The following is a 54,647-nucleotide window of genomic DNA, read 5'->3' on the forward strand; positions in this document are numbered from 1 at the left end:
CCGAAGAACATCGCGATGCCGCCGAGCCGCGGTGTGGGTTCCCGGTGCACGTCACGTGCCCGGATCTCCGGCATCGCTCCGGCCACGATCGCGAACTTCCGCACCGGCCCGGTCAGCAGGTACGTCACCGCGGCCGTGATGCAGAGCGTCAGGAGGTATTCACGCACGGGCTTCCCCACAGGTCTCGCTGGCCATCTCAGCCCCACACCCTAGCTTCGTGCGCATACGGTTGGGGACTTCCGGGTAGAGCCGATGGTTGCACGAGTGGCTGTGCACAAGGGTCGTCTACCCCTCCCTAGCCGGGATAGGGCGGAAATCTTCCGGTCAGATCCCGTACTTCTTCACGCACGTGACGACCGGCGGACTCGTCGCGCAAGGCCGTCGCGAACAGCACGGCGATGCGGGCCAGCTCGGCCTCGCCCATCCCCTGGGTGGTGACGGCGGCCGTGCCCAGACGCAGTCCGCGCACGTCCGGGTGGGGCAGCGCGCAGGTGTCGAGGACCATTCCGGCGGCGGCGAGGCGGCCGCGCGCGGTGCGGCCGTCCACACCGAGCGGTGCCGGGTCGACGGTCAGCAGGTGGGTGTCGGTGCCGCCGGTGGTGACCGGGAGCCCTTCGGCGGCCAGACTCTGCGCGAGCACCCGCGCGTTCGCGACCACCTGATGGGCGTACGCGGTGAAGGCCGGGGTCGCCGCCTCGCCGAACGCTACGGCCTTGGCGGCGATGGTGTGCATCTGTGCCCCGCCCTGCGTGAACGGGAACACCGCCCGGTCCACCCGCTCGGCCAGTTCGCTCCCGCACAGCAGCATGCCGCCGCGCGGGCCGCGCAGCACCTTGTGGGTGGTCGCGCACACGACATCGGCGTACGGCACCGGGCTGGGCGCCGCTCCCCCGGCGACGAGTCCCATGGGATGGGCGGCGTCGGCGATGAGATACGCGCCGACCTCGTCCGCCACCTCCCGGAAGGCCGCGTAGTCGATGTGCCGGGGATACGAGATCGACCCGCACACGATCGCTTTCGGCCGGTGCGTCCGGGCCAGCGCCCGCATCTGCTCGTAGTCGATGAGCCCGCTCTCCGGGTCGACGCCGTACCCGACGAAGTCGAACCACCTGCCGGAGAAGTTCGCCGGCGATCCGTGCGTGAGGTGGCCGCCGTGCGGCAGGCCCATCGCGAGGACGGTGTCTCCCGGGCGCAGCAGGGCGGCGTACGCGGCCAGTACGGCCGAACTCCCGGAGTGGGACTGCACGTTGGCGTGATCGGCGCCGAAAAGGGCCTTGGCGCGCTCCACGGCGATGCGCTCGGCCACGTCGACGATCTCGCAGCCGCCGTGGTGCCGGGCGCCGGGGTATCCCTCGGCGTACTTGTTCGCGAGCGGCGAGCCCAGCGCGGCCAGCACGGCCGGCGAGGTGAAGTTCTCGGCGGCGATCAGCTGCAGCGTCGTCGACTGCCGCTCCAGCTCCCCGAGGAGGATTTCGGCCAGCTCCGGATCCTGCCGGCCGAGCACATCGACCGACAGCGGACCTTCAAGCGCATGTGTGACCGGCATGGCGGACTCCGGACCTCGACGGGGGAACGCTACGTCCAATGTAGAACCGTGTCCCCTGCTGCGCCCGGTGTTACGTCCGAGCAGGTGCCCGAGCCCGGAGCGACGATCCCGCCCGATCAGGTGCGGGCAGGAACGCCCGTCAGTGCCGTGACCACCGGATCCAGCGCCTGATTGATCTCATCACCCACCGAGCGGAAGAACGGCAACGGCGCCCCGTACGGGTCGTACACCTCGTCCGCTTCCGCCGTCGGGGCGAGAAGCCACCCGCGTAGAGCTGCCGCAGCGCGAACCAGGGCACGGGCGCGTTCGACCATGCCGTCGTCCAGGGGAGGGAGCGTTGCCGGGTCTATGGCGCGGACCAGGCGGGTGAACTCCTTCAGCGTGAAGGTGCGCAGGCCCGCGGAGTGGCCCATGGAGATGACCTGGGCGCGATGGTCGCGGGTGGCTGTCAGGACCAGGTCGGCCCTGATGACGTGCTCGTCGAGGAGTTCACGGCCCACGAAGCCGGAGGCGTCCGCGCCGAAGTCGGCGAGGACCGCCTCCGCGTTGGCCTCCATGGGCGCGCCCTCGTGGCCCCAGGTGCCGGCGCTCTCCACGATCAGGCCGCCCCACAGGGGGTCGCCGAGCCGGTCCGCCAGGGCATGGCGGGTCAGCCGCTCGGTGATCGGCGAGCGGCACACGTTGCCGGTGCTGACGTGGAGGATGCGGAAGGAGTCCCCCGAGGCCCCGTCGCCGTAAGCCCCTCTGTTCCCCGTCCCCGTACCTATGCCACGCCCCGCGTCAGGGGCTGTCAATTCGCCACCTCGAGGTCGGGTACGACCTTGCGCAGCTCCTCGGCCGACAGGGCGCCCGCACGCAGGAGCACGGGCACCTTGCCGGTCACGTCGACGATCGAGGAGGGGACGTTGCCGGGGGTGGGCCCGCCGTCCAGGTACACGGAGACGGAATCGCCGAGCATCTCCTGCGCGGCGTCGCAGTCCTCGGGAGCCGGGTGTCCCGTGAGGTTCGCGGAGGAGACGGCCATCGGGCCGACCTCCGTGAGCAGTTCGATGGCGACCGGGTGCAGCGGCATGCGCACGGCGACGGTGCCACGGGTGTCCCCCAGGTCCCACTGGAGGGACGGCTGGTGCTTGGCGACGAGGGTCAACGCGCCCGGCCAGAAGGCGTCGACGAGCTCCCAGGCCATCTCGGAGAAGTCGGTGACCAGGCCGTGCAGCGTGTTCGGGGAGCCGATGAGGACGGGCGTGGGCATGTTCCGGCCACGCCCCTTGGCCTCGAGCAGGTCGGACACGGCCTCCGAGCTGAACGCGTCGGCGCCGACGCCGTACACGGTGTCGGTCGGCAGCACCACCAGCTCACCCCGGCGGACGGCGGACGCGGCTTCGCGCAGACCGGTGGAGCGGTCGGTCGCGTCGTTGGTGTCGTATCGCCGTGCCATATCAGCAAGCCTCCTCGAACACGCGGGCCCCGTTGGCCGCGCATTTAACGATTTTCACGTCGTCCACGCAAGACTTCGGCCCGGTCATGGCATCGCCCTGCGGGCGGTCGCGAACCGCGGCCGGTTGTTGAGGTCGGGGTGGTCCGCGGCGTCGGCCCAGCCCCGCTCCTCGGTGAAGATCCACGGCACCTGCCCGCCCTGCGTGTCGGCGTGTTCGATGACGACGACGCCGCCGGGCCGCAGCAGCCGGTGCGCGGTGCGCTCCAGACCGCGGATGAGGTCGAGTCCGTCCTCGCCCGAGAACAGGGCGAGTTCGGGGTCGTAGTCCCGGGCCTCGGGAGCGACGTACTCCCATTCGGTCAGCGGGATGTACGGCGGATTGGAGATGACGAGGTCGACCTGGCCGTCGAGGTCGGGGAAGGCGTCCAGGGCGTTGCCCTGGCGCAGGTCGACCCTGGATCCCTGGACGTTCTTACGGGTCCACCGGAGGGCGTCCTCGGACAGTTCGACGGCGTGTACGCGGGAGCGCGGCACCTCCTGCGCCATGGCGAGCGCGATGGCGCCGGAGCCCGTACAGAGGTCGACGATGAGCGGCTCGACGACGTCCATCGCGCGGACCGCGTCTATGGCCCACCCGACGACCGACTCGGTCTCCGGCCGCGGCACGAACACCCCTGGCCCGACCTGGAGTTCCAGGTAGCGGAAGAAGGCGCGCCCGGTGATGTGCTGGAGCGGCTCGCGGGCCTCGCGGCGCGCGATCACCTCCCAGTAACGGGCGTCGAAGTCCGCGTCCTTGACGGTGTGCAGCTCGCCCCGTTTCACGCCGTGCACGAAGGCGGCGAGCTCCTCGGCGTCGTTGCGCGGCGAGGGCACGCCGGCGTCGGCCAGCCGCTGGGTGGCCTGGGCCACTTCCGCGAGCAGCAGGTTCACGCTGGTCCTCCGGGGCTGAGCTGTTGTCCGTCGTGCGGATATGTACTTGTACGTGCCTTACGCCGCGGCGAGCTTGGCGGCCGAGTCGGCGTCGACGCAGGCCTGGATCACCGCGTCGAGATCGCCGTCCAGGACCTGGTCCAAGTTGTACGCCTTGAAGCCGACACGGTGGTCGGAGAGGCGGTTCTCCGGGAAGTTGTACGTACGGATCTTCTCGGAGCGGTCGACGGTGCGGACCTGGCTGCGGCGGGCGTCCGCGGCATTCCGCTCGGCCTCCTCCTGCGCCGCGGCGAGGAGCCTGGAGCGCAGGATACGCATCGCCTGCTCCTTGTTCTGCAGTTGGCTCTTCTCGTTCTGGCAGGAGGCGACGACTCCGGTGGGAATGTGCGTGATGCGCACGGCGGAGTCGGTGGTGTTGACGGACTGGCCGCCGGGCCCGGAGGACCGGTAGACATCGATCCGCAGGTCGTTCGCGTGGATCTCGACGTCGACCTCCTCTGCCTCGGGCGTGACGAGCACACCGGCGGCGGAGGTGTGGATACGGCCCTGCGACTCGGTCGACGGCACCCGCTGCACGCGGTGCACACCGCCCTCGTACTTCATCCGCGCCCAGACACCCTGGCCCGGCTCGGTGGCGCCCTGGCCGCCCTTGGTCTTCACGGCGACCTGGACGTCCTTGTAGCCGCCGAGCTCGGACTCGGTGGAGTCGATGATCTCGGTCTTCCAGCCGACGCGCTCGGCGTACCGCAGGTACATGCGCAGCAGGTCGCCGGCGAAGAGGGCCGACTCGTCGCCGCCCGCGCCCGCCTTGATCTCGAGGATGACGTCCTTGTCGTCGCTGGGGTCGCGCGGGACCAGCAGCAGGCGCAGCTTCTCGGTGAGCTCCTCGCGCTGCTTCTCCAGCTCCTTGACCTCGGCCGCGAAGTCGGGATCGTCGGCGATGAACTCCTTCGCCGTCTCGATGTCGTCCCCGGTCTGCTTCCAGGAGCGGTACGTCGCGACGATCGGGGTCAGCTCGGCGTAGCGCTTGTTGAGCTTGCGCGCGTTGGCCTGGTCGGCGTGCACCGACGGGTCAGCGAGCTTCTTCTCCAGATCGGCGTGCTCGCCGATGAGTTCCTCGACCGCCTCGAACATCTCCGGCTCCAATGGGCTGCCCCCGGCTCCATCATGGGCTCGGGGACGTAGGTACGACGAATAAGGGCTGCACCGCAAAGCGCCGGTCCCAGCGCCCCCTGGACGGAGGCACCGGAGACCGGCGCTGTGAGCTCGCTACTTCTTGGCAGCGGCAGCCTTGCCGAAACGGGCCTCGAAGCGGGCCACACGGCCACCGGTGTCGAGGATCTTCTGCTTGCCCGTGTAGAACGGGTGGCACTCGGAGCAGACCTCAGCGCGGATGGAACCGCTCTGGATCGTGCTACGGGTGGTGAACGACGCGCCACAGGTGCAGCTGACCTGCGTCTCGACGTACTCGGGGTGGATGTCGCGCTTCAAGGTGTCTCCTAGTTTCGGGAGGGCGCCGGGTCGCTGCCGCGGGGTGCGGAGCGTGAACCGGGGCCGACGTACCAGTCTGCCAGGACTGGTGCCATCCCCCAAAACCGGGGGACGGGGTTGTCTATTCCCTGGGGGTGGGAGTGGTTCGCGGGACGGGGTGCCTCGTTGGCTCCGTGGGCGTCTGCGGGCCGTTTTTGGGCTGGTCGCGCCCACGCGGCGGAGCCGCAAAATGTCACAGCCCCGCGCCCCTTACGGGGCGCCCCCTCAGCCGCCGCTGACCACGCCCTTCGCGTCGCCCGTCGCCGTGCCCTCGGTGGCCGTCTTCGGGATGGGGCGGTCGTTCCTCAGGGCGTTCCAGACCTGCTGGGACTTGGTCTTGTCGATGAGGACGCGGTTGCCGTCCGCGGGGTCGTACTGGACCGGCATCGTGACCATGTTCATCTTCGACGAGCTGATGCCCTTGAGCCCGTTGGCGAAGGAGGCCAGTTCCCTGACCGAGCCGAGGTCGGAGTCGGTGGTGACGGCCTTGGTCGCGGAATCGGCGAGGTCGAACAGCTTCTTCGGGTTGCTCAGTACGCCGATGTCCTTGACCTGCTCGACCAGGGCCTTGATGAACGCCTGCTGGAGCTGGATCCGGCCGAGGTCGGAGCCGTCGCCGACGCCGTGCCGGGTGCGGACCAGGCCGAGCGCCTGCTTGCCGGTGAGCGTGTGCGTGCCGGCCTTCAGGTTCAGATGGCTGTCGGTGTCCTTGATGTCCTTGGTCGTGGTGAGCTTGACGCCGCCGAGCTCGTCGATGAGCTTCTGGAACCCGCTGAAGTCGACCTCGATGTAGTGGTCCATGCGGATGCCGGTCATCGACTCGACGGTCTTCACGGCGCAGGTGGCACCGCCCGTCGTGTACGCCGAGTTGAACATCGCCCCGTTGGCGGCGTCGTGCTCGACACCCTCGCTGTCGGTGCACTCGGGCCGGTCCACGAGGGTGTCGCGGGGTATGGAGACCACGCTGGCCTTCTTGTGGCCCTCGTAGACGTGCACGATCATCGCGGTGTCCGAGCGGGCGCTGCCGTCGTCGGTGCCGCCGCCGAGCTTCTTGTTGCTGCCGGAGCGGGTGTCGGAGCCGAGTACGAGGATGTCCTGCGAGCCGTTGTCGACGTCCAGGGGCCGGTCGGTGCCGAGGGCCTGGTTGATGTCGACGCTCTTGATGTTGTCGTTGAGCTTGAAGTACATGTACCCGAGGCCGGTACCGCCCAGCACCACGACACCCGCCGCCGCCCAGGCCGTGACGAGGAGCGCCTTGTGGCGCTTGCTCCGCGGCTTGCGGCGGCGGCCCTTGGCGCGGTGGCGCGGGCCGCTGGTACCGGAATCCTCCGGGGTGCCGGGTTCGGGCAGGCTCTCGGCAGGCATGTGCTCCTCAGTCCTCGGTCGTTCGGTTACCCCCTGCGGTCAGGGTCAGGCGTGGTCGTTCGCCGTGACGTCTCTGTCAAGACCCGTCTGGTCAGACGTTGAAACCGAAAGAAGGGTTGCACAACGCGCTGTGACCGGACTGTGGACCGGTGGACACGCTGTGTGAGAGGCGAGGCGGGCGGTCGACGGCTCACCTGCGCTTTCGCCGGCGGACTGCGCGCTTCCGGGCACACGTGGCGATCTTCACATCTGTGGCGAAGGTCTCTTCACCGGACGCTTTTCCACGGGCTTCGGCAACGCGAAGGGCCGCCCCCGTGTGACGGGGACGGCCCTCAGCGGTACCAGCTCTGCCGACGTCAGTCGTTGCCGTTGCCCGGCATCGGCGTCGTCTTCTGGATCTGCAGCAGGAACTCGGCGTTCGACTTCGTCTGCTTCATCTTGTCGAGCAGCAGCTCGATCGCCTGCTGCTGGTCGAGCGCGTGCAGCACGCGACGCAGCTTCCAGGTGATGGCGAGTTCGTCGCTGCCCAGCAGGATCTCTTCCTTGCGGGTGCTGGACGAGTCCACGTCCACCGCCGGGAAGATCCGCTTGTCGGAGAGCTTGCGGTCCAGCTTGAGCTCGAGGTTGCCGGTGCCCTTGAACTCCTCGAAGATCACCTCGTCCATGCGCGAGCCGGTGTCGACCAGCGCGGTGGCCATGATGGTCAGCGAGCCGCCGTCCTCGATGTTGCGCGCGGCACCGAAGAAGCGCTTCGGCGGGTACAGCGCGGTCGAGTCGACACCACCGGACAGGATGCGGCCGGAGGCCGGAGCGGCGAGGTTGTACGCACGGCCCAGACGCGTGATCGAGTCGAGCAGGACGACGACGTCGTGGCCCAGCTCCACCAGGCGCTTGGCACGCTCGATGGCGAGCTCCGCGACCGTGGTGTGGTCCTCGGCCGGACGGTCGAAGGTCGAGGAGATGACCTCGCCCTTCACCGACCGCTGCATGTCGGTGACCTCTTCCGGACGCTCGTCGACGAGGACGACCATCAGGTGGCACTCGGGGTTGTTGTGCGTGATCGCGTTGGCGATCGCCTGCATGATCATGGTCTTGCCGGTCTTCGGCGGGGCCACGATCAGACCGCGCTGGCCCTTACCGATCGGCGCGACGAGGTCGATGATGCGGGTCGTCAGCACACCCGGGTCGGTCTCCAGGCGGAGCCGGTCCTGCGGGTACAGCGGCGTCAGCTTGTTGAACTCCGGTCGCCCGCGCCCGGATTCGGGCGCCATGCCGTTGACGGAGTCCAGGCGGACCAGCGCGTTGAACTTCTCGCGGCGCTCGCCCTCCTTGGGCTGACGGACCGCGCCCGTGACGTGGTCGCCCTTGCGCAGACCGTTCTTGCGGACCTGGGCGAGGGAGACGTACACGTCGTTCGGACCGGGCAGGTAGCCCGACGTACGAATGAACGCGTAGTTGTCGAGGATGTCCAGGATGCCCGCGACGGGGATCAGGACGTCGTCGTCGGCGAGCTGCGGCTCCTGGGCGCCGAACTCGTCGCGGCCACGGCGGCCACGGCGGTCCCGGTAACGACCGCGGCGGCCGCGGCGGCCACCCTCGAAGTCGTCGTCGTCCTGCGGGCCGTTGTCACGCTGGCGGTCCTGACGGTCCTGACGGCCGCCGCCCTGCTGCTGACGGTCCTGACGGTCCTGGCGCTGCTGTCCGCCGCCGCCCTGGCCGCCTTGCTGCTCGTCGCCCTTGCCACGGCGGTCGCGGTCCCGGCCACCGCGGTCACGCTCGCCGCGGTCACGGTCGCCCCGGTCACGCTCGCCGCGATCACGGCGGTCGCGGCGGCCCTGACGGCCCTCGCCGTCACCGGCGTCGCCCTTGGCCTCACCCTGGGGCTGAGCCTGGGTCTGGGTCTGGACGGGCGTCTCGGCCTTCGGCTCGCTCTTCGCCTCGGCAGTGACCGTCTCGGGGCTGCCTGCCTCGGCGGTCGCACGACGCCGGCGGCGCTCGGCCGGGGCGTCGTCACTCGCGGGCTGGCCGGGGATCTCGATCTGCTGCTGAGCCACGGCCTTCTCGGCCTTGGCCTCCGCCTTCTTCTCGGCGGGAGCGGCTTCATCGCCCGTACGGGCCTTCGAGGTGGTACGGCGCTTGGGCTTGGTCTCGGTGGCTGCCTCGGCCTTGGCCGGAGCACCTCCGCCCGCCTGCGCCTCCTTGATGACCTCGATCAGCTGGCTCTTGCGCATCCGCGCGGTGCCCCTGATGCCGAGGCCGGATGCGACCTGCTGCAGCTCGGCCAGCACCATGCCCTCGAGGCCGGTACCGCGGCGCCGACGGGAGCCGGCACCGGTGGCAGGCGCGGAGGCGTCCGTGGCGGGCGCGGCAGCGGTCTCCTCGACACGTGCGCCCATCAGATCGGTGGTGTCGCTCACGAAGGGTCCTTCCCTGGAGCGGACGTCGGCCTGTCTGGCTCGGCGACCGGTTGTGCTGTCCGACAGTGGTCCTTGCTGTGTGGACCGTGCCGGGGCGGTGGTCCGCCAAAAGGCGGAGGGAATATCTGGGATGGCGTTTCCCGGGGCCGTGGCACTGAGGTTCGGTGTCCATCGGCTCGGTCACGCCGGTTCCGGAGCGTGCTCAGCACCGCTCAGCGCGTAGCACCCAATGCATGGCACAAAGCAGTTTGGGAGGCTCCCGGAAGAATGGTTGTCCCGGACGGGGACACGAAGCACCTCGCCATGGTGGGGTCGGGTGCAGACTTGAGATTAACACTACCGGATCCAACAAACATTCCCCCTCTCGAAATCCGGCAACCGTGTGTCACGGAGCAAGCGGCAGCACGCTCGCTCCCGTGGCGTCGAGGCCCAGCCGGTTGGCCGCCCAGCCCTCGCCCGCCAGTCGTGCGACCTTGTCGGCCGCGGCCTCGTCGGCGAGCGCGAGCACGGTGGGCCCGGCACCGGAGATCACCGCGGGGATTCCGTCGGCCCGCAGCCGCTCCACCAGCGCCGCGCTCTCCGGCATGGCCGGTGCGCGGTACTCCTGGTGCAGACGGTCTTCAGTGGCGGGCAGCAGCAGCTCGGGGCGCCTGGTCAGGGCCTCTACGAGTAGTGCGGCGCGGCCCGCGTTGGCGGCGGCGTCGACGTGCGGAACGGTGCGCGGGAGAAGCCCGCGGGCGGTCTCGGTCAGGACCGGCTTCGCCGGTACGAAGACCACCGGAACGATGGAACCGGCGGGCTCCATCCTGATGGCGCGCGCGGCGCCGCCCTCCATCCAGGACAGCGTGAAGCCGCCGAGCAGACAGGCCGCGACGTTGTCGGGGTGACCCTCGATCTCGGTGGCGAGCTCCAGAAGCGCCTCGTCGTCGAGCTTGCTGTCGCCGCCTATGGTCACAGCGCGTGCGGCGACGATGCCGGCGCAGATCGCGGCGGACGAGGAGCCGAGGCCGCGGCCGTGCGGGATGCGGTTGGCGCAGACGATCTCGAGGCCGCGCGGCTGTCCGCCGAGCAGATCGAAGGCGGTGCGCAGCGAGCGTACGAGGAGGTGGTTCTCGTCACGGGGGAGCGTCTCGCTGCCCTCACCCGCGATGTCGATGTTCAGGCCGGAGTCGGCCACCCGGACGACCACGTCGTCGTACAGCCCCAGTGACAGGCCGAGGGCGTCGAAGCCCGGGCCGAGGTTGGCACTGGTGGCTGGGACGCGCACCCGGACGGCGGCGGCGCGGAACGCTGGACCGGCCATCGCTCGATGACTCTCCTTGAGCTTGAGCTGCGAGATTTTCGAAATCCTGCGAGACATACGGAAAATGCGGAAGACCCTCAGGCCGCAAGGACGACGCGGCACCGCGGCATATGCGGCGGGCGGGTTCAGTACAGCCTATCGAAGGAAGGTTCTGTGGCGACATAGGGCGCACAGGAGGCGCACGATGCGTGTCGTAAGCCCCTCGTGCACCCCCCCTTTTTTAGAGCTCGGTTCGCCTCCGGGGCGCTGGAGCCTGTGTCGAGAGGGCGATCGTGCTCGACCCTCCTTCGTCGGGCCTCCGCGCGTTCGCCGTCTCGACACCGGCGCGCCCCTTCGGCTCACTCGCTGTCGGCCAGTACGGGTCAAGGACCCGTGTTAGACCAGGCCGAGGCGCTCGGCGGCCGTGGCGGCGTCGACGGGGACCGTGACCGGCTGCGGGGCGCCCGCGACGGCCCAGTCGGGGTCCTTGAGGCCGTTTCCGGTCACCGTGCAGACGATGCGCTGGCCCGGGTCGACCTTGCCCTGCTCGGCGGCCTTCAGCAAGCCTGCGACGGACGCGGCCGACGCGGGCTCGACGAAGACACCCTCCTGCGCGGCCAACAGCCGGTAGGCGCGCAGGATCTCACGGTCCGTCACCTCGTCGATGAAGCCACCCGACTCGTCCCGCGCGGCCAGCGCGAACTTCCACGAGGCCGGGTTGCCGATCCTGATCGCGGTGGCGATCGTCGAGGGATCCTTGACGATCTCGCCGCGCACGATGGGCGCGGAACCGGAGGCCTGGAATCCCCACATGCGCGGGGTCTGCTCGGCGATCCCGTCGGCGGCGTACTCCGTGTAACCCTTCCAGTACGCGGTGATGTTGCCCGCGTTGCCCACCGGCAGGACGTGGATGTCGGGGGCGTCCCCGAGCATGTCCACGATCTCGAACGCGGCGGTCTTCTGGCCCTCGATACGCACCGGGTTGACCGAATTGACCAGCGCCACCGGGTAGTTGTCGGAGAGATTGCGCGCGAGGGTGAGGCAGTCGTCGAAGTTGCCGTCGACCTGGAGGATCTTCGCGCCGTGCACGAGGGCCTGCCCCATCTTGCCGAGCGCGATCTTGCCCTGCGGGACGAGAACGGCGCAGACCATTCCGGCCCGTACGGCATACGCGGCGGCGGAGGCCGACGTGTTGCCCGTCGAGGCGCAGATGACTGCCTTCGCGCCCTCCTCCTTGGCCCGCGTGATGGCCATGGTCATGCCGCGGTCCTTGAAGGACCCGGTGGGGTTCGCACCCTCGACCTTGAGGTGAACCTCACAGCCCGTGCGCTCGGAGAGCACCTGCGCGGGCACGAGCGGCGTGCCGCCCTCACGGAGCGTCACGACCGACGTGGTGTCGGATACCGGCAGCCGGTCCCGGTACTCCTCGATGATTCCGCGCCACTGGTGGGTCATTGCTGGTTACTCTCCTTCAACCCGCATGATGCTGGCGACACCCCGCACGGTGTCGAGGTTGCGCAACGCCTCGACGGTCCCGTTGAGGGACGCGTCGGACGCGCGGTGCGTGACGACGACGAGGGAGGCCTCGCCGTCCTTGCCCTGCTGGCGAACCGTATCGATCGAGACGCCGTGCTCGGCGAAGACGGTTGCCACCTGGGCGAGAACACCCGGTTTGTCCGCCACGTCGAGGCTGATGTGGTAACGGGTCACGACCTCGCCCATGGGGCTCACGGGCAGTTGGGCGTACGCCGAGTCGCCGGGGCCGGTCGCGCCGCTGAGCTTGTTGCGACAGACGGCGACGAGGTCACCGAGGACGGCCGAGGCGGTCGGGGCGCCGCCCGCGCCCGGCCCGTAGAACATGAGCTGCCCGGAGGCGTCCGACTCCACGAACACGGCGTTGTACGCGCCGCGCACGGAAGCGAGCGGGTGGCTCAGCGGGATCATGGCGGGGTGCACGCGCGCGGTGACCGATCCCCCGTCGGCGGCCCGCTCGCAGATGGCGAGCAGCTTGATGGTGCAGCCCATCTCCTTCGCCGAGGCGAAGTCGGCGGCGGTGACCTCGGTCATGCCCTCGCGGTACACGTCGTCGAGGCGCACGCGCGTGTGGAAGGCGATTCCGGCGAGGATGGCGGCCTTGGCGGCGGCGTCGAAGCCCTCGACGTCGGCGGTGGGGTCGGCTTCCGCGTACCCGAGCGCGGTGGCCTCGTCGAGCGCCTCCTGATACCCGGCGCCCGTCGAATCCATCTTGTCGAGGATGAAGTTGGTGGTGCCGTTGACGATCCCCAGCACGCGGTTGACCTTGTCGCCGGCGAGGGACTCGCGCAGCGGGCGGATCAACGGGATGGCACCGGCGACGGCGGCCTCGTAATAGAGGTCCCTGCCCTGCTCCTCGGCGAGGGCGTGCAGCGCGGCGCCGTCCTGGGCGAGGAGCGCCTTGTTCGCGGAGACGACGGAGGCGCCGTGCTCGAAGGCGGTGGTGATGAGCGAACGGGCGGGCTCGATGCCGCCGATGACCTCGACGACGACGTCGATGTCGCCCCGTTTGACCAGGGCGGTCGCGTCGGTGGTGACGAGAGACGGGTCGATGCCCTCGCGGACCTTGGTGGGCCTGCGGACGGCGACGCCCGCCAGCTCGACGGGGGCTCCGATCCGCGCGGCGAGATCGTCGGCGTGCGTCGTCATGATGCGCGCCACCTCTGAGCCGACAACCCCACAGCCCAGCAGCGCCACCTTCAGCGGACGCGTACGCATCATCCGACCTCGTTTCCTCATACCGTCACGGTGGGACCAGTCTCACTCACCGGACGGGAGTTTCTATCCCTCGTCCGGATCGTGAGATGTCTATTTCATTTGTACGCGGGCGGAAGACAGGAGATCTTCCGCCCGTCTCGGGATGGCGCCTTCGGTTCTCTCAGCCGACGTCGAGACGCAGGAGGTCCTCCTCCGTCTCCCGTCGGACGATCACCCGCGCCTCGCCCTCGCGGACCGCGACGACCGGCGGACGCAGGGCGTGGTTGTAGTTGCTGGCCATCGAGCGGCAGTACGCGCCGGTGGCCGGGACCGCGATGAGGTCACCCGGCGCGAGGTCGGAGGGCAGGAAGGCGTCCTTCACGACGATGTCGCCACTCTCGCAGTGCTTGCCGACGACGCGTACGAGCATGGGCTGGGCGTCACTCGTACGGGAGACGAGGGCGACGCTGTACTCGGCGTCGTACAGCGCGGTACGGATGTTGTCGGACATGCCGCCGTCGACGGAGACGTACGTACGCAGTCCGTCGAGGGGCTTGATGGTGCCGACCTCGTAGAGGGTGAAGGCGGTCGGGCCGACGATGGCGCGGCCGGGCTCGACGGAGATGCGCGGCATGCGCAGCTTGGCGGACTCGCACTCGCGCTGCACGATCTCGGTGAGCGCCTTGGCGATCTCGTGGGGCTCTCGCGGGTCGTCGTCGCTGGTGTAGGCGATGCCGAGACCGCCGCCGAGGTCGATCTCGGGAAGCTCGACGCCGTGCTCGTCGCGGATGTCCTTGAGCAGCCCGACGACCCGGTGCGCGGCGACCTCGAAGCCGGACGTGTCGAAGATCTGCGACCCGATGTGGCTGTGGATGCCGATGAGTTCGAGCCCCTCGAGCTGGAGGGCACGCCGTACGGCCTCGGCGGCCTGCCCCCCGGCGAGCGGAATCCCGAACTTCTGGTCCTCGTGCGCGGTGGCGATGAACTCGTGCGTGTGGGCCTCGACGCCGACGGTGACGCGAATCTGCACACGCTGCCGCTTACCGAGACTCTGCGCGATGTGCGCGACACGCACGATCTCCTGGAAGGAGTCAAGAACGATCCGCCCGACGCCGGCCTCGATGGCCCGCTGGATCTCTCCCGTCGACTTGTTGTTGCCGTGGAAGGCGATGCGGTCGGCGGGCATGCCGGCGGAGAGGGCGGTGCTGAGCTCGCCGCCGGAGCAGACGTCGAGGTTGAGCCCTTCTTCGTGCAGCCAGCGCACGATGGCGCGCGACAGGAACGCCTTGCCGGCGTAGAAGACATCGGCGTCGTGACCGAAGGCGGTACGCCAAGCACGCGCCCGGGCCCGGAAGTCGGTCTCGTCGACGAAGTAGGCGGGGGTGCCGAACTCCTCGGCGAGCGTCGTCACGTCGATCCCGCCGACGCTGACCTCGCCCGTGTCCGTACGCGTGACGGTCTGGGCCCAGACCTTCGGGTCGAGGGCGTTGAGGTCGGCGGGCGGGGCGGTGTAGTGGCCCTCGGGCAGGACATCGGCGTGACGGGGCCCGGCGGGGTGTGCGGAACGGCTCATGTCTGTATGGGCTTTCTCAGAGATGTTCGGGTGCGTCGATGCCGAGCAGGGTCAGGCCGCCGGCCAGCACCGTCCCGGCGGCTTCGGCGAGCGCGAGCCGGGCGCGGTGGGCGGCCGAGGGTTTCTCGTCGCCCAGCGGAAGCACGGTGTGCTGGAAGGCGAGCATCGCGTCGGCGGTGGTGACGAGATGCCGGGCGAGACGGTCGGGCCCGCGGTGCCGGGCCGCGGCGGCGAGGGCGTGCGGGTACGCGGCGAGGGCGTCGAGGACGCCGTGTGCGCTGCCGGCGGCGCGCGATGCGTCCCCGTCTGCGTCTACGTCTTCTACCTCTATGCCTTCTACTTCTACGTCTTCTACTTCTACGTCGCCGGGGGTGCTGGTGAAGCCGAGGGCGGCGGCGTTGCGGGTGAGCGCCCGGGTGCGGGCGTGGGCGTAACGGACCCGGAAGAGGGGGTTGGTCTCGCGCTGGACGAGGTGGTCCGCGGTGATGCGGGGGTGGTCGTGGGGCGCGGGGTGAAGGAGGGCCCAGCGGGCGGCGTCGCGGCCGAGGGGGGTGGGGTCTTCGGGGGCGGGGACGGGGCGGAGGTTGACGGTGAGGGGGGTGGGCGCGCTTGGCTTGCCGTGAGTGTCGAGGGGGGCGGCCGCGCCAGGCCTGCCGTGGGCGACGACGGTGACGCCGAGGGGTTCCGCCCACGCCGGATCGGGCTCGGCCTCGCAGGACGTACGGACCAGGGCGCCCTGGGAACGGAGGATCCGGGCGACGACTTGACCGGTGACGGCGGCGCGTACCTCGCACGGGTAGTGCAGCTGGACGAGCTCCCCGGTCGACTTGTCGCCAGCCCCGTACCCATACCCGTACCCGTACCCGTATTGCTCTCCCCGCCGCAGGATCTCCGCGACGAGGGCCTGCGCCCGTCCATCAAGGGTGATGTTGAGGAAGCCTGGGCCGGTGATCTCGACCTTGGTCACGCCCTCGGCGTCGGTGATGTGCGCCCGCAGGATCTCGGCGACCTCGCGCGAAGGACGGCCGGCGGGTCGGGCCAGCTGCAGGGCGACGTTGGTGGCGTAGTCGCCGCGACCGCCGGGGCCGGGGGGCGCGACCAGCGCGCGCTCGGGGACGGGCGCGGTGAGCTCGCCCGCGTCCACCGCACGGCGCACTGCGCGCAGGACGGTACGAGAGAGCTCGACGGGGGTCACGGGACAAGCGTAGGGGAGGAGGGGGGTGGGTAGGCGAACGGGTTTGGGGGAGGGACCGGGATGTGGACGGGGTGGGGGCGGGGGACGTCACGGAGCGCATGGCCGCCGGTCGTAATGGAACGCACGAGTGCCGGTCGTCACGGAACGTACGAGTATCGAGCGTCATGGGAGGCGGGCGATCTGCCGGTCCTCACTCAGTTGCACTCAGTTGCACTCAGCTGCCGGTGCGGCCGGCTCGCTCGGTCTCCCCTGTCCCGTAGACGCTCTCGGCACTCTCGAACGTCGTACTGGACGCATTGGCTGTCCCGGAGGCGCTGGATCCGCTGGACGCGCTGCCTGAACCGGCGACCCCCGCCCCCCTCCGCTCCATCAACTGCCGTACGAGGCGGACCAGTTCGGCAGGTTCGAACGGCTTGGCCAGGAAGGCGTCCACGCCTACGTCGAGGCCGCTTTCGACCTCGTACTGCGTGCAGGCGCTCACGATGGCGAGCGGAAGGTTGCGAGTGCGCGGGTCGGCCCGGAGCCGGGCGGCGGTCCGCAACCCGTCCAGCCGGGGCATCACGACATCCAGGGTGACGACATCGGGCCGAACCTGATGAATGACGTCCAGACACTCGACACCGTCGGCCGCGGTCACGACCTCGAAACCCTCCAGCTCGAGGTTGACCCTGATCAGTTGCCGGATGACCTTGTTGTCGTCCACAACAAGCACCCGACCCGACGCGCCTGGCACAACTCGAGAGTAGGTCGGCGCGTACGGCCGCGTCCGGCTTTTCCCCACTTCCACCCCGCTCGGGCGATCCCTGACCCACCCGTCCCCAAGATCCGAACGACCCCCGGCACCTCCTCTCCCACCCCCAAAACCGGTTCATGACGACCCCGAAAGAGCTGGTAGGGTTCTACCCGTCGCCGCGAACACCGCGCCCGACACGCCCCCGTAGCTCAGGGGATAGAGCAACGGCCTCCGGAGCCGTGTGCGCAGGTTCGAATCCTGCCGGGGGCACCCTGTATGAGGTGCCCAGAGACCCCGCCATCAGCGCTTTAGCTGAAGACGGGGTCTTGGCGTATGTGTAGTCGCATGCCGCCGAAAGTAGCCCCATGACAGTGATCACGTTGTAATAGCGTGTTGATCTCGCAGGGCGTCACAGCACGTCACCGGCCGTTTTCGGGCCTGTTCAGCGTAGAGGGTCACCGACGAACTGCGCGGGTACTGGGTGACGAAAGGGCGGCGCGCGGACCCGAAGCACTCGACCGGCGCGGACAGCTTCGAGTCGTCCATCCGTACGGCGCAGCCGGAGGTGCGGCCGGCTCACCGAGATGGTCGGCTGGGCCTGACTCTGCAAACTTGCGCGCAAGGGAGCCCAGCGTGGCGATCATCGCGATCTTCGACCAACCCGGCATGACGCAGGCCCAGTACGAACAGGTTGCCAACAAGGTGAACCGCGACCGTGGCCTGGTCAAGAGCCCTGCGGACTGGCCTGTACCAGGCCTCATCTCGCACACCTCTGCCCCCACTCCCAACGGCTGGTACGTCGCCGACGTCTGGGAGTCCGAGGAAGCGTTCCGACGGTTCAGTGAAGTCGTCCTGCCGCTCCTGCGGGAGGCCGGTGCTCCGGAGGTGGAGCCGAAGATCTACCCGGTCTTCAACCTGGTGACCCCGTAGCCGTCGGCCTACTGGTACGCGACGTGCTGAGGCATGATCCGCAAAACCACAGGTCAACGAATTTCGTCGGCAGCCCCGTAGCCGTGCAGACATGACGCAAGCCCTGGATCTCTCCAGGGCTTGCGTCCATCGGTCCTACGGACCGTTTCACTATTCGGTGTCGCCCTCCTCCCACAGGCCCTTCAAGATCCGGTCGTTCATCTCGTGCTCCTGGCCGTCGATGCATTTCGCGTAGATCTTGAGCAGCACGTCGACCGAGTGACCCGCGCCAGCGGCCACGTCGAGTGCCGGAACTCCGGAGTTGAGCCACTGCGAGACGCCCGCGTGCCGGAGGTCGTACGGCCGGAAGGCGAGCACGGACGAGACCTGTTCCGGCAGGAGCGCCAGCTCTCGCGTCTGCTTCCACACCCGCGAGTACGACGACGCAGCTACGACGTTGCCTCGCTCACTGGCGAAGAGCCGGCCGTCCTTCACCGTGCCGAACTCCTTCAGGTGCTCCCGGAGCAGCCGTACCAGCGGCGGCGGTATCGGCACGATGCGCACGATCACAAGCTCCCGTGCCTGGTGGATCCGGCCGTCCACCGCACCGGCGGACTCGGCGCCCTTGGTCGCGTACTTGGCGACGTAGCCCGCCACAGCCGCCGAGGTCAGCCGCTCCCCCGCACCGAACGCCGCGATGGGCCGGACGTCGACCTGTTCACCGAAGAACAGCACGCGCCGGCCGACGACGTCCGCGCCGCGAGCAACGAGGCGAACCCGGCCGACGGCCTCTCGTACCGCATCAGAGAGGAGGGCGGTTGTCGCCCAGCCGGGCGGGGGCGAGACCGGTCCGTCCGGTCCGTCGAGACGGATCACGGCATGGAAGTGGACCAGGCCCCGCCGCTGATACTCGGCCACCTTCGCGTACGACAGCCGAGCCACGTCCACGAATTCGGCACGCGAGAGATCAGCAAGCCGCGCGATCTCCCGGCGCAGCTCCAGACTGAACCGGTGCCAGAGCTGACCGGCATACGCCTGCCAGAGCACGGCCCCGGCGTAGTCGTAGCAGCGCGGGCACAGTGGCTCGCCGAGGCGGGGCTCATCCGCGGTATGCCGCTCATGACACCCGATCGGCACTCCGTGCGGGCAGCACTCCCCCGCCCGTCGGGGACGACAAGCCCGTACACGCCCGTCGTGTTCACGGAGAGTGTGGACCAGACCGAAGCCAGGAGCGGTGAGGGTGGCGAACACCCGAGGGTGCCCGCTCACCGACTCCGTGACGTTCTTGCCGCCGACCAGTCCGGCCCGGATCAGCTGATAGGTGTCGGCCCGGTAGATACGAGAACAGGTCGGGCAGACCGTCGCCCGCCGGTTGCCGCACGCCGTCAGTAGCCGACCGCCGTAGACATCCGACCCGTACGAGAACAGCGCCTCGCCCGTGGTCGTGTCGACGACGGTTGCCCCGCCGACCAGGTGAATCAGGTTGGTACAGCCGCCGAGGCGGACGATATTGCGCCGCCAGGCCGCGAACTCCGGCTCCGCCGCCCTGGTGACGAGGGCAGCAACGCTCTTCGGCAGAGGTTCGGTCATCGCCGACCACCGCCCCCGAACGCCTGCCACATCACGGCGGTGATCCCCTCCGGTCGGGTCTTGGCGCTGAACCGGAGCGTCGGATCGGTGAGCCAGACTGCGGCGGCATGCGCCGGACACAGATGCCGCTCGTAGCCGTCGAGCCCGACGAGGACGACCTGTTCGCGTCCTACGCAGGCCGACCGTTCGGAATCGGTGCCCCTCAGTTCACAGTCCGGCTGAGGGGATTTGCGCGAACGATGCGCGGTGGACAAAGTGTGAGTGCTCCTTTCACTGCTCATGTGGCGGATGGAGTGGGTTCCTGACGGGGTCGGGTTTGGCGACTTCGCGCCCCGTCGGGAGCCCGTCTTACGGGCGATCACTGCCGCTCCTCGGGCGGTATCGCGATCACGCTGTACGCGATCGGTCCGAAGCAGCGGCGTGCGTCGTAGTAGCCCTCGCCGATGTCCTCCACGGGGACGCCGAGCGGCGTGGCGACACGCTCCGCGCCCTCCCTGCGAGCGGCAGGGTCGGAGGGCGTCGACGAAGATGCCGAACGACGCGTTGCGCGGTACGAGGACATCGGGGTTGGCGGAGAGGAAATCCACCAGCTCGCGGAGGCCGGCGATGAACGCGGCACGGTCACCGGAACGGATGACATACGCGGGCATGGCTCACCCCTTCCTTTCTTTGATCGGGTCGATTCAGAAGCGGAGTTGGCCGAGGAAGCCGCTTACGCCGTCGAGGAACGCCTGAACCACCGGCGCGGCCACTGTCGTTGAGAGCAGGAAGCCGAAAGCTCCGCAGAGCAGCACGTCGGGCAAGCGCAGGTAGCGGATGCGCAACAGGAACCAGATCAGGAGGCCGAGCAACAGCACGGCCGACATGGACACCAGCACGGCGGCCCCCTCTCACTTCGCTTCGGCGAGCAGTTCGGGCAGGACCGGGGTCAGGTGCGCGTACTCGGCCGCGATGGCTTCCGCGTCGGCCTCGGTGACCAGGTGAGAGCGAGCGCGTTCCCAGCCGTCACCGGAGGCCAAGACCGCAGTACCGGCCTGTTCCGGTGTGATGGCTTGCGCCGCCTTGAGTGCATCGGGGTTGAGGTCTCCGAGCGCCATCTCTGCCGTACCGGGGTCGGCCACCCGGTGGCACACTCGCCCACCGAGTTGGGCCCGCAGAGCCGTGACTCCCGGCCCCAGATCGGAGCCGACCCGCTGGCCGGCCACAACGAGGAACACCCCGAGCGCCGCGCCGAGTTGAGCCAACCGGATCAGCGCCGTACCTGCCGCCTGCGCTTCGTCCTTCTCATTCCGGCTCGCGACGAGGAACAGTTCCGCGATCTCATCAACGATCACGACTACGGGGACCGGACGTTCCTTCTCGGGAAGGCCCCAGATGTTGCGTACGCGAGCCGCCCGACAGACGGTCATGCGGTCGAGCGTCAGGTCTACGAGCGCCGCCAGGAGCTTGACCGCCTGTTCACGGTTAGTCGCCAGCGCGGACAACCGGGGCTCGTAGAGCGACAGTTCCATGCCGCCCTTGCAGTCGATCCCGACCAGCGCGACCGATTGCGGAGCCAGGCCCGCCACGAGCGCGTTGATCAGCGTCGACTTGCCGGAGCGAGTGGCACCGACGATCAGCCAGTGCGGCACACGGCGCAGGTCGACCACCCATGCGGCACCGGTCTCCAGCGCACCCACCGCGACCCGGAGCAGATGGCCGGGCCCGCGTTGCTTCGGCACCCGAGGAGCCTCCAACGGATCCGCCACCGAAGCAGCGATCCGCACGGTTCCCGGCTTCCAGGAGGTCACCCGCACCGCGTGGACCTGCCAGTCCTCCGCCATGGCGGGCGCCGCCTTGACGAAGTCCTCCGGCACTTGCCCCGGCAACAGCCGGACCAATAACCAGAATCCGCCGACGGTCGGTCGTATGAGCCCTCGCCGAGGGACGCGCGGCTGAGGAGGGGGTGCCCCGTTGCCGACGAGCCCGGACACTACGGTCAGCGCCGGTCGACGACTCACGGCGAGCCCGCACCCGGCCATCAATGCCCGCCAGGTGTACGTCACCCGGAAGGCCACGGCCGGGAAGCCGAGTAACAGCCACCAGGCCACGGGGTAGTGGCGGCGCAGGGCCGGGCCCGCGATAAGCAGGCCCGACACCAGCACTGTGGCCACCAACAGAACCCAACTCGGCCAGGTCGCCCCAGCCGAAGAGGTGGAGGCCAGGATCATCACTGCCCGGCCCCCTTCCCAGCCGAAGCCGGAGCGTTCAGGGGCCGGATCTCCGCAGCACGGAAGGCGATCCCATGGCGCCCGTCGTTCTCCCACGGGGTGGCCATCAGGTCCCGCACGGCCACCGGCATACCGAGCTGCACGCCAGTCGGATCCCCGGCCACGCTCACGTTCACCACGTCCGCCGACGACCCTGCCATCAGGCAGAGGCCGACTCGGTACATGGTCTTTCCGGTCTCACGGTCAACGCGGAGCTGACCGGTCTCACGATTGGCAACCCGCGGAGTCGGGGGTACGGCGCAGATGATCCCCGTGAACTTCGCGGTGTCGATCGGAAGGCTTGCCACTGTCTGAACTCCTCATCTCTGGCACCCGAAGGCCGACCCTTCGGGCTGCTAGACCACCCGTAGTACGGGTGTCGAATCCAGAGTGCGACCCGTAGTACGGGTTGTCAACCGTCTTGTGATGGGGGATTCTGTCTTGACCGGAACACAACCTGTCTACGGAAGCGCACAGCCGAGAGACGATCACGGCCACGGAGGGCCCGCATGCCGCCGAAGAACACGCAGCCGAAGTACCGGCAGATCGCCGACTACCTGCGCGAAGGCATCCTGAACGGCACCTTCCCCGCCGGCCAACCCCTCCCGTCCGAGGAGGCGTTGGCAAAGCAGTTCGGCGTGACGCGCCCCACAGTCCGTCAGGGCCTCACGGAGCTAAGGGCCTCTGGTCTGGTCGAGGCGATCATGGGCAGGGGCACATTCGCCCGCTCACCCCAGAGCCGCCCGAGCCTCACGCGCCCGCGCGGCGTGCGCCTGGCACCCGACGGCCGCTATATGGAGGCTGACGGCATCCGATGGGAGGACGCCGAGCCCTCCGTAGCCACCCGCACGGACGCCTCCATGGCCCTAGCGGACCTACTCCGCATCCCGCCGGGCGAGCCGATGTTCACGTACGACGCCTTGCAGACAGCCGACCACGGCCGCCTCCGCCAACTCCACCGCACGTACGTGCCGTTCTCGGTACTGGTCGACACCAAGTACGAGGAGGAGGCACCGCCCCCGGCACCGGAGCTCTACGGGGCGCTCGCCGAGCTGGACCACGAACTCCACTTCACGGAGTACATCCGCACCCGCATGCCCCTCCCCGACCAGGCCCAAGCCCTGCGCCTCCCGGACGGCGTCCCGCTCCTGCACGTCATCCGCGTAACGCTCAACGAGACGGACAAGCCGCTGGCCCTTGAGGAGTTCCACCTCCCTGGCGACGACTTGGAACTCTCGTTCAGGTTGTAGCCGGACACCCGAGCGGAACCCCGGTTGGCTCAGACTTTCTCCACGTCATCAAGGGCCCGCGCAAAGCGCGGGCTGGCCCCTTGGGCTCGGCCCCTCTGCGCCTTCGGCGCCGGGGCCGGCCCCTGGGGCCGCAAGCATGTTACGGCCCAGAAGTAGAAACCTAGACGGGCACGCCACGGTCAGAACGAGCCTCCGGCGGGGGATCGGCCGGCACCGGGGTGGAGGGGGCGCCGTTCGAGGCCGCGGGCCCGTAGGGATGTGCGCGGGGAGCTTCCATCCCGTCCGCCATCGACCCAGGCAGAGCCGAGCAGACGCGGCCCCTGGCGTCCAGGTCGTTCGTACAGTGGCGCGCTCCACCTGGACGCCAGGAACCACGCCCGCTCCACGGTGTGTGGGTCGACGGCGGACGGGATGGAAGCTGGGGAGAGTGGTGGGTTGAGGAGCGGAGGCGGGGTGGTGGGCTTGTCCTTTTGCTGCATACGTGCCCCAACTGCCCCGTAGAGTCTGAAGTATGGAGAGCACATGGGTCGAACGCGACCTACCCGTGCTGAACGCGCTCGTTCAGCAGCTCGACGATGCGGCCGGTGCATCGTTCCCTGAGCTGAGGGATGTCACCGAGGAAACCGGCCTCGACATCTCCGAGATCACCAAAGCGGCCCTCGCCCTGGATGGCGCCCGGTACATCGAGCTGGTGAAGACCGCCGGTTCTACAGGATCTTGGTACGTAAAGAAGGTGTCCAGGGAGGCGCGCCAGGCCGTTGGCCAGTGGCCCACCGCTGAGCAGTTGCTAGACACGCTGGTTCAGCGCCTCGGAGAAGCCGCCGAGGAAGAGACGGACCCGGAGCAGCGATCGCGCCTGCGGGCGGCCGCGAGTACGGCTAGCGGAGCAGCTCGGAATGTCTTCGTAGACGTCCTGAGCAGCATGATTGCCAAGAGTATGGGTGCCTGAGTCTGTCAAGGTCACGTCTCCGGGCTGACATCACCACCTGACACCAACAGCGACGAACAGAGACGGTCGACGCCGAACCTCTACGACCGCTCACCCGGCGACTGCCAGGAGGTGACCAAGGTCATCCGACCCCAATGATCGACCTGATAAGGATGAGGCCACAGGTTCAAATCCTGTGGCTGGCAAGAGGGCCTCAACGAAAGGAGGGTCTCTGACTTGACTCGGTCATTGGGGCTCCGCCGACCTATGTCAAATCCCTGCCAGAAACCACCGCTGCGACCTACTCGAAGGGCAGTTCATCGTCTTCTGAGGTTAGACCTGAACCACTCTCCCCCTTACCCTTTACTGCCGCCTCAACCCAATTCGGATCGTAAACCCACTCGGCACGCCTCAATTCGTCAGATTTCCCAGCTTTCCAGAACTCCACTGGCGCTTTCCGCATACGCTTCTGCACCAGAGCGGCGAAGTCCACCATGAAGACCACCGTCTCCACGCCTCGCCACGTAGCCGTATTCGGTCGCGTGGTCATGATTCGATGAACGAATCGGAGATCTTCAAGTTCTACGATTTCACGACCCCAGCTAGAATCCATGTGTTCGCGGCGCACGAGAAAGAAGAAGGTGTCGCGATCCCGGACGAACCTCACGAGATCATCGAATCGGGCTTCGAGGGCAGGGGCATCACGCCCGGCATCATTGCGGAGGTCTGTCTGCTTCCGTTGAAGTCGTAAACCTGCCGCCGCCTGGACATTTTCTGCTCCGATTGTGAACGGTTCGTCGCTTCCTCCGTCACGGCGAGACGACTCCCACCCGGCGTCGGCTGCCGCGATAAGGAGGTCGAAATAGTCACGAGCAACTGCGCCGCCAGCAATCAGCACAGCCCTCTCACGAGCGGTCGTAGTGAGAACTTCGCGAATCTTGAATCCAGCAGGAGCGAGCACGCCGTTCGTAACCTCTTCGAGGAACGTTTGCGCCGTCGCGAAGTCCGCCAGACCAACATCGAGCGACAAGTGCTGGAGGTCGTGAGGTGGCTGCATGCCTAGTGGCGGATCTCCATCAGCGAACGACTGCGTTCGCGAGTGAACACTGCCAATCTTCAACCAGACGTTGCTTCGTTTTGTGATTCCGTGCAGGTGATCCAAGACAAGCGGCTGCTTGTCTTTGGCGACGAAGTAGAAGTCATCGAGCACAACGAGGAGGGACTTCCGACCCTCAAAGTTAGCTGCACTCTCCAGAACTTGAGCGATGGCCGGAGCAAGGTCGCGGAGAAAATCCTCCTTGCGACGCGTCTGCGTGGAGGTTTGCGACGTCTTTGTCTGCTTGGACCGCGAACCCCCTGCCGTGGCACTCAACTTCGCGTACTGCTTTGCAACCCCACCCTCAAGGTTAACTTTGAAGTCACTCGCCCGGGTCTCATCGCTTTCGGTATTTTGCGTGACCTCAGCACCTGCATGACGGAGAGCATCGAGGACGGCGAGTAGCTTCTTCAATTTGCGGCGAAGCCGTCGCTTAGGCTTCTGCCACCCTTGGGGCTGGATAGCCTGAAGGATGTCGATGATGATTTCGATCAGGACATCTGGATAGGAGCGAGACTTGTGTGTCTCCACGTCCACGAAGATGACCCGCGCCCCCTGCTCCTCCGCGCGCCGCTGAAGAACAGCAAGCGTTGTGGATTTGCCGACGCCCCGACGACCTGTGACGAGGTGGTTGACGGCTGACTCAAGCGTGGCAACGGTGCCAGGCCGGAGTTCAACGAATCGATCGCTTAGAACGTCATCAGCCTGGTTGGTTGTTCGCAGCGCGGCCGACAACGCCGCCTTGAATGAATGAAGGTTATCTCGGTCCAGCAAGGTCGCCCCCCGGCGTCGTAAGCTCTGGCAACCAGGCTAGATGATGCGTGCAATATTTAACCGCCTATGCCTGGAAGTCGTTTTCTTCGCGGCCCGCAGCCGCGGCGTAGTGGATCAACATGAAGCGGCATGGGCCGGCGACAGAGCCGCCGCGACCTACTGCGAGAACCTCAGGGAGTGCTCACGGCCTTGCAGTGAAGCCCGAAGAGCATCCGTCCACGAGCGCCAGCGTTGAGTGTCTAACTGCGTGACAACGCCGACGGACAACGGCGGACAACAGCGCACGCCTGCGGACAATCGCAGCAGGTGAGAGGCACACCTGCCCATGGTCAAGCGGCCACCCAAGTTGCTTCGGGACGAACAGGTCTCCTTCTCACGGCCGGTAGCTGGAGACCAGCCCGGCCGGCAGCGGACGACTGCACAAGCATCGCTACGTGGCTAAGGCCGGTGGGGGTATCACGAGACATACGCGCGCCGGTTCGTTCCGCGCACCCGCCATCGTGGCGTGCTGTCGTCGGCTGAGGTTCGAGCAGGAGATACTCAGCCCTCGCCGCCGTCCCTCACGAGCAGGACCATTCGCGCCCTGTCCCCGTGCCCGATCGTGCGGGGAAGTACGGGGAAACGCGGCGGCGGGCGGACACCGCGCAGCTCAACGGCCCCTGACCGATTGACCTGGTCAGGGGCTCACCTGCGGTGGGTGTGGGATTTGAACCCACGGTGACATCGCTGCCACGACGGTTTTCAAGATCGCTCAGGGGTGCCGCACCCATTAAGACTCCACCGGCCATCAGGGGCCGCGGGTAGACAGCAGGTCAGACACGGGACGTACCGTGATGGCATGGCAGCGTTCGAGCGTCCGGGTAACCCTGAGTACCTTCGGCAGGCGGCATTTCGAATATTCGGCGAACAGTGCCTCCGGTGTGGAGAACAGCGGCCGTTGGAGATGGCACACATCATGAACTGGCCCAGATGCGTAGCCCTCGCCGGCAAGAAGGTCAACGGCATTGCACCGCCCGAGGCCTGGCACTACGGCGAAGCCCTACGCCACTTTCATCATCTTGGCAACGTGCTTCCGCTGTGCGCCAACTGCCACACGCTCTACGACGGTATGCAGTGGGAGGATGTGACTGAGGCTGAGGTAAGAGGTTACCGGGACGCGGCGGTAGAGAAGTCCGACGTTCTGTCACGGCTGATCAATTTCGTCGGCACGGAGCTTTCGGGCCGCCCCAATCGGTGTACCCACAAGGTCGACGGCAAGCGGAAACACTCGCATGCTGTCGACGTCAATTCCTGCGTGTGGCCACTGATGTGGATTGCGCAGGGATACGAACTGGGTCTCATCACCGAGAAACCAGACCTGATCGTTTCAGCCGACTCTGAGGTCCATTATCACGTGCTCCTGACCACGACGGAGATCCGGATGTGCACCGGCGAACTCAGTGGGTGCGGCCGGGACGGCAAAGTCTGGAAGCGTCCCTGACCTGGCCGTCGCGTTGAGGCGCTTTACAGCAACGAAGTACAGCAACCCTACCGACCGCAGCCGACGGCTACCGCCCCTTGACGACCGGCTGACCAGCCGGGTACATCTCAGCGACCGTCCTGCCCGTAGTTCGCATCGAGGAGCTCAGCCAACAGAGGTTGGCTCCAGCCATTGAGACTCCGCCGATTTTTCAAGTTCACGTACTGCCGCACAAGAGAACTGGGCACCATGCCCCCATGAGACGTCGACGCCCAGGAGACCGAGACAACCCGCTCTACTGCCCGGGGCATCAAGGGGGACCCATCAACCCACGCACCCCCAGAGATCGAGCCCTTGAGCGGAACAAGCAGGGCGTCTGCGGTGTCGAAGGATGCAAATTCCGGGTTGACCGACGCGGTCGGGTGCGCGAGATCAGCGGCTCGAAGGTCGACGACGTCTTGAGAGCGCACCGTGAGGTCGTGCAGCTGGCAGGGGCGCGGCACCGGGGCCCTTGGCTCAGCGGATCGTTCTACCTGGTCGCCCTCATTGCGATGACAGCCGCCGCAATCAGCGCCAGTCGACTGGCGCCTCCGTGGGCCGTGCCCATCGTTGTTGTTGGTTCCTTGTTAGGGGTCGGAACCGTCGGTGCACTGCAATTGCGCCACGATGACAGGCTCAGCGAGCGGCGTTTTGTGGAGCTCATCAAGATCACTTTCCTGAACTTGCCCACCGTACTCCGGCGATCACCTCCACCTGTCGAGCCTCCACCTAGCGGTCAGAGCAGTCAACTTGACCCAGGCCATCAGGGTGCGCCACCAAGCTAAAGTCGACACCCCACGGCTGAAGCGGCGCTCCACGCTGCACCACAACCGCACCAGATCGAGCGGGGAACAGCGGGGAATGACGGTGAAAGCAACCGAGCCTGCAGGGGCCACGAACGGGCCGTTCGCCCAGGTCAACCGTCGAACTCGCCCTAGATCACGCGCAGCTTCCCAAGCTGAGAGCGCAAATCTCCTGCTCCAGAGGAAGGCCCGGGATGGCAAGTGGATCCCCTTCCCAGACTCAGTGAAGGGTCCTGGGCATGAGCAGGAACGCCGCCGTCGATACATCGTCATCTCAACCGAGGCCGCGCGCGGTTGCGCGGGACCGACTTGCTTGTCGTATGCTGCGCAATGAGGCATTGCGGATGCCGTGCGCCAGCGCTCACCCCGACCCGACGGAGCGCGAGAGGACGCAGAAGACAGTCGAACTGACACCGTCGCTAGAAACGAATTGCGCTTGCGGGACTCCCACTCAACCGCCAAGCGTCACGGTCGGGGTGGCGCTGCGGCCGAAAGGGATCCTCCATGCGGCAGACGAGTCGAACGCGTGACGCCAAGGCTCTTTCCCTCTTTACCGGCATGCCGCTTGAGTTGGCCAACGAGGCCGTCCGTTCAAGCGAAGGCGAGCTCCTCATTCCGGAGGCCAACGCCGACCAGCGGTTGTTGGAGCAATGGGTAGTCCGACGAATCTGCTGGCCGTCGAACAGCCCCATCCACCCTTGGGGCATCAAGTACGTCTATCCACGACCTGACGGCCTCACGATTGCCGTCGAGGGTGACAACATGGCCTCCGAGTTGGCCAACACCCTCGTACCCCGATACGACCCAACCACCGGCGATGTCTACGGAGTGCCGGGGTGCCGTATCACCGAGACGGGCCGACACGGGCTTGTCCTACACCTCCTCGATACGGACGCCACGATCCACATCACCGGCATCCACCGAAAAGCGTGGCGCAGCGGCCTTGCTGAGACGGATCAGGAAATGTGTCGCACAGGACTGCGACTGTGCAGTCACGAACGGCCCCACGGGTGGACCGCCGCGGAACTCGCCTACACCGGGCACCCTGGTCATAGAGCCACCCACCGCAGTGCGGACGGGAGCACCGCTTGGCTTGCCAGCGGCCTGCTCCGGCGCATCGGACTGCTGCGAACCATGGGCATTCCCCTGTACACCACGGCGTGGACCAACCCAGCCGACGTTGGGGAGCAATGGATCCTGGAGACGCAGTACCAGCCGCTAGCTGCGCGCGCCTCGTCTCACCACGAGACATTCCTCCATCTCCTCAACTATGAGGCCTGGGGACTCAGACTCGACTGGACAGACTCGCACTGTAGTTGCGAGACCGAATACTCAAGCCAGTGCACCTTCAACGGACGGCCTCAACTCGAACAGGCCGGCGAGCTACAACTCCGCTTCCCTCGCCGAGCAGCCGAGCGCTCCGCCCGGCTGCTCGCCAACCCACAGGCCTACGACGCCCATCGTCGCATCGCCGTCCGCGTGCCTGCTCGATTCTCTCCGCGAGCCCGGCTCTCGTCGACACTCCTGCGTACCCCAGAACCAGCCCCCCGGGGACCCGCCAGGGGTAAGGCCTTCAGAGCCATCGCCAATGGTGCGAACCAGGCTACGACCGCTGACCGCACGCTGCCCTAACTGCGTCTCTCGCCTCTTCACTCAGCCTGCGAGAGCCTCCAGGGACTCAGAGTGATGTCTTCTCGCTCATTTGCAACTCTCGAGGGCCCACAGACAGCCCTAGATCTTCGTTTGGAGAATCCGGCCGTGGTCAGCAGCCTGTTACAGCTTCCATCGAATGCGATGCCATGGCTGGGCATCGCCTTTCTGCTCTTCCTCTCCACTTTGTTGGTGACCGTAGTGATCGCATTGCTTCGTGCCGACAGACGGGACATCGTGGATGTCTTGGAAGCGGCTGCCAACTGGCTTCCGTGGCGCCCACGCCGACGCAACCGGCGTTAAAGCCAACATGGAAGGTGCCGTTGAGCACCTCAGCCATGGCGTTGTCGTACGCCTCCATACCCTCACCGGTGCTGCCCGGGCCGTCTCAGTTTACGTCTCATTCAGCCCCGTTCACGATCGTTCAGACGAGGCTCACGGCCATTCCCGCATCGGCGGCGGACCGCCCATGAACGCAGGTGAACGCCTCCGCACACAGCCCGAGACCCCACCAACACAGTTGGAAAGCGTGTTGGCGGCCGAGTCGCGCACACAGGCTCCGTGGTCAGTTGAGCCCCTCTGTGGACTGTTGCCCCCAACACCTGAAAAGGCCAAAGAGCACCAAATCGCAAAGGGGAGCTTGGTAAGGTCAAGCATGACCTTGATGGACGAGTTGTCTCTTCTATGCCAATTGGTCGACCCGTACTCTGGACGTCCCGCAAGGAGCATCACTCCGCAAACACGGGGTCACGTCTTCGAAGAATGGCTGAGACGGATCCTGCGTTCTTCCACCGAGCATCCGAGGGCTAATTATCGCCCAAAGGGCGAAGAGATTGATGGCTCCTTTGGCCTCGATGGGCGGATCTACCTGCTTGAGGCAAAGTGGCACGGAAAACCCCTCCCCGCCTCATCGATCTATCAGTTCCGCGGCAAAGTGGATGGAAAGCTCGTAGGAACAATTGGCGCGTTTATATCAATGTCGGACTACAGCACGGAAGCGGTAGAAGCCGTCCGGGTTGGGAAGGTTCTTAACGTCACCCTGTTCGGTCCGGACGACATAAAAAGCGCTGCGCAAGTCGGATTCGCTGAGGTGCTTCGCTTTAAGCTTCGCGCAGCTACCGAAGAGGGCGAGATCTACATGCCGTACGTAACGACGGATGCCTTGAGCCATCTAACAATCCTGGTAGAGGGGAAGCTGGACCAGGAAATCACTCACACACTTCTCCAAAAAGCACTTAGCGAGACTCCAAATACTCGACCCTACTCGGTAGTACCCACCATGGGCCGAATGGGAATACCGAGCATTGCGGCAGTTCTTTCGCTAGGGGAGGGTGATGAAATTGCCGCACTGGATGAAGGCGGCCGGACTGACCCACGGCGGCTTCTACAAGCAGTTCGCCTCCAAGGAGGCACTCGTCGACGAGGCCACCGCCCACGCCTTCGCGGAACTCGCCCGGCGCCACACAGCCGGGCTCGAGCGTCACGGCGGGCAGCGCGAGGCCACCCAGCAGGCACTGATCGACACCTATCTCTCCGTCGCACACCGGGACGACCCGGGGGATGGCTGCCCGGTCGCCGCGCTCGCCAGCGACATGGCGCGCGAGGGCGCTGACGGCGAGGCCCGTCGCGTCTATACCGAAGGGGTGGTCGACTTCGCCGAGTGGCTCGCCACGGACGACCAGGACGGTCTCGTCCGGCTGTGCACCCTGTTCGGCGCCCTCGTCCTGGCTCGCGCCACCAAGGGGTCACCCCTGTCGGAGGAGATCCTCGCCACCGCGCACGCGGCCCTGACCGGGCCCGAGCCCGCACCGGCGACGTCACGGTAACCATCGCCGCTGCCGTAGCTGCGGCTGGCTGTATCCGTACCTGTCGGCGTCAGCGGGGCAGGATGGCGCCGATCTGGGCCCGGACGTCCCGCAGGATCTCGTCGGTGCTCGCGGTGGCGTTCGGGCCGGCCGCCATGGCGAGGAACAGGACGGCGGACACGACGCGAGCCAGCGTCTCGGCATCGGCCTGTCCCGCGCGGCCTTTGTTGTGCAGTACATCGGCGATCGCCGCCTCGGTCCGCGCGGTGATCTCCAGGGCCTCGCGATGGCGCGGCTCGGCGGGATCGCCGAAGACCATCTCGCGCAGGTAGGTGCGGCCGTTGTCCACATGGGCGCGGTTGCACTCCACGACCGGGCGGGCGATCGCCAGCACCGCGTCGAGCGCATCGGGGATCTTCTCGGCGTCCGCCCGCCCCCGTTCCAGCGCCTCGGTGTAGAGGGAGTTCTGGACCAGCGCATCGAGACCCGCGAGCGCGAACTCGCCTCCCAGGCCGAGCAGTTGAGGGCCCGCATCGAAGAACTCACCCGGCAGCTCGGCGAGTTCGACCTGGCGGGCACGACCCCAGCGGTGAGGCGCGCGGGGACGGACGACTAAACGATTGGTGGTTGCTGTGCCTGGGAGGCTGCGTTCGTGGAGCTGCGCGCTGCCTTCGATACAGCGTTCATGTCGTTCGCGTCGCTGCGCCGCAACGCGAAGATCTTCGCCAGAGACAGCAAGCTGGCATGCACAGCAGGGCCGCCAGCCACCAGGCGTCTTGGGCGACGTACACCCCTGCGCCGAGCATCGCGATCGCCACGACAGCACCGACGATGAGCCCCGCCATGTGTCGGCTGTGGTTGTCGCTGCTCGCGCTTCTCCTTGGCCTCCCGCTCAGCGACTTGACCTTCTCCTGGACTTCCCACTTGGCGGTGAGTGGCCGATCGAGCTGTATGGAGGCGGCACCGAGGGCAGTGGCAACCCCTACCGGGTCGTCCAGCGGATCCTCGCCAGCATCGCTGCGGACTGGCACCGCTACTGAGGTTTTCGGTTCGAGGTGACGGTGATCTCGGTGGTGGGTGTATCCCGGTGTCATGCGGTATCCCGATGGGGGTGGCCTGACCGCGAAGCAGCGGGCCCGGCGGGAGCAAGTGCGGTTCGAGGCTGCCGAGTTATTCATGCAAGGGGTGACGCCGCCGCAGGTCGCGCGGCGGTTACGGGTCTCACGCAAGTCTGCCTATGCCTGGCATGCCCGCTGGCCCCTGGTAGGGCCGGGGGTTGGCGCGGTGGCTGATGCTCCGTTTCCAGTCCTGACCCTACTGGAGTTCGTCACGGGACAACGAGGTGGCCCGTTGGTGGGAGAGCTGCCGCCATTCGCGGGGCGTGGCGCCGTAGGTCTGACGGAAGCGGCGGGAGAAGAAGGCGGGGTTGGTGAAGCCCCAGGAGCGGGCGACGGCCTCGATCGTGCGGTGGGCGTGTTCGGGCGCGATCAGGTCGCGGCGGGCGCCTTCCAGACGTCGACGGATGATCCATTTTTCCAGGCTGAGGCCGCCTTCCTCGCACAGCCGGTAGAGGGTCCGTACGGAGATGTTGTGTGCCCAGGCGATGCGTTGGGGAGTGAGGCCGGGGTCGGTCAGATGCGCGCGGATGTAGGCGAGGACGCGGGTGAGGAGGGTGTCTTCCGCGACCGTCCGGCGGGTGTGGTCGTCGGCGGCCACCGACACGATGAGGGCACGGGTGAGTTCCAGAGTGGCGGCGGCGAGCGCTTCGGCGCCGGCTTCGGCGCTCAGCCGGCCTGCGTCACGGTGCAGGCTGCGGATGTGGTGCAGCAGTAAAGGGCCGATCCTGCTCTGGTGCAGGAGGGGAACCGCGGCGCGGATCAGGTGCTCGGGCAGGCCGAGACGGTCGGCGTCGACCATGAACGCCACGGACACTCCTGTCCCCGACCATCCGTACTCGTAGCCCGCGGTCTTGTGCGCGAGGGCCAGGTCGTCGGGCCCTACGTGCTGCTGGTGGCCGTTCCAGGTGAAGGCGCCCGTTCCCCGGCTCTGGGTGATGATCGAGACGGAGTTCATCGAGTCGAACCTGGCGTGCTGGCGCGTGCGCCAGATACGCATGCCCGTGCCGTGCGTGGCGAACAGGGTCAACGGGCCGAAATGCCAGACCTCGAGTCTCTTCCAGATACCGGCCTCGGTGTGTTCCTGCTCGATGGAGCAGCTACCGCTCTCCCCGGCAGCCACCGCATGAAACGCCTCGATCCGGTCGGCGGCCGGAATGTCCTTCGTGTCCAAGACCAGCACAGTGCCCCCCAGGGCTGGCGCAGCGGTACCCATCCGCCGCGAAACCAGTCCCCGGATTCTCCACCGAACCTTCACCTGATCGGTAGAGGGTCCACTGACGGCCGACCGGAACGGCCACCTCCGCCCTCTGCGGCCCACAGTGCGCTGCGTGGCGGGCAGGGAACAGTTTCCGGCGCGCACGGTAAAAGCCCTCCCCCGATGCGCTGCCACCATCGCCGTCATCCGAGTCGCACATCGCCTGATGACGGGAGCGCTCCCATGAGGAACACCATCACCACGAGCGACGGCACTGAGATCTTCTACAAGGACTGGGGCAGCGGGCAACCGGTGGTGTTCAGCCACGGCTGGCCGTTGAACGCCGACGCCTGGGACGATCAGCTGCACCTGGTCGCCTCGCACGGCTACCGTGCGATCGCGCACGACCGGCGCGGCCACGGTCGCTCCGGCCAGCCGTGGAACGGCAACGACATGGACACCTACGCCGACGATCTCGCCCACCTGATCGAGGCTCTCGACCTGCACGACGCCGTGTTGGTCGGGCACTCGACGGGCGGCGGCGAGGTGACCCGCTACATCGGCCGGCACGGCACCGGGCGCATCGCCAAGGCCGTACTGCTGGGCGCCGTACCGCCGTTGATGCTGAGGACCGGCGACAACCCCGACGGCCTGCCGATCGAGGCGTTCGACGCCATCCGCGCGGGTGTGGCAGCCGACCGTTCGCAGTTCTACAAGGAACTCAGCCTGCCCTTCTACGGGTTCAACCGGCCCGGTGCGAAGGTCTCGCAGGGTGTGTCGGACGCGTTCTGGCTGCAGAGCATGCAGGTCGGGCTCAAGGGAGCGCTGGACTGCATCCGCGCGTTCTCCGAGACCGACTTCACCGAGGACCTGGGGATCTTCGACATCCCCACCTTCATCGCCCACGGCGACGACGACCAGATCGTCCCGATCGTCGCGGCCGGCCCGGAGGCGGCCAAGCTCGTCAAAGACGCGACGCTGAAGGTCTATCCGGGTGCCCCGCACGGTCTCGTGGGCGCGTTCAAGGACGAGTTCAACGCCGACCTGCTGGCGTTCCTCGCCTCCTGAACCCCCACCGGCCCGGGGCCTCACCAGTCCCGGGGCACACGTCCCGACCGCACCGCCCGCCGGCACCTCCGCACCGTCCAACCCTCCTGACCGAAAGGGTTCGTCATGCGTGTTCCCGTTCCGCGCCGTCTGCTGGCGGCACTGGCCGCCGCCGTTCTCATCGTCGTCGGCGCGGTCTCCGCCCAGGCGACCTCCCACAGCCCCGGGCAGGCCGGGAAGGGGCCGAAGCCGACCGTCGTGCTCGTGCACGGCGCGTTCGCCGACGCCTCCGGCTTCAACGACACCATCGCGCTGCTGCAGAAGGCCGGCTTCCCGGTCATCGCGCCGGCCAACCCGCTGCGGGACACGGCGGGCGACGCCGCCTACATCTCCAGCGTGGTGGACACCATCCCCGGCCCGGTCATCCTGGCGGCCCACTCCTACGGCGGCATCGTCATCACCAACGCCGCCCGCGGCCACGCCAACGTCAAGGCCCTGGTGTACATGGGGGCGTTCGCGCCTGACGAGGGCGAGAGCGCGCTGCAACTGGCGGGCCAGTTCCCCGGCAGCGAACTGGCCACGGCCCTGATCCCCCGTGCCTATCCGGTGCCCGGTAGCGAACCGGGCACCGACGGCTACATCGACGCCGCGAAGTTCCGGGCCGTGTTCGCCGCCGACCTGCCCGCCTCCCGGACCCGTCTCATGGCGGCCACCCAGCGCCCCGGCAGCGTCCAGGGTCTCGGCGGCCCCAGCGGCGCGCCCGCCTGGAAGACCGTCCCGTCCTGGTACCTGATCCCGACCGAGGACAAGGTCATCCCGCCCGCCGCCCAGCGGTTCATGGCCAAGCGCGCAGGCAGCAAGGTGACCGAGATCCGGTCCTCGCACGTGGTCATGATCTCCCACCCGGAAGCCGCCGCCAAGATCATCAAGTCGGCCTACGCCGCCACCCGTTGAAGGAGCGAACGCTCATGAAACCGGACACCATCGTCCTCATCCACGGCTTCTGGGTGACACCCCGCAGCTGGGAGCACTGGATCACCCACTACCAGTCCCAGGGATTCCGGGTACTGGCCCCGGCCTACCCCGGCTTCGAGGTGGAGGTCGAGGCGCTCAACGCCGACCCCACCCCAATCGAGGAACTCTCCGTCCCCGCGGTCGTCGCATCGCTGGAGAAGCTGATCGACGGCCTCGACACCCGGCCGATCATCATGGGCCACTCCGCCGGCGGAGTGTTCACCCAGATCCTGCTCGACCACGGATACGGCGGCGCCGGAGTAGCCATCAACTCCGCACCCACCGAGGGCGTGGCGACGGTCCCGCTGTCGCAGCTGAAGGCGACCTTCCCGGTGCTGAAGAACCCCGCCAACCGGCACAAGGCCGTCGGCTTCACCTTCGACCAGTGGCGCTACGCCTTCACCAACACCTTCCCCGAGGACCAGGCCCGCGCCCTGTACGAGCGTTACCACATCCCGGCCTCCGGCCAGGTGTTCTGGGGCAGTGCGCTGGCCAACATCCACCCGGGCCACGCCGATTCGTACGTGAACTACCGCAACGACGACCGGCCTCCGCTGCTGTTCGTCGCGGGCGAGAACGACCACCTGATGCCGCCGAAGATCCAGCGGTCCAACGCCAAGCACTACAAGTCGAACACCGTCACCGAGATCGTCGAGTTTCCCGGACGATCCCACCTGATGCCCGCCCAGCAGGGCTGGCAGGAGATCGCCGACCACGCGCTGGCCTGGGCCCTCGACCACACCTGACAGACACCTGATCACCACCTCGGTGCCCGGAACGCCGGGCACCGAGGGACGGGAAGAGCCCATGACGGAAGTCCGGTTCACCCACATCGGCGGCCCCACCGTCCTCATCGAGTTCGCCGGCTGGCGGCTGCTGACCGACCCGACCTTCGATCCCCCCGGCCGCACCTACGCCTTCGGCTGGGGCACGTCCTCCCGCAAACTCACCGGCCCCGCCCTGTCGCCCGAGGCGATCGGACCGGTCGACGCGGTGCTGCTCACCCATGATCACCACGGAGACAACCTCGACGACGCCGGCCGCGCCCTGCTCGCCGACGTCACCACTGTGGTGACCACGCGTACAGGGGCGCGTCGGCTGGACAGCACGACCGTACGAGGCCTGAAGGCCGGACAGACCACCCGGTTGGAGGCGCCGGACCGGCCGCCCATCGACATCACCGCCACCCCCTGCCGGCACGGCCCGCCACTCAGCCGCCCCATCACCGGCGAGGTCGTCGGCTTCGCCCTCACCTGGCCCGGACAACACCACGGACCGCTGTGGATCACCGGCGACACGGTCCTGTACCGCGCTCTCCGCAAAACCGCCGCCACCCTGCGCCCGGGCACCGTCCTGCTCCACCTGGGCGGCGTCCAGTTCCCCATCACCGGTCCCGCTCGCTACACCATGACGGCCGCCGACGCCCTCGACCTGTGCGAAACCATCCACCCCAGGACGGTGTGCCCCGTCCACTACGAAGGCTGGCAGCACTTCCGCGAAGGCCACGAAGCCCTCGCCGCGGAACTGGCGACCGTCCCCGCCGAGCGCAGCAGGGCATTCACCTGGCTGCCCCGCGGCACCGCACACCCGATCACCGTCTGACCACCCTCCCCCGGCACTCACTTTCAGTCCCGACCACTGCACGCCCGCCGTCGGCGCCGACCGCATGGTCGAGTTCGCCCGCCTTGGCGGCACCATGGTGGCGCAACGGCCGCTGGCGCACTTTCCACCACAGCGGGCGTGCTGGCCGGCGGTATCGTCACGCGCCGTGCTCAGAATCGTCACTGGATACGCGATCAGCAACTCGCTGTCTGTCAGGAGCTGTTCATCCACTACGCCAAATTCACGATGGAGCTCAGCCGAGCGCATGCCGACCGCCGCGGATGGGATTACGACTGGAGTGCGGCCTTGAGGCGCGTGAGCCTGATCGCTCCCACGGAGGTCGCGACGGAGATCGATGATTTCGGCAGCGCCATCAATTCCTTTTTGGACCAGGCGGCAAGAGGGGAATGCAACCCACTGCACAACCCGCTGAATTCCCAGGAATTCGAGCGGGCCAGACAGGTACCCGCCCAGGCGCAGGTGAGGCTGGTCAATGCCATACGCCGCTCCCTGAGCAAGGACCACAAGGGATTTCCTTTCGAAATCGGCGGGTACGGCATAGCCCGCACTCCGCTACATGCTCCGACGTGGACGGACCAAGGCGTCACGAAAATGTGGTTAACGAAGATCCACCACTCACCGCGCCGAGGGAGACCATCAAGCATCCCCGAGGCACACGAGGCGCATCGGTCATGACACATTCGTTGCCCGTTGCCCGTCAGTGCTCGGTACCGGGACCATTGCCGTTCTCGCTTTCACGTACGAGAGCAACCAGTTCCCTGGACCGACTCGCACCGATACGCATTTCCCTGCGCAGAGACTCCGCCGAGACAGGGCGTTGATGCAGCTGCCGATGCCTGGCGTCCACCTCCCGAGCACGTCTCAGGAGAGGATCAACGACGCCTCGCGTGTCGTCACTCTTCACACCGGCGCCTCCCCCATCCTCCCGGTCGACTGTATCGGGCAACCGTCCGCCAGGACGGTGCGCCAGCAGCTCCACCGACAACAGCAACGCGACCGGCGGCCACCCGGCGACCAGCACCGGCTTCCAGGCCAGCACCGGCGCGGCCGCGATATTCGCCGCCAGAGACACCACGATCCCCAGCAAAAAAGCCAGCCACACGACGTACCGTGCCCGACGGCCACCACCCCCGGACGGCTTCAGCAGGCCGACCGTCGCCAGCAGCAGCAAACCGTCGACAGACAGCGGCCACAACGACGCACTCACCTCATCCGCACCGCCCTGCAGGGCGAACTCTCGCTGATGGACGTACGAGGCATACGCCGCAACCCCCGCGACCACCAGTGCGCAGCCACACCGCAGCCACGCATCAAGATCAGGCGACTCGCCCCTCACCGTCCGGTGCGGGCCTTCGCCCGGGACAGACCCCACGTCTGAGTCGCCCATCAATCGACCCATCCCACGCCGCAGGACGAAACCGCCCCTCCACCACAAGCCGCCCAACAAGAAACCGCTGCTCAGCCCTGCAACTATCTGCATGTGGCCCCGCCGGGGGCACCCTGTATGAGGTGCCCGAAGACCCCGCCATCAGCGCTTTGGCTGAGGACGGCGTCTTGGCGTATGTGTAGTCGGATGCCGCCGAATGCGGCTCCATGACAGAGGTCACGTGATGACGGCGTAATGATCTTGATGTGTCTCACTGCAGGTCAGGTCGGCTGCCAGAGAGGTTCCGGGTAATTCTCGCAAAGTACCTGAGCGGGCAGACGATCTTGTGATGTTCTGCTCTCCGTGGACGGTGTTCTCTCGACCCTCATCGCAGTCATCGGAACGCTGCTGGGCGCCGGCGTGACGCATCTGTTTCAACGCAGAGTGTCTGCACGCGACCAGGTGTTCGCAGCTCAGCAGCAGCTCCGTTCAGAGCGGATGGCTGTGTACAGCGACTTTGCCGGAGCACTGACCGAATACAGGCGAGGCCAACAGGATCGCTGGCACCGCAAGAACGAAGATCCGGACAGCTCGGCATGCTTCGAGGCTCGCACCGAGGCCTACCGGCTCCGCGGGGTTGCCCTCCACGCACTGTTCCGAGTTCAACTCATAGCAAGCGGGCAGGCGTTGATCGGCGCCGCGCGAGATGCCCACGAACACGCATCCAACCTCCACAAAGCGTCCGACAAGGCAGAACTGAGCACTCGCGGCGCACTCGCACGAGAAGCTCTGGAGCGCTTCATCACGCTCGCCTCATCCGACGTGCGATGAGACGAGCCGTAAACCGTGAAAGCCCCCGGCGGCTGATCGAGCTCGCCACGCAGAACGATGCCGGATTCGACCGGCGGATGTTCGCCGATGCTCTGCGCCCTGTACAGCGCTACAGCGACAAGCAATTCGCGGCCTTCGGCCTCGACGCCCAGGCGGCTGCCGCGCTGCGCCGACAGTTCAACGACCGGCAGCGTCACCTCACCCAGGCTGAGCCTGATCAACATCCGTCCTGGTGCAGCGCCGCATTGATCCTGCGAAGGTCGGTGCCGCCGTCAGCCCTGGATGGGCTGACGGCATCGGGTAACGACGTTTGTCAGTTCTCGACCACTACGTTCTCGCCCGACTACGGCACGTCCGCGGGGCGGCCGCAGAGCACGCGTCCTTCGACCGGCTTGAGCAGGGGCGTGTTCTGGACACCTCCAACGCGGTTGGCCCACCAGACAGTCAGTTCGCGTACAAAGAACATCGGCAGTCGCCGGTAGCGATGGGGTTTCTGGAAGACCCCGACGGAATCACCCCAGTAGGCGTGTTTGGCGTCAATGGCCGCGTAATTGTGCCGGATCCCCGTCATCGGCGGGAAGTCGGTGTAGGCCTCGAGCAATTCGAGTCCCGAGTACGCAGCCATGGCCCGGAACCCGTCCGGGTAGTAGCGCCAGCAATCCTGTGCATCGTGCACATGGCCGCGCGACGGTGCCGTGATGAATGCCATTGCCCTGGGCTTCAGAACCCGCGCGATCTCCATCATCGTCGCCCAGAAGAACGGGATGTGTTCGAACGCCTGGCCCGAGAGTACGAAGTCCGTGCTGTTGGACTTCACTGGAATGCGGTACGGCTTGGCCATGACCGCATCCACATTCTGCCCATCGAGCACATCGACGCCCACATAGTCGATGGCGTGCTGACCCAGCATGTCTTTATGCGTGACACTCTGTTTGTCTGACACACGCGATCCCAGATCCACGACCCGGTGCCGCCGGTTCGTCGGCATGTACTCCTTCACGCAGAGTTCCATCTGCTCGTATGCAGACCTGTGCATCGGTGTTGCCTCTCGACGTGCCCCCCCACGTGAACGGACATGTCCCACAACTCCAATCGGCAGAAGGAGTCACGCGTCTGAACTGCGTGACAGTGAGGTGGAACGCCGGCATACGAGCGTACGGACCGCCTCGGACACTCCAGAGTGAGTCGGCGGAAATCACCCGCTCACGCGAAGCGATCCGAACGTGGGGCGCTGCGCGCAACTCTGTGCGTATCCGTCAGTCAGGAGTGGGTGACCTTGATGGCGGAGATGCGGACCTCGCCGTAGTTCTTGTCGGTGCACGGGTCGGAGTTGTCGCAGTTGGCCTGCGTGTAGGCGCCTGCCTTGAAGTAGTTGGTGTCGCCGTCGTGGGAGATCGTGGTCTCCAGTTGCCCGTTGTAGTACACGTCGATCTCGCCGTCCTGCGCCACGAACTTGGCCTCGAACTCGGTGCCCAGTTCGTAGTCGTCGGTGACGAGGTGGTGGTGGCGGTCGTCGCCGTCGGTGATGTAGAGGCTGCTGCCTTCGAGGCGGAAGACCGTGACGTCGTCATCCCCGCCGTGGACCTGCGCGCCGACCAGGTGCGGCTTCTCCTTGGGGAGTGCCGTGAACGCCTCGGTGACCACGAGGGTGTGGGTGCCGTCCGTGGTGGACCACTCGGCCTCGTCCTCGCCGCCGTCGGTCATCTCCCGCAGCTCGGCGCGCGGGTAGCTGGAACCTCCCGTCGTCACGCCGTTGACGGCGGCCCGGAGCCGGACCGCGTCGCAGGCGGCGTTGACCTGGAACCAGGGATCGGCGGAGAAGGCCGCCAGCTCGGGCTGGGTGATCTCGGTGGGATCCTCGTCCTCGCCGGTGGGCAGGGTCAGCTTCCAGTTGGTCAGGTCCAGGACCTCGGACGGGTACGCGCACCGGGCGGCCGCCCGCTCGTACGGGGCCGGAGCGGCGGCCTGGGCGGACAGCGTGAGCGTGGCGGTCGAAACAGCGGCGGTGATACCCGCCAGCACGTAGGTCCGCGTGCTTGGCATGGAGGGTTTCCTTCCTGTCGGGGGTGTTCGGTGGTGTTCGGGTCGGGCCGACGTGAGTCACCGCGAGGGAGCATCCGCCTTGGTGATCCGGAGCACCGCCCGCTTCCCCTGCACGGTGACGGTCAGGTAGTACGCATCGAGTTGCAGCCCGCCCTCCGCCGACAGCAGCGTGATGGTGGAGCGCGACCCGTCGTCGCGCCGCATCTCAAGGGTCGCCTCACCATTTTCGATCTTCGTCACGTTGATGGCGGGAGCGCCGAAAGACTGCTCCGGAACCGGGACTTCGGCGCCCACCCCGACGCTGACCTCGCACTGCCCGTCGCCGCACGCCGACAGCCGCGTTCCGTCGGCCGCGGACGTCGAGGAGGGAGAGGGCGGAGTGGAGGGGGAGGAGGGAGCAGCCGAAGCCGTGGCGGGTCGTGAACTCGGCGGAGACGGAGATACCGCCGTGGACTCACGGGGCCGGGACGGCGAGGCGGACGGATCGTCCGAGCCGGAAGACGTGGAGCATCCCACGACCGCGGCAAGTGTGCCGATGGTCACGGCGACATGACGACGGGAGAAGGCCATGGCTGAAGAGTGCGGTCCTGCTCGCGGGACCGGTCCCGGGCCCCGGCCTGGGACCGGTCCCAGGCCGGGCCTCGCCCGCCGGCGCACGTGCCCGCCGACGCAGGTGCCCGCCGGTGCCGGCGCCCCCTCCGCCAGACGGCCAGGTTTCGCGCAGACGGCCAGGTTTCGCGCGGCGCGACCTCGCCCGTTCGGCCGATCCCCTCACCGCCCAGCATCCGGAAGGAGCCCGCGGCACCACCGATGTGACCCAGACCACAAAGAAAACGGTGCCGTTTCGATAGCGGCAGAGCTACGCTGAAGCTCCAAGGTGAACGAAACCGTTTCGTTCAGAAAGGGAGTGTGATGGCCGAGCAGTCGACCTCTCGTCGCAGTCGCATCACTCCCCGGCGCCCGACCCGGCCCTACGAAGTCATGCTCAACCTCGTGAACGAGGTCGAGCGCGAAGCGCTCCCCCTGCAGCGGGCAGCGGGCCGCACGAGCTACGACAACTCGGAACTCCGCCCCACAGCAGGGGACTTACCCGCGTTCCGCATCTGACCCGTTCAGCCCACCGTCAGGCTTCCCGTCACCCCGGTGGCACCCCCGCCCTCTCCCTCTTCTCCCCCGCACGACCTCACACCTCCGCCCGCCGCGCACCCCTCACGCCGTCGAGCCACCCCTTCACGCCCTCGCGCACCGACAAGCGACGCCCAGCACCAGCACCAGCACCAGCACCAGCACCAGCCCAACGACCCGACTCGACCCGATCCGACCGGGAGAACATCACCATGGCCGATCACCTGTACAGCCCCGGACGTTTCAGCCGTACTTCCGGTGCCCGCACCACCCGGTCGGGGCGCCGGTCGGCGTACGAGCGCGCCGCCCGGACCTGGGTTCGTCCCGCCAGCGGTTCCGTACCGGCCATCGGTTCCGTACCGGGCCCGGTAGGCGTTCTCGGCGAGGTGCCCGTCGCCGCCCCTCCCCCCGCGCGGAGAACACCCGGCGTGATCACGGTGCTTGTCGTCCACGACCAGGCCCTGCAGCGCATCGGATTCCGCATGGTCCTGGCAGCTCAGCCCGACCTGACCGTCGTGGGCGAAGCCGCCGACGGGGCCGAGGCGGTCCGTATGAGCGCCGAACTCCGCCCCGACGTCGTCCTGATGGACAGCCGCATCCGCGACCAGGAAGGCATCGACACCATCCGCCGCATCGCACGGCCCGAGCCCCTCCCCCAGGTTCCCGAACCCACTCGATCAGGAGGGCACCCCTCTCGATCAGGAGGGCACCCCTCTCGATCGGGAGGGCGCCCCTCACGACCAGGAGGGCACCCCTCGCGCGTACTGATCCTGACCGCCACCGGCCATGACGAGTACGCCTACGCCGCCCTGCGCGCCGGCGTCGGCGGGTTCCTCCCCGAGGACGCGACCCCCGACCAACTGACCGCGGCCGTCCGCGTCGTGGCCACCGGAGACGCCGTCATCTCCCCCGGTCTGACCCGCGAACTCATCGACGCCGTCCGCCAGGAGCGCCCCGTCCTCGCCCCCGAGCGGGAACACCGGCTCGGCGACCTCACCGAGCGCGAACGCGACGTGCTCACCGCCGTCGCCTCCGGCTGGTCCAACGCCGAGATCGCCGAGCGGTTGTCCATCGCCCCGACGACCGTCAAGTCCCACGTCAGCAGGATCCTCACCAAGATCGGTGCACGCGCCCGCGTCCAAGCCGTGGTCTTCGCCTACGAGTCGGGCCTGGTACGGCCGGCGTGACACCGGCCCGCCGGCCCACTCGGTCCGCGTGGCCCGCTCGACCCACTCGGTCCGCCCGGCAGCCGCGCCGCCGCCCCGCACGAGCTTCGCGGATGTGACGTGAAACACCTGGCAGCGTGCAAAATTTACCCGGCACAATGATTGTTCTGCGAGTCCCATGCGTACTCCCTGGCGTCCGAGCCCGCTCACACCAGGAGGCAGCATGCGCATATCGCAACGCAAGGCAGGTACCGCATTCGTGGGCGGTGGACTGGTCCTGACCCTCGCCGCGCTCGCGTACCCCGCCATGCTCGGAGTGGAGAACACGGCCACCAACCAGGAACGGATCATCGCCAACACCCCGTACGGGCCGCTGACCGAGGCCGACCGGGACTTCGTCATCAAGGTCCGGGCGGCCGGGCTGTGGGAGCATCCGCTCGGCCTGATGTCCATGGAGCGGGGCACGACCCCGGCCATGAAGGAGGCCGGCGAGCACCTCGTCGTCGGGCACGCCCGGCTCGACGCGACCTGCCGCAAGATCGCCCCCGAGCTGGGCATCACGCTGCCCAACCAGGCGTCCCCACAGCAGCAGCAGTTCGTGGCGACGGTGGACGGCAGCACCGGCAAGCAGTTCGACACGACCGCGGTCAACATCATGCGTGTGACCCACGGGCAGATCTTCCCGACGATCGCCAAGATCCGCGCCAGCACCAAGAACACGCTGGTCCGCCAGCTGGCCGACCAGGCCAACGACACCGTGCTCGACCACATCACCGTGCTGGAGAAGACCGAACTGGTCAACTACGACCAGGTCAACTTCCAGCAGACCACCCCGCCGAAGATGCCCAAGGACCAGATGACCCCGCCGGCGCCCCAGCCCGGAGCACCGGTCCTCTCGCTCCCGGAGCCCGAGGGCCTGGACGTGAACACGACCTCGCCGACGCCCAGCCCGAGCGCCGGATGACCGAGGCGTTCAGGCATCGTGTGCTGCCGCCGCGTCCACCCAGCCCAGTGGATGCGGCTCTGTGTCGTCCTCTGCCGGAGCGAGGGGTTCACCGCCCGCCTCGTTGAAGGCGGTCAGCGCCTCGACGAGTGCCGCCCGCTGCGTCCTGGTGAGCCGTTGGACGATCGCGGCGATCTCGGCCCGCCGCCGTGCGGTGATGTCCGCGGTGGTGCGCCGCCCCTCCTCCGTGAGCTGCAGCAGGGTCTCGCGCCGGTTGACGGGGTTGGTCTGCCGGTCGGCCAGCCCGGCGGCGATGAGCCGGTCGACCATGCGCATGGCGGTGGACGGCGCGACCTGGAGCAGGTCGGCAAGCGTGACCAGTTTGGTGGCGCCGCGCGTGGACAGCACCATCAGCATCCGGACCTGCGGCAGCGTGACCCGCTCCTCGACCCCGGCCAGTGAGCGTGCGGAGACCGCGACCAGCAGCCGCGAGGCGGTCAGCACCGCGCGGGTCACCGCATCGACATCATCCATGGCCCCGACAGGGGTCTCGCGCTCCGGCATGCGTCCTTTCTATCGCGCCGACGTGTCCGCCCCCTCACCTGCTCGGCACAGAATTTCCTTATTTCCCTGTCCATGACTGTCCATGACGCTGGCACGCTGGCAGCACGGCTCCAACTTCGGCGGCACGGCTCCGTGCAGTCTCAGCGGCCCGGCGCCGGCCCCGTACTGCGGCGCACGATCAGTTCGACGGGTACGACGCGATCGACAGCCGGCTCCGGCGGCCCCTCCAGTTGGGACAGGAGCAGGCGCAGGGAACGGGTGCCGATTTCGGGGAAGTCGGTGCGGACCGTGGTGAGTGGCGGCAGAAGATGGGCGGCCTCGGGGATGTCGTCGTAGCCGACCACGCTGACGTCGTCGGGAACGTGCCGGCCGGCCTCGTGGAGGGCGCGCAGGACGCCGAGGGCCATCTGGTCGTTGGAGGCGAAGATCGCGGTGACATCGGGGCGCCCGGCCAGTTGGCGGCCCAGTTCGTAGCCCGAGTCGGCGCTCCAGTCGCCGATGAGGGGCTCGGGAACCTCCGCGCCCGCCGCTTCCAGCGTGGCCCGCCAGCCCTCCTCCCGGCGGTCCGCCGACAGCCAGCCCGTGGGGCCCTGGATGTGCCAGACCGTCGCGTGGCCCAGTTCCAGCAAGTGCTCGGTGGCCTTGCGAGCGCCCGCGCGGTTGTCCGCCGTGACGAAGGACGCGTCCTTTCCGAGGTCGTTCTCCAGCACCATCAACGGGGTGTCGAGCTGTGCCTCCGCCAGGGCCCTGCCCACCCAGCGCTGCGGGGCGATGGCGATCACGCCGTCCGCGCCCTCGGCCGACAGGGTGTCCACGGCGCGTACGACGGTGGCCCGGTCCGCCGTGTCGAGCGCGATGGAGCTCACCAGGTAACCGGCGTCCTGGGCCGCGGTGTTGATCGCGGTCAGGATGGAGGCGGGACCGAAGCGGGCCGCGTCGAAGGAGATCACGCCGAGCATGCGGGTCCTGCCGCTGGCCAGGGAGCGTGCGCTGCGGCTCGGGCGGTAGCCGAGCGTGCGCATGGCGGTCAGGACGGCCTCGCGGGTCTCGGGGCGTACGGACGGATTGTCGTTCAGTACGCGGGAGACGGTCTGCTTGGAGACACCTGCCAGCCGCGCCACGTCGTCCATCACCGGGCGCGCTCCCGCGAAGTTGCGTCGGCTGCGGCCCTTGGGAACGGCGCCGCCACCGGTACTTCGGGTCATGGGGGTGCATCCTTCAGGCTCGTCCCGGCGGTCGTGCCCCGCCCGGCAGGCCCACAGGATAGGCCGCCGGGCGGAACAGTCAGGACGGGGACGGACCGGAGAACCATCGGGTACCGGGACCTCAGCCTGCCTCGGCCACCCACGTGCGAGGCCTCAGCCCGCCCCGGCCACCCACGTGCGGGCCCTCACCCATTCCACGCGCTCGACCGTCGCAGCCGCTCCCCCGGCCCCGCCCGACCCCGTCGGTACGTACACCCGGGCGTCCACGTGCCGTGGCAGCACCCTCACACGCAGACCCTCCTCACGAAGGGCTCCGGCGGGGAGCCGGTCCAGGCCGATGTCCCAGACCCGCCCCGAGTGGAACTGGTCGGCCACGAGCGTGTCCCCCACGTACGCGCGTGCCACGTCTCCGGTCCAGTGGATGCGCAGGAGAGCTCCCGTGCGCAGAAGCCCGTCCGGCACGTCGATGCGGTACTCGGCGGCAGCGGTGTCGTAGTACTTGTCCGGGGGCGCGCTCGCCCGTCCCAGCACACCCGTCATCGGCTCGGGCGCGGGGCCCGCGGGCCGGACCAGCCCGGCTGACACCTCCATGTCCACCGTGTCCACGCCCGGGCTCCCGGCCCGCATCGTGTAGCGCGTGAACACCCCGTCCGCCGTCTCCCGCACACTCGCCCCCTCCACCACCGGCGCCCGTTCCGGCGCGGGCAGCACGGCGAACGACGGCTCCTCGGACCGGCTGTGCACCCGTACCGCGTCCGCGTGCTCGTCGAAGACGACGCCGTCGCTGTCGCCGTTGCCGTCGCCGCAGAGGACCAGCCGCTCGGCTCCCCACGCGACACCGCGGTAGGCGGTACGGGCCGTCGCCGCGTCCAGGACCAGGAAGCCGACTCGTCCACCGTCCGTCAGGTCGGCCTCGACCAGGGCATCACTGCCGGGCCGCAGCCCCGTGACCAGGACCCGGCCGTGGACGGAACCAAGCTTGCCCGTGGGTGCGAAGACGGCGGTCAACGCGGCGGCGTCCAGGGCGAGTTCCACCTCGATCCCGGCGGTCGCGGCCAGCACCAGGACCGTACGTCCGTGGTCGTCGACCGTGCACACCGGCTGGGCGGTGGCCCAGTCGAGGCGCAGTCCGCCGACATCGAGGCGGAGCGGCCAGCAGAAGTAGGCACCGGAAGGGACGGTGACCGGCGTGCTGGGGAACGTGAGAGTTGGCGCGTCCGGGAACTCGACCGTGAACGACGTGTCCGGACGGGGCGGTAACGGCTCGTGCGGCTGGTGGTTGTTGACGAAGAGGAAGCCCGAGGTGGCGTCACCGCGGACGGCCCAGCGCAGGGTGTCCCGGTCGTCCTGACCCGTCGGCCGCCGCTCGGGGAGCGCGGACTCCATCGGTGCGATCAAGTGGCCGAAGTCAGCCAACAGCAGGTGCTGGAGGCGGAGTTCGTCGTACGAGGGCCGGTACTGGCCGTACTCGCCGAGCGGGGCCTGGAAGTCGTAGGTGAGGACGGGGAGGTCGTTGGGGTAGTCGGTGGCGTGGGACTCCTGAAGGGTCGTCAGCTCGCCGGACGGATTCGTGCCGCCGTGGAACATGTAGTAGCCCTGCCACACCGAGCCGCAGCCGATCTTGGTGAGGCCGAGGGCGCCCACGTCGGCCGCGTCGACGCGCGGCCTGCGGTGGTACGACACGGCCATGCCGCCGCCCAACTCGCAGGTGGCCCAGGGGAATCGGTCGGCGAGGGCCGCCGGGTCGCCGCCGCGTACCGTCGTCGGGCGCAGGTCGGCGCCGATGCCCTCGTCGTCGCGCTGGTGGGTGAAGAAGAAGTGCTTGCGGCAGGTGTCGGGCCAGCCGCCGTCCGCCTCGGTCCAGAAGGTCTCGGGGTAGCCGCCGTAGAGCGGAAGCAGTTCGTCGGGCGGGAGTTGGACCCCGCCCCAGGCCGTCGAGGTCCAGAGCGGGGCGCTCAGACCGGCCTCCTGCGCCATCCGCTTGAGTGTCAGCAGGTGGCCCGGCTGGTCGTAGAGCTCGTTCTCGATCTGGATCGCGACGATCGGTCCGCCGCTCGCCCGGTCCAGGCCGCGCAGCTGCCCGGCGATCGCCTCGTACCAGGTGCGTACGGGTGCCAGGTACGCGGGATCGTCGGTGCGCGGGGAGCGGGCGCGGGCCAGCAGCCAGTCGGGAAGGCCGCCGTTGCGGACCTCCGCGTGGCACCAGGGGCCGATGCGGGGGATGAAGTCCAGGCCGTGGCGGGCGCAGAGTTCGGCGAAGTGCCGGAGATCCCGGTCGCCGTCGAAGCGGACGCGGCCCTCGGTCTCCTCGTGGTGGATCCAGATGACGTAGCTCGCGACGGCCGTCACCCCGCCCGCCTTCATCTTCAGGAGCTCCTCCTCCCAGTCCCCGGCCGGGTAGCGGGTGTAGTGGAACTCTCCGGAGACCGGGAACCAGGGTCTGCCTCCGCGGGTGAGGTAGCGGCTGGTGACCTCGATCGGATCGGGCACGCCGGGAGCGTCGGCGAACGGGAGGTGGCCGGTCAGCGGCGGTCCGGCGGGGGCGGGGACACGAAGGCGGTGCCCCTTTTCGTGCGTCATCAGGGCTTCACCGGGCCGAGGTCGGGCGTGTCGGTGAGCAGCACGCGCGGGCCGCTGGTGGCCTGCAGCTCCAGCAGGACCAACTCGTTGGCGCCGGGACGCAGTACGGGCGCCGGGATGTACAGCGTGCGCTGCGGGCCGCGGTTCCAGTAGCGGCCGAGGTGGAAGCCGTTGACCCAGGCCTGGCCCTTGGTCCAGCCGGGCAGGGAGAGGAAGGTGTCGGCGGGCGTACGCACCTCGAAGGTGCCCTGGTGGAAGGCGGGCCCGGCGTCCTCGGGCGCGTCCTGCGAGGGAGTGAAGGGCACCGCGCCCAGGTTGTCCAGGGACAGCGGGTGGCAGTCCCAGCCCTGCAGGGCGGTGCCGTTGAAGGTGACCGGGCCGAGCAGGCCCTTGGGGGCGCCGATGCGGGGGCCGTAGTTGACGCCGCCCATGTTCTCGACGAGCACGTCCAGCGTGGCGCCGGGGTGCGGGAGGCGCACGGGCAGGCTCTCCTCGTGGCGCTCGCGTTCGAGTACGCCGACGGGGGCGCCGTCCACGAAGACCTGGGCGCGGTCGCCGACGCCGCCCGTGAAGTGCAGCACTCCGTCGCCGTGCGCCGGAACGGTGGTGCGGTACAGGACATAGCCCGCCCGCAGGCCCAGCTCCTCCATCGTCATCGGGTCGGCGTCGACGCGTACCGGCTTGGCGAGGGTGGTCACGTGCGGGAGCAGCGGGGCCCGGCGGTCCAACTCCACTGTGGTGAGGCCGAGTTTGGGGCCGGGAGCCGGAACGGGCTCATCCGGGACCGGCGCGTGGCGGGCGATCACCTCGCGGAAGGCGTGGTACTTGGGGCCGGGGTCGCCGGATTCGGTGAGCGCGGCGTCGTAGTCGTACGACGTCACGATCGGCTCGTAGGCGTGGTCGTGGTTCGCGCCGTTGGTGAAGCCGAAGTTGGTGCCGCCGTGGAACATGTAGATGTTGACGGAGGCGCCCGCCGAGAGCAGCCGGTCCAAGTCGGCGGCGGCGTCGGACGCGTCGCGCACGTGGTGCGGTTCGCCCCAGTGGTCGAACCAGCCGATCCAGAACTCCGCGCACATCAGGGGCCCTTCGGGCTGGTGGGCGCGCAGCTGCTCCAGGTTGGACGTGACCTTGCTGCCGAAGGTGGCAGTGGTGAGGATGCCGGGCAGGCTGCCGGCCGCCAGATGCTCGGGGTTGGCCTGGTCGCAGGTGAAGAGGAGTTCCTCGATGCCGCGCGAGCGCAGGGACTCGGCGAGGTGTTCGAGGTACGCGGTGTCGTCGCCGTACGCCCCGTACTCGTTCTCCACCTGTACGGCGAGCACCGGACCGCCCGACGCGGCCATGTGCGGCAGCAGCGGGGGCAGCAGCAGGTCGAGGTAGCGGTCGAGGGCGTCCGTGAAGCGGGGGTCGCTGGTGCGCAGCCGGATGTCGGGGTCGGTGGTGAGCCAGTTGGGCAGACCACCGCCGTCCCACTCGGCGCAGATGTACGGGCCGGGGCGCAGCAGCACGTGCAGGCCCTCGGCCTTGGCCAGCCGCAGATACCGGGGCAGGTCGAGGAAGCCGTCGAGGACGAGAGTGCCGGGTTCCGGCTGGTGGAGGTTCCACGGTACGTACGTCTCCACCGTGTTGAGGCCCATCAGGCGGGCCTTGCGCAGCCGGTCGGCCCACTGGTCGGGGTGGACGCGGAAGTAGTGCATCGCGCCGGAGATGATGCGCAGCGGCTCGCCGTGCAGCAGGAAGCCGTCGGAGGTGGTGGTCAGAGCGGACACAGGGGAACTTCCCTTCGGTTGGCTTGGGTTCGCCCGGGTTCGGGCCCCGGGTTCACCTGGGTTCGGACATGGGGGCGTTCTTCAGCGGGAGTCGGCGGTTCGGGTGGCACGGATCAGCCAGAGCGTGGCCGCCAGGCACAGCGCGGAGACCACGCACAGCAGGAGCGGGACGGCACGGATCCCGGACCATTCGATGGCCTTGCCGAGCGCGGGTCCTGCGGCGACCCCGCCGACCATCGACGCGGCGATGACCACCGCGCCCGCTCGACGGGCCTGCGGGGCGGCCTTGTTGAGCCAGGGCAGCCCGGTCGGGAAGATCGGCGCGATGAACAGACCGACACCCGCGTACGCGTACGGGGCGAGCCCCGGCACGGTGGCCAGCAGCAGGCAGACCGTCATGCCCGCGCAGGAGACCGTGATGATGGACTGGGCGGAGTAGCGCAGCGCGATCGGTGCCACGAGGAAGCGGCCGACGGTCATCATCAGCCAGTACACGGAGGTGGCGGTGGCGGCGACCCCGGCGCCGTACCCGACCGTCTCCAGGTGGGTGGGCTCCCAGCCGCCGACGCCCGCCTCGATGCCCACGTGCAGGACATAGAGGGTGACGAAGACGGCCAGTACGGAGCCCAGACTGCGACCGAGGACCTGCCCGCCGCGGCCGGACTCAGGATCACCGGCAGTCGGATGCGGCGCGTGATCGCGTACGCCCTTGAGGCACAGCAGCAGCGGCAGGTTGGCGGCGGCGAAGGCGAGGAAGACCGCCGGGTAGTGCTCGGCGCCGACCAAGCCGATCAGGGCCGGCCCGAGGATCGCGCCCACACCGAAGTGCGCGTTGAGGATGTTGAGCATGGCGGTCGAGCGGTGCCCGAAACCGACGGCGAACAGCTGGTTGAGGCCGTAGTCGATGCCGCCGAAGCCGAGTCCGGCGAGCAGGGCCGTGGCCAGCGCGACGGGCCAGTTCGGCGCCAGCGCGAAGCCCGCCGCACCGACGGCCATCAGCAGATACGAGGCGCCGAGGATCTGCCGGTTGCCGAGTCGGCCGTACAGCCGGTCGAAGAGCAGCACCCCGGCGACCCCGCCGACGAAGTGCGCGCTCAGGCCGAGCCCGGCGGCGGACGGCGAGAGCCCGAACTCCTCGCGGAAGGCGGGGATCGCGGGTCCGTAGAGGGCCTGGAGCACGCCGATGAGCACGAAGCCGACGCAGGAGGCGACCACCGCGGCCTTGCTGAACACGGGGGCGCCCGGGGCCACTTGGGCATACGTCGGGACGCTCGTGACCGGTTGCGCGGTCGACGGGTCTGTCACGTGGTCGGTCACACGGACTCCAGTTGACGGCCCACGCTCCCGTGGGCGACGAGCCGGCCGGGGCGTCGGCGGCAGCGCTACGAGAGCCATGATGTTACCGGTAACTCAAAGCCGTCAAGAACCCCGCACGAGGACAGTGGGGCGGGGTTGGGGTACGGCGGGGCCGGGTGCGGCCGGGCCCGCCCCGGCCGGGGCTCAGGGCGGTGAGGGCCGGCCGGGGCGGGAGTTTCGAGTCAGGACCTCGGAGTCAGGGCACCGGGGCCGGAGCCTCGGAGTCAGAACCTCGGGGTCCCGGGGACAGAGTCCCGGAGTCGGAGTCTGGACTTGGTGCCTCTGCTTCAGCTCAGCGTGGTCCGCAGGGCCGTATGGAGGCTGGCCGGGTCCGTCCAGTGCCGGGTCCTGGTCGGCGGCACCCGCCAGTGCAGGCCGGGGGCGCACGTGCGGTGCCGGGGCGGGATGGCCACGTGGGAGCCCGGGCCGAGGATCTGGGCCGGCGGCAGGTGCCACGTCTCAGCCGCACCCGGCGGGATGAGCCAGTAGAGGATGCCGCTGCCGCCGAACCCGTCCTCGATGACCGCTCCCGTACGCGGGCCCAGATGGTCGAGAATGCGGACGCCCGTGGCCAGCGGCACGCGTACCGCGTCCCACCACTCGCCGGCCGGGAGCGTCCGTACCTCCGGACCGAGGGGCCGCAGCCACCTGGGGGCGTCGCTGCTCGGCATGGTTCGGCTCCCACCGCCTCTCACCTGGGGGGCACGACCCTAGAGCGGACACCCGCCCTCAACTTGCCGGTACGCGTAGGGAACTTGACGGCATGCGCAGCACGCCTCGCGCGGTCTCGTTCGCGCACCCTACGGCCGCGTAACGTCACTCGCCGTATCGGTGTTCGAGCGGTTCGAATTTGAGTACTGGGAGGCTCCCATGTCAGAGCAGGGCTCCATCGTCATCGACCCGTCCGGTCGCGACATCCACGGCGAGGCGGCGCGGATACGGGCGCGCGGTCCGGTGACGTTAGTAGAGCTCCCCGACGGTGTGGAGGCCTGGGCGGTGAGCAGTACGGATCTGCTGAAGCGGCTGCTCACCGATCCTCGGGTGTCGAAGGATCCGCGGCAGCACTGGCCGCTGTGGATCAACGGGGAGATCTCTCCGGAGTGGCCGCTGTTCACCTGGGTCGCGGTGCAGAACATGTTCACGGCGTACGGCGGAGAGCACAAACGCCTGCGGACGCTGGTGTCCAAGGCGTTCACCGCCCGCCGTACGGCCGCGCTGCAGCCACGCATCGAGGAGATCACCAAGAGCCTGCTCGACCGCATCGAGGAGGCCGGACGGCGGGGCGAAGCAGTCGATCTGCGCGAGGAGTTCTGTTACCCCCTTCCGATCCAGGTGATCAGCGACCTGTTCGGGCTGCCCGAGGAAAAGGGCGCGGAGCTGCGGGCCGTCGTGGACGGCGTCTTCAACACCGCCGCCACCCCGGAGGAGGTCACGGACATCTATACGAGGCTGTACGCGGCCCTCGGCGAACTCGTCACCGCCAAGCGGGAGTCGCCCGGCGACGACCTCACCTCCGCGCTCATCGCGGCGCGCGACGAGGAGGGTGACACGCGGCTCAGCGAGCAGGAACTGCTCGACACGCTGGTGCTGATGATCAGCGCGGGCCACGAGACCACGGTCAACTTGATCGACAACGCCATTCACGCCCTGCTCACCCATCCCGAGCAGCTCGCGCACGTCCGCGCGGGCCGGGCCGGATGGGACGACGTGGTCGAGGAGACCCTCCGGGTCGAGGCACCGGTCGCCAGCCTGCCGCTGCGGTACGCCGTCGAGGACGTGGCGATGGGTGAACTCGGCGGCCCGGACGGCCTTGTGATCGGCAAGGGCGAGGCGATCCTCGCGGCGTACGCTGCCGCCGGGCGCAACCCGGAGGACTACGGGCCGGACGCCGACCGCTTCGACGTCACCCGCCTCGGCAAGGAGCACTTGGCCTTCGGCCACGGCATCCACTTCTGCCTCGGCGCTCCGCTGGGTCGCATGGAGGCTCGTGTTGCGCTTCCGGCCCTCTTCGAGCGCTTCCCGCACCTCGAACTCGCCGTCTCTGCCAATGAGTTGAACCCGGTGGCGTCCTTCATCTCCAACGGCCACCGCACCCTTCCAGTACGGCTCAACACTGCCGGCTGACTTCTCTCCACCGGCCGGTGGGGGCTGGTCGCGCAGTTCCCCGCGCCCCTTAAAGGGCCCGTTGTCGACTGCCGGCCGTCGTGGGTTGCTCGCGCAGTTCCCCGCGCCCCTAAGGGGCCCGCGCCCCTGAAGGAGCTCCCGCCCCTTGCGGGGCTTGGTGGTTCCGGCCGGAGGGGACGTGGCGGGATGTTCGGCCGCAGCGTACGACGACACCCGCCCGGGACCACCGAGCCACAACAACGCCTTACGTCACCGGCTGCGGACGGACATCCCGACACGGCCCCGCCCCC

Annotated in this window: 47 protein-coding genes, 1 tRNA gene and 2 pseudogenes (1 of these 50 cut by a window edge); 17 read left to right on the top strand and 33 right to left on the bottom strand. The window is 68.2% G+C overall.

The window, feature by feature from the left end:
* The 15 genes from GAS53_RS15065 to GAS53_RS15145 all read right to left on the bottom strand — a co-directional run.
* On the bottom strand, nucleotides 1-167 hold the 5' portion of the coding sequence (locus GAS53_RS15065) for an MraY family glycosyltransferase (protein ID WP_151478095.1). It extends 1,222 nt beyond the left edge of the window; 167 of the gene's 1,389 nt are visible here — the first part of the coding sequence; its start codon is at nucleotides 165-167; its stop codon lies beyond the left edge, outside the window.
* A 128-nt stretch (nucleotides 168-295) separates the two neighbouring features.
* On the bottom strand, nucleotides 296-1,546 hold the full coding sequence (locus GAS53_RS15070; RefSeq protein ID WP_151478096.1) for a serine hydroxymethyltransferase: 1,251 nt from the start codon (nucleotides 1,544-1,546) through the stop codon (nucleotides 296-298).
* Nucleotides 1,547-1,662: 116 nt separating this feature from the next.
* Nucleotides 1,663-2,340 (bottom strand): arsenate reductase/protein-tyrosine-phosphatase family protein, encoded by a 678-nt coding sequence (locus GAS53_RS15075; protein WP_151478097.1) that lies wholly within the window; start codon nucleotides 2,338-2,340, stop codon nucleotides 1,663-1,665.
* Complete coding sequence (locus GAS53_RS15080) at nucleotides 2,337-2,984, bottom strand: L-threonylcarbamoyladenylate synthase (RefSeq protein ID WP_151478098.1); 648 nt, start codon at nucleotides 2,982-2,984, stop codon at nucleotides 2,337-2,339. Before GAS53_RS15080 ends, GAS53_RS15075 begins: the two co-directional genes overlap by 4 nt.
* An 84-nt stretch (nucleotides 2,985-3,068) precedes the next feature.
* Entirely contained in the window at nucleotides 3,069-3,914 is an 846-nt protein-coding gene (gene prmC / locus GAS53_RS15085; RefSeq protein WP_151478099.1) for a peptide chain release factor N(5)-glutamine methyltransferase, read from the bottom strand.
* Between the two features lie 57 nt (nucleotides 3,915-3,971).
* A complete protein-coding gene (gene prfA, locus GAS53_RS15090; RefSeq protein WP_151478100.1) occupies nucleotides 3,972-5,048 on the bottom strand; it encodes a peptide chain release factor 1 in 1,077 nt (358 codons plus the stop codon).
* Nucleotides 5,049-5,183: 135 nt separating this feature from the next.
* A complete protein-coding gene (gene rpmE / locus GAS53_RS15095; protein ID WP_151478101.1) occupies nucleotides 5,184-5,405 on the bottom strand; it encodes a 50S ribosomal protein L31 in 222 nt (73 codons plus the stop codon).
* A gap of 264 nt (nucleotides 5,406-5,669) precedes the next feature.
* Nucleotides 5,670-6,809 (bottom strand): LCP family protein, encoded by a 1,140-nt coding sequence (locus GAS53_RS15105; protein ID WP_151478102.1) that lies wholly within the window; start codon nucleotides 6,807-6,809, stop codon nucleotides 5,670-5,672.
* Nucleotides 6,810-7,165: 356 nt separating this feature from the next.
* The gene (gene rho / locus GAS53_RS15110; protein WP_151478103.1) at nucleotides 7,166-9,226 is read right to left on the bottom strand and encodes a transcription termination factor Rho; all 2,061 of its coding nucleotides are present in this window, start codon (nucleotides 9,224-9,226) and stop codon (nucleotides 7,166-7,168) included.
* Nucleotides 9,227-9,611: 385 nt separating this feature from the next.
* Complete coding sequence (gene thrB, locus GAS53_RS15115) at nucleotides 9,612-10,529, bottom strand: homoserine kinase (RefSeq protein WP_151478104.1); 918 nt, start codon at nucleotides 10,527-10,529, stop codon at nucleotides 9,612-9,614.
* 375 nt (nucleotides 10,530-10,904) lie between these two features.
* Nucleotides 10,905-11,963 (bottom strand): threonine synthase, encoded by a 1,059-nt coding sequence (gene thrC, locus GAS53_RS15125; protein WP_151478105.1) that lies wholly within the window; start codon nucleotides 11,961-11,963, stop codon nucleotides 10,905-10,907.
* A 6-nt stretch (nucleotides 11,964-11,969) separates the two neighbouring features.
* Nucleotides 11,970-13,262 (bottom strand): homoserine dehydrogenase, encoded by a 1,293-nt coding sequence (locus GAS53_RS15130; protein ID WP_192583117.1) that lies wholly within the window; start codon nucleotides 13,260-13,262, stop codon nucleotides 11,970-11,972.
* Nucleotides 13,263-13,419: 157 nt separating this feature from the next.
* Nucleotides 13,420-14,811, bottom strand: a complete 1,392-nt coding sequence (gene lysA, locus GAS53_RS15135) for a diaminopimelate decarboxylase (protein ID WP_151478106.1) — start codon at nucleotides 14,809-14,811, stop codon at nucleotides 13,420-13,422.
* 16 nt (nucleotides 14,812-14,827) lie between these two features.
* Nucleotides 14,828-16,006, bottom strand: coding sequence for an ArgS-related anticodon-binding protein NrtL (nrtL, locus tag GAS53_RS15140; protein WP_151478107.1), 1,179 nt, complete (start codon nucleotides 16,004-16,006; stop codon nucleotides 14,828-14,830).
* Nucleotides 16,007-16,220: 214 nt separating this feature from the next.
* Nucleotides 16,221-16,718, bottom strand: a complete 498-nt coding sequence (locus GAS53_RS15145; protein ID WP_151478193.1) for a response regulator — start codon at nucleotides 16,716-16,718, stop codon at nucleotides 16,221-16,223.
* Nucleotides 16,719-16,937: 219 nt separating this feature from the next.
* Here GAS53_RS15145 and GAS53_RS15150 point away from each other — a divergent pair.
* Nucleotides 16,938-17,009: transfer RNA gene (locus GAS53_RS15150), tRNA-Arg, on the top strand.
* Between the two features lie 363 nt (nucleotides 17,010-17,372).
* On the top strand, nucleotides 17,373-17,669 hold the full coding sequence (locus GAS53_RS15155; RefSeq protein ID WP_151478108.1) for a hypothetical protein: 297 nt from the start codon (nucleotides 17,373-17,375) through the stop codon (nucleotides 17,667-17,669).
* A 150-nt stretch (nucleotides 17,670-17,819) separates the two neighbouring features.
* On the opposite strand, the gene GAS53_RS15160 is transcribed toward GAS53_RS15155, so the two are convergent.
* The 5 genes from GAS53_RS15160 to GAS53_RS15185 all read right to left on the bottom strand — a co-directional run bounded on the left by GAS53_RS15160 (nucleotide 17,820) and on the right by GAS53_RS15185 (nucleotide 21,795).
* Nucleotides 17,820-19,238 (bottom strand): replication initiator, encoded by a 1,419-nt coding sequence (locus tag GAS53_RS15160; RefSeq protein ID WP_151478109.1) that lies wholly within the window; start codon nucleotides 19,236-19,238, stop codon nucleotides 17,820-17,822.
* Between the two features lie 358 nt (nucleotides 19,239-19,596).
* Nucleotides 19,597-19,800, bottom strand: coding sequence for a hypothetical protein (locus tag GAS53_RS15170; protein ID WP_225858927.1), 204 nt, complete (start codon nucleotides 19,798-19,800; stop codon nucleotides 19,597-19,599).
* Nucleotides 19,801-19,921: 121 nt separating this feature from the next.
* Nucleotides 19,922-20,116, bottom strand: coding sequence for a hypothetical protein (locus GAS53_RS15175; protein ID WP_151478111.1), 195 nt, complete (start codon nucleotides 20,114-20,116; stop codon nucleotides 19,922-19,924).
* Between the two features lie 12 nt (nucleotides 20,117-20,128).
* Complete coding sequence (locus tag GAS53_RS15180; protein ID WP_404829228.1) at nucleotides 20,129-21,448, bottom strand: FtsK/SpoIIIE domain-containing protein; 1,320 nt, start codon at nucleotides 21,446-21,448, stop codon at nucleotides 20,129-20,131.
* Nucleotides 21,448-21,795 (bottom strand): SCO3933 family regulatory protein, encoded by a 348-nt coding sequence (locus tag GAS53_RS15185; RefSeq protein ID WP_151478113.1) that lies wholly within the window; start codon nucleotides 21,793-21,795, stop codon nucleotides 21,448-21,450. The genes GAS53_RS15180 and GAS53_RS15185 overlap by 1 nt, the downstream gene beginning before the upstream one ends.
* Before the next feature lie 201 nt (nucleotides 21,796-21,996).
* Here GAS53_RS15185 and GAS53_RS15190 point away from each other — a divergent pair, with 201 nt between their 5' ends.
* Nucleotides 21,997-22,737, top strand: coding sequence for a GntR family transcriptional regulator (locus tag GAS53_RS15190; RefSeq protein WP_151478114.1), 741 nt, complete (start codon nucleotides 21,997-21,999; stop codon nucleotides 22,735-22,737).
* 511 nt (nucleotides 22,738-23,248) lie between these two features.
* Nucleotides 23,249-23,686: a hypothetical protein gene (locus tag GAS53_RS15195; protein ID WP_151478115.1), complete on the top strand. Its 438-nt coding sequence runs from the start codon at nucleotides 23,249-23,251 to the stop codon at nucleotides 23,684-23,686.
* Between the two features lie 280 nt (nucleotides 23,687-23,966).
* On the opposite strand, the gene GAS53_RS15200 is transcribed toward GAS53_RS15195, so the two are convergent.
* On the bottom strand, nucleotides 23,967-25,535 hold the full coding sequence (locus tag GAS53_RS15200; protein ID WP_151478116.1) for a P-loop NTPase family protein: 1,569 nt from the start codon (nucleotides 25,533-25,535) through the stop codon (nucleotides 23,967-23,969).
* An 838-nt stretch (nucleotides 25,536-26,373) separates the two neighbouring features.
* Here GAS53_RS15200 and GAS53_RS15205 point away from each other — a divergent pair.
* The 3 genes and pseudogenes from GAS53_RS15205 to GAS53_RS15215 all read left to right on the top strand — a co-directional run bounded on the left by GAS53_RS15205 (nucleotide 26,374) and on the right by GAS53_RS15215 (nucleotide 31,312).
* Nucleotides 26,374-27,015, top strand: a complete 642-nt coding sequence (locus GAS53_RS15205; RefSeq protein WP_151478117.1) for an HNH endonuclease — start codon at nucleotides 26,374-26,376, stop codon at nucleotides 27,013-27,015.
* A 3,135-nt stretch (nucleotides 27,016-30,150) separates the two neighbouring features.
* Nucleotides 30,151-30,519: pseudogene (locus tag GAS53_RS58320) on the top strand (restriction endonuclease); the annotation flags it as partial.
* Between the two features lie 301 nt (nucleotides 30,520-30,820).
* Nucleotides 30,821-31,312, top strand: a complete 492-nt coding sequence (locus tag GAS53_RS15215) for a TetR/AcrR family transcriptional regulator (protein ID WP_151478118.1) — start codon at nucleotides 30,821-30,823, stop codon at nucleotides 31,310-31,312.
* 49 nt (nucleotides 31,313-31,361) lie between these two features.
* Here GAS53_RS15215 and GAS53_RS15220 read toward each other — a convergent pair whose 3' ends face one another.
* Complete coding sequence (locus tag GAS53_RS15220) at nucleotides 31,362-32,117, bottom strand: hypothetical protein (RefSeq protein WP_151478119.1); 756 nt, start codon at nucleotides 32,115-32,117, stop codon at nucleotides 31,362-31,364.
* Between the two features lie 266 nt (nucleotides 32,118-32,383).
* On the opposite strand from GAS53_RS15220, the pseudogene GAS53_RS15225 reads away from it, so the two are divergent.
* A pseudogene (locus GAS53_RS15225) lies at nucleotides 32,384-32,548 on the top strand (helix-turn-helix domain-containing protein); the annotation flags it as partial.
* 57 nt (nucleotides 32,549-32,605) lie between these two features.
* Here GAS53_RS15225 and GAS53_RS15230 read toward each other — a convergent pair.
* The gene (locus GAS53_RS15230; RefSeq protein WP_151478120.1) at nucleotides 32,606-33,589 is read right to left on the bottom strand and encodes a helix-turn-helix domain-containing protein; all 984 of its coding nucleotides are present in this window, start codon (nucleotides 33,587-33,589) and stop codon (nucleotides 32,606-32,608) included.
* A 258-nt stretch (nucleotides 33,590-33,847) separates the two neighbouring features.
* On the opposite strand from GAS53_RS15230, the gene GAS53_RS15235 reads away from it, so the two are divergent.
* The 5 genes from GAS53_RS15235 (at nucleotide 33,848) to GAS53_RS15255 (ending at nucleotide 37,963) form a co-directional block, all read left to right on the top strand.
* A complete protein-coding gene (locus tag GAS53_RS15235) occupies nucleotides 33,848-34,672 on the top strand; it encodes an alpha/beta fold hydrolase (protein ID WP_151478121.1) in 825 nt (274 codons plus the stop codon).
* A 105-nt stretch (nucleotides 34,673-34,777) separates the two neighbouring features.
* Nucleotides 34,778-35,605 carry an alpha/beta fold hydrolase gene (locus GAS53_RS15240; protein WP_151478122.1) on the top strand — a complete coding sequence of 276 codons (828 nt, stop codon included), beginning with the start codon at nucleotides 34,778-34,780 and terminating at the stop codon, nucleotides 35,603-35,605.
* 14 nt (nucleotides 35,606-35,619) lie between these two features.
* Nucleotides 35,620-36,411, top strand: a complete 792-nt coding sequence (locus GAS53_RS15245; RefSeq protein ID WP_151478123.1) for an alpha/beta hydrolase — start codon at nucleotides 35,620-35,622, stop codon at nucleotides 36,409-36,411.
* Nucleotides 36,412-36,472: 61 nt separating this feature from the next.
* Nucleotides 36,473-37,267, top strand: coding sequence for an MBL fold metallo-hydrolase (locus GAS53_RS15250; RefSeq protein ID WP_151478124.1), 795 nt, complete (start codon nucleotides 36,473-36,475; stop codon nucleotides 37,265-37,267).
* 138 nt (nucleotides 37,268-37,405) lie between these two features.
* Complete coding sequence (locus GAS53_RS15255; protein ID WP_192583118.1) at nucleotides 37,406-37,963, top strand: hypothetical protein; 558 nt, start codon at nucleotides 37,406-37,408, stop codon at nucleotides 37,961-37,963.
* A gap of 22 nt (nucleotides 37,964-37,985) precedes the next feature.
* On the opposite strand, the gene GAS53_RS15260 is transcribed toward GAS53_RS15255, so the two are convergent.
* Nucleotides 37,986-38,675: a DUF2637 domain-containing protein gene (locus tag GAS53_RS15260; RefSeq protein ID WP_151478125.1), complete on the bottom strand. Its 690-nt coding sequence runs from the start codon at nucleotides 38,673-38,675 to the stop codon at nucleotides 37,986-37,988.
* A 342-nt stretch (nucleotides 38,676-39,017) separates the two neighbouring features.
* On the opposite strand from GAS53_RS15260, the gene GAS53_RS15265 reads away from it, so the two are divergent.
* The gene (locus GAS53_RS15265; protein WP_151478126.1) at nucleotides 39,018-39,485 is read left to right on the top strand and encodes a hypothetical protein; all 468 of its coding nucleotides are present in this window, start codon (nucleotides 39,018-39,020) and stop codon (nucleotides 39,483-39,485) included.
* Between the two features lie 343 nt (nucleotides 39,486-39,828).
* Here GAS53_RS15265 and GAS53_RS15275 read toward each other — a convergent pair whose 3' ends face one another.
* The 3 genes from GAS53_RS15275 to GAS53_RS15285 form a co-directional block, all read right to left on the bottom strand.
* On the bottom strand, nucleotides 39,829-40,521 hold the full coding sequence (locus GAS53_RS15275) for a class I SAM-dependent methyltransferase (protein ID WP_151478127.1): 693 nt from the start codon (nucleotides 40,519-40,521) through the stop codon (nucleotides 39,829-39,831).
* Nucleotides 40,522-40,745: 224 nt separating this feature from the next.
* Nucleotides 40,746-41,528, bottom strand: a complete 783-nt coding sequence (locus GAS53_RS15280) for a polysaccharide lyase family 7 protein (RefSeq protein WP_151478128.1) — start codon at nucleotides 41,526-41,528, stop codon at nucleotides 40,746-40,748.
* Nucleotides 41,529-41,585: 57 nt separating this feature from the next.
* Nucleotides 41,586-41,822 (bottom strand): hypothetical protein, encoded by a 237-nt coding sequence (locus GAS53_RS15285; protein WP_151478129.1) that lies wholly within the window; start codon nucleotides 41,820-41,822, stop codon nucleotides 41,586-41,588.
* 1,259 nt (nucleotides 41,823-43,081) lie between these two features.
* On the opposite strand from GAS53_RS15285, the gene GAS53_RS15290 reads away from it, so the two are divergent.
* Complete coding sequence (locus GAS53_RS15290; protein WP_151478194.1) at nucleotides 43,082-43,840, top strand: LuxR C-terminal-related transcriptional regulator; 759 nt, start codon at nucleotides 43,082-43,084, stop codon at nucleotides 43,838-43,840.
* A gap of 202 nt (nucleotides 43,841-44,042) precedes the next feature.
* Nucleotides 44,043-44,783 (top strand): DUF4142 domain-containing protein, encoded by a 741-nt coding sequence (locus tag GAS53_RS15295; RefSeq protein ID WP_151478130.1) that lies wholly within the window; start codon nucleotides 44,043-44,045, stop codon nucleotides 44,781-44,783.
* Nucleotides 44,784-44,792: 9 nt separating this feature from the next.
* Here the strand turns inward: GAS53_RS15295 and GAS53_RS15300 are convergent, their stop codons facing one another.
* From GAS53_RS15300 to GAS53_RS15325, 6 genes are all read right to left on the bottom strand, one after another.
* Nucleotides 44,793-45,296, bottom strand: coding sequence for a MarR family winged helix-turn-helix transcriptional regulator (locus GAS53_RS15300; RefSeq protein WP_151478195.1), 504 nt, complete (start codon nucleotides 45,294-45,296; stop codon nucleotides 44,793-44,795).
* Between the two features lie 170 nt (nucleotides 45,297-45,466).
* Nucleotides 45,467-46,531 carry a LacI family DNA-binding transcriptional regulator gene (locus GAS53_RS15305; protein WP_151478131.1) on the bottom strand — a complete coding sequence of 355 codons (1,065 nt, stop codon included), beginning with the start codon at nucleotides 46,529-46,531 and terminating at the stop codon, nucleotides 45,467-45,469.
* Nucleotides 46,532-46,684: 153 nt separating this feature from the next.
* Nucleotides 46,685-49,111 (bottom strand): beta-galactosidase, encoded by a 2,427-nt coding sequence (locus GAS53_RS15310; RefSeq protein WP_151478132.1) that lies wholly within the window; start codon nucleotides 49,109-49,111, stop codon nucleotides 46,685-46,687.
* Entirely contained in the window at nucleotides 49,111-50,877 is a 1,767-nt protein-coding gene (locus tag GAS53_RS15315) for a glycoside hydrolase family 35 protein (RefSeq protein WP_151478133.1), read from the bottom strand. The genes GAS53_RS15310 and GAS53_RS15315 overlap by 1 nt, the downstream gene beginning before the upstream one ends.
* An 81-nt stretch (nucleotides 50,878-50,958) precedes the next feature.
* Nucleotides 50,959-52,110, bottom strand: a complete 1,152-nt coding sequence (locus GAS53_RS15320; protein ID WP_151478196.1) for an MFS transporter — start codon at nucleotides 52,108-52,110, stop codon at nucleotides 50,959-50,961.
* Between the two features lie 410 nt (nucleotides 52,111-52,520).
* Complete coding sequence (locus GAS53_RS15325; protein ID WP_151478134.1) at nucleotides 52,521-52,904, bottom strand: hypothetical protein; 384 nt, start codon at nucleotides 52,902-52,904, stop codon at nucleotides 52,521-52,523.
* A 199-nt stretch (nucleotides 52,905-53,103) separates the two neighbouring features.
* On the opposite strand from GAS53_RS15325, the gene GAS53_RS15330 reads away from it, so the two are divergent.
* Nucleotides 53,104-54,357 carry a cytochrome P450 family protein gene (locus tag GAS53_RS15330; RefSeq protein ID WP_151478135.1) on the top strand — a complete coding sequence of 418 codons (1,254 nt, stop codon included), beginning with the start codon at nucleotides 53,104-53,106 and terminating at the stop codon, nucleotides 54,355-54,357.
* Nucleotides 54,358-54,647 lie beyond the last annotated feature (290 nt).

Origin of the sequence: Streptomyces albicerus, from assembly GCF_008905045.1 — a bacterium.
In the GTDB taxonomy this organism is placed as follows: domain Bacteria; phylum Actinomycetota; class Actinomycetes; order Streptomycetales; family Streptomycetaceae; genus Streptomyces; species Streptomyces albicerus.

What these genes read in the sequence shown, in the direction of transcription:
- GAS53_RS15180 (WP_404829228.1), bottom strand. Translation starts at nt 21,448, where the DNA reads ATGATCCTGGCCTCCACCTCTTCGGCTGGGGCGACCTGGCCGAGTTGG.
- GAS53_RS15245 (WP_151478123.1), top strand. Translation starts at nt 35,620, where the DNA reads ATGAAACCGGACACCATCGTCCTCATCCACGGCTTCTGGGTGACACCC.
- GAS53_RS15235 (WP_151478121.1), top strand. Translation starts at nt 33,848, where the DNA reads ATGAGGAACACCATCACCACGAGCGACGGCACTGAGATCTTCTACAAG.
- GAS53_RS15275 (WP_151478127.1), bottom strand. Translation starts at nt 40,521, where the DNA reads ATGCACAGGTCTGCATACGAGCAGATGGAACTCTGCGTGAAGGAGTAC.
- GAS53_RS15250 (WP_151478124.1), top strand. Translation starts at nt 36,473, where the DNA reads ATGACGGAAGTCCGGTTCACCCACATCGGCGGCCCCACCGTCCTCATC.
- GAS53_RS15305 (WP_151478131.1), bottom strand. Translation starts at nt 46,531, where the DNA reads ATGACCCGAAGTACCGGTGGCGGCGCCGTTCCCAAGGGCCGCAGCCGA.
- GAS53_RS15130 (WP_192583117.1), bottom strand. Translation starts at nt 13,262, where the DNA reads ATGATGCGTACGCGTCCGCTGAAGGTGGCGCTGCTGGGCTGTGGGGTT.
- GAS53_RS15260 (WP_151478125.1), bottom strand. Translation starts at nt 38,675, where the DNA reads ATGGGCGACTCAGACGTGGGGTCTGTCCCGGGCGAAGGCCCGCACCGG.
- thrB (WP_151478104.1), bottom strand. Translation starts at nt 10,529, where the DNA reads ATGGCCGGTCCAGCGTTCCGCGCCGCCGCCGTCCGGGTGCGCGTCCCA.
- GAS53_RS15330 (WP_151478135.1), top strand. Translation starts at nt 53,104, where the DNA reads ATGTCAGAGCAGGGCTCCATCGTCATCGACCCGTCCGGTCGCGACATC.
- GAS53_RS15190 (WP_151478114.1), top strand. Translation starts at nt 21,997, where the DNA reads ATGCCGCCGAAGAACACGCAGCCGAAGTACCGGCAGATCGCCGACTAC.
- prfA (WP_151478100.1), bottom strand. Translation starts at nt 5,048, where the DNA reads ATGTTCGAGGCGGTCGAGGAACTCATCGGCGAGCACGCCGATCTGGAG.
- GAS53_RS15195 (WP_151478115.1), top strand. Translation starts at nt 23,249, where the DNA reads ATGGAGAGCACATGGGTCGAACGCGACCTACCCGTGCTGAACGCGCTC.
- GAS53_RS15105 (WP_151478102.1), bottom strand. Translation starts at nt 6,809, where the DNA reads ATGCCTGCCGAGAGCCTGCCCGAACCCGGCACCCCGGAGGATTCCGGT.
- thrC (WP_151478105.1), bottom strand. Translation starts at nt 11,963, where the DNA reads ATGACCCACCAGTGGCGCGGAATCATCGAGGAGTACCGGGACCGGCTG.
- GAS53_RS15170 (WP_225858927.1), bottom strand. Translation starts at nt 19,800, where the DNA reads ATGTCCTCGTACCGCGCAACGCGTCGTTCGGCATCTTCGTCGACGCCC.
- GAS53_RS15295 (WP_151478130.1), top strand. Translation starts at nt 44,043, where the DNA reads ATGCGCATATCGCAACGCAAGGCAGGTACCGCATTCGTGGGCGGTGGA.
- GAS53_RS15215 (WP_151478118.1), top strand. Translation starts at nt 30,821, where the DNA reads ATGAAATTGCCGCACTGGATGAAGGCGGCCGGACTGACCCACGGCGGC.
- lysA (WP_151478106.1), bottom strand. Translation starts at nt 14,811, where the DNA reads ATGAGCCGTTCCGCACACCCCGCCGGGCCCCGTCACGCCGATGTCCTG.
- GAS53_RS15325 (WP_151478134.1), bottom strand. Translation starts at nt 52,904, where the DNA reads ATGCCGAGCAGCGACGCCCCCAGGTGGCTGCGGCCCCTCGGTCCGGAG.
- GAS53_RS15310 (WP_151478132.1), bottom strand. Translation starts at nt 49,111, where the DNA reads ATGACGCACGAAAAGGGGCACCGCCTTCGTGTCCCCGCCCCCGCCGGA.
- GAS53_RS15160 (WP_151478109.1), bottom strand. Translation starts at nt 19,238, where the DNA reads ATGACCGAACCTCTGCCGAAGAGCGTTGCTGCCCTCGTCACCAGGGCG.
- GAS53_RS15280 (WP_151478128.1), bottom strand. Translation starts at nt 41,528, where the DNA reads ATGCCAAGCACGCGGACCTACGTGCTGGCGGGTATCACCGCCGCTGTT.
- GAS53_RS15080 (WP_151478098.1), bottom strand. Translation starts at nt 2,984, where the DNA reads ATGGCACGGCGATACGACACCAACGACGCGACCGACCGCTCCACCGGT.
- GAS53_RS15300 (WP_151478195.1), bottom strand. Translation starts at nt 45,296, where the DNA reads ATGGATGATGTCGATGCGGTGACCCGCGCGGTGCTGACCGCCTCGCGG.
- GAS53_RS15205 (WP_151478117.1), top strand. Translation starts at nt 26,374, where the DNA reads ATGGCAGCGTTCGAGCGTCCGGGTAACCCTGAGTACCTTCGGCAGGCG.
- GAS53_RS15070 (WP_151478096.1), bottom strand. Translation starts at nt 1,546, where the DNA reads ATGCCGGTCACACATGCGCTTGAAGGTCCGCTGTCGGTCGATGTGCTC.
- GAS53_RS15240 (WP_151478122.1), top strand. Translation starts at nt 34,778, where the DNA reads ATGCGTGTTCCCGTTCCGCGCCGTCTGCTGGCGGCACTGGCCGCCGCC.